49 protein-coding genes, 1 tRNA gene and 2 pseudogenes (1 of these 52 running past the window's edge) are annotated in these 57,671 nt (G+C 63.2%); 24 read left to right on the top strand and 28 right to left on the bottom strand.

From position 1 onward, the window contains the following. The 3 genes from topA to BLW08_RS19880 form a co-directional block, all read right to left on the bottom strand. Window positions 1–2,106, bottom strand: the 5' portion of a protein-coding gene (gene topA / locus BLW08_RS19890; RefSeq protein ID WP_090816717.1) for a type I DNA topoisomerase. The gene continues 618 nt to the left of window position 1, outside the view; 2,106 of the gene's 2,724 nt are visible here — the first part of the coding sequence; the start codon lies at window positions 2,104–2,106; the stop codon falls past the left edge of the window. Between the two features lie 125 nt (window positions 2,107–2,231). Further along, a complete protein-coding gene (locus BLW08_RS19885; protein WP_091327506.1) occupies window positions 2,232–2,942 on the bottom strand; it encodes an ArsR/SmtB family transcription factor in 711 nt (236 codons plus the stop codon). After that, window positions 2,939–4,588 (bottom strand): DUF7059 domain-containing protein, encoded by a 1,650-nt coding sequence (locus tag BLW08_RS19880; protein WP_091327504.1) that lies wholly within the window; start codon window positions 4,586–4,588, stop codon window positions 2,939–2,941. The genes BLW08_RS19885 and BLW08_RS19880 overlap by 4 nt, the downstream gene beginning before the upstream one ends. A gap of 93 nt (window positions 4,589–4,681) precedes the next feature. Here BLW08_RS19880 and BLW08_RS19875 point away from each other — a divergent pair, with 93 nt between their 5' ends. Next, on the top strand, window positions 4,682–5,125 hold the full coding sequence (locus BLW08_RS19875) for a hypothetical protein (RefSeq protein ID WP_090816708.1): 444 nt from the start codon (window positions 4,682–4,684) through the stop codon (window positions 5,123–5,125). A gap of 64 nt (window positions 5,126–5,189) precedes the next feature. Next, complete coding sequence (locus BLW08_RS19870) at window positions 5,190–5,720, top strand: hypothetical protein (protein ID WP_091327502.1); 531 nt, start codon at window positions 5,190–5,192, stop codon at window positions 5,718–5,720. A 6-nt stretch (window positions 5,721–5,726) separates the two neighbouring features. On the opposite strand, the gene BLW08_RS19865 is transcribed toward BLW08_RS19870, so the two are convergent. After that, window positions 5,727–6,623: an oxygen-dependent tRNA uridine(34) hydroxylase TrhO gene (locus BLW08_RS19865; RefSeq protein ID WP_090816702.1), complete on the bottom strand. Its 897-nt coding sequence runs from the start codon at window positions 6,621–6,623 to the stop codon at window positions 5,727–5,729. A 147-nt stretch (window positions 6,624–6,770) separates the two neighbouring features. On the opposite strand from BLW08_RS19865, the gene BLW08_RS19860 reads away from it, so the two are divergent. Both BLW08_RS19860 and BLW08_RS19855 read left to right on the top strand, forming a co-directional pair. Continuing rightward, window positions 6,771–7,466 carry a GNAT family N-acetyltransferase gene (locus tag BLW08_RS19860; RefSeq protein WP_090816699.1) on the top strand — a complete coding sequence of 232 codons (696 nt, stop codon included), beginning with the start codon at window positions 6,771–6,773 and terminating at the stop codon, window positions 7,464–7,466. An 83-nt stretch (window positions 7,467–7,549) separates the two neighbouring features. Continuing rightward, window positions 7,550–9,892 (top strand): DEAD/DEAH box helicase, encoded by a 2,343-nt coding sequence (locus tag BLW08_RS19855; protein ID WP_091327500.1) that lies wholly within the window; start codon window positions 7,550–7,552, stop codon window positions 9,890–9,892. A 54-nt stretch (window positions 9,893–9,946) separates the two neighbouring features. On the opposite strand, the gene BLW08_RS19850 is transcribed toward BLW08_RS19855, so the two are convergent. The 7 genes and pseudogenes from BLW08_RS19850 to ssd all read right to left on the bottom strand — a co-directional run bounded on the left by BLW08_RS19850 (window position 9,947) and on the right by ssd (window position 15,118). Beyond that, the gene (locus BLW08_RS19850; protein WP_090816693.1) at window positions 9,947–10,306 is read right to left on the bottom strand and encodes an Rv3654c family TadE-like protein; all 360 of its coding nucleotides are present in this window, start codon (window positions 10,304–10,306) and stop codon (window positions 9,947–9,949) included. Beyond that, window positions 10,303–10,689, bottom strand: coding sequence for a TadE family type IV pilus minor pilin (locus BLW08_RS19845; protein ID WP_091327497.1), 387 nt, complete (start codon window positions 10,687–10,689; stop codon window positions 10,303–10,305). Before BLW08_RS19845 ends, BLW08_RS19850 begins: the two co-directional genes overlap by 4 nt. Then, a pseudogene (locus BLW08_RS24205) lies at window positions 10,686–10,841 on the bottom strand (DUF4244 domain-containing protein); the annotation flags it as partial. The gene BLW08_RS19845 and the pseudogene BLW08_RS24205, both read right to left, overlap by 4 nt. A gap of 515 nt (window positions 10,842–11,356) precedes the next feature. Next, window positions 11,357–11,992: a type II secretion system F family protein gene (locus tag BLW08_RS19835; RefSeq protein ID WP_091327493.1), complete on the bottom strand. Its 636-nt coding sequence runs from the start codon at window positions 11,990–11,992 to the stop codon at window positions 11,357–11,359. Beyond that, complete coding sequence (locus BLW08_RS19830) at window positions 11,992–12,786, bottom strand: hypothetical protein (protein WP_175538775.1); 795 nt, start codon at window positions 12,784–12,786, stop codon at window positions 11,992–11,994. The genes BLW08_RS19835 and BLW08_RS19830 overlap by 1 nt, the downstream gene beginning before the upstream one ends. Then, window positions 12,786–14,060 carry a TadA family conjugal transfer-associated ATPase gene (locus BLW08_RS19825; protein ID WP_091327491.1) on the bottom strand — a complete coding sequence of 425 codons (1,275 nt, stop codon included), beginning with the start codon at window positions 14,058–14,060 and terminating at the stop codon, window positions 12,786–12,788. The genes BLW08_RS19830 and BLW08_RS19825 overlap by 1 nt, the downstream gene beginning before the upstream one ends. Beyond that, on the bottom strand, window positions 14,057–15,118 hold the full coding sequence (gene ssd, locus BLW08_RS19820) for a septum site-determining protein Ssd (RefSeq protein WP_091327489.1): 1,062 nt from the start codon (window positions 15,116–15,118) through the stop codon (window positions 14,057–14,059). The genes BLW08_RS19825 and ssd overlap by 4 nt, the downstream gene beginning before the upstream one ends. A 204-nt stretch (window positions 15,119–15,322) precedes the next feature. On the opposite strand from ssd, the gene BLW08_RS19815 reads away from it, so the two are divergent. Together BLW08_RS19815 and BLW08_RS19810 are read left to right on the top strand one after the other, a co-directional pair. Then, the gene (locus tag BLW08_RS19815; protein ID WP_090816675.1) at window positions 15,323–17,014 is read left to right on the top strand and encodes a bifunctional 3'-5' exonuclease/DNA polymerase; all 1,692 of its coding nucleotides are present in this window, start codon (window positions 15,323–15,325) and stop codon (window positions 17,012–17,014) included. A 174-nt stretch (window positions 17,015–17,188) separates the two neighbouring features. Further along, complete coding sequence (locus tag BLW08_RS19810) at window positions 17,189–17,389, top strand: YegP family protein (RefSeq protein ID WP_091327487.1); 201 nt, start codon at window positions 17,189–17,191, stop codon at window positions 17,387–17,389. A gap of 3 nt (window positions 17,390–17,392) precedes the next feature. Here BLW08_RS19810 and BLW08_RS19805 read toward each other — a convergent pair whose 3' ends face one another. From BLW08_RS19805 to BLW08_RS19795, 3 genes are read right to left on the bottom strand one after another with little or no spacing between them, the layout of a single operon-like run. After that, entirely contained in the window at window positions 17,393–18,106 is a 714-nt protein-coding gene (locus BLW08_RS19805) for an NUDIX hydrolase (protein ID WP_091327484.1), read from the bottom strand. Beyond that, window positions 18,103–18,897 (bottom strand): endonuclease III, encoded by a 795-nt coding sequence (gene nth, locus BLW08_RS19800; RefSeq protein ID WP_090816666.1) that lies wholly within the window; start codon window positions 18,895–18,897, stop codon window positions 18,103–18,105. Before nth ends, BLW08_RS19805 begins: the two co-directional genes overlap by 4 nt. Before the next feature lie 11 nt (window positions 18,898–18,908). Further along, complete coding sequence (locus BLW08_RS19795) at window positions 18,909–20,288, bottom strand: hypothetical protein (protein WP_091327483.1); 1,380 nt, start codon at window positions 20,286–20,288, stop codon at window positions 18,909–18,911. Between the two features lie 474 nt (window positions 20,289–20,762). On the opposite strand from BLW08_RS19795, the gene acs reads away from it, so the two are divergent. From acs to BLW08_RS19775, 4 genes are all read left to right on the top strand, one after another. Next, entirely contained in the window at window positions 20,763–22,808 is a 2,046-nt protein-coding gene (gene acs / locus BLW08_RS19790) for an acetate--CoA ligase (protein WP_091327641.1), read from the top strand. A gap of 189 nt (window positions 22,809–22,997) precedes the next feature. Next, window positions 22,998–23,786: a DeoR/GlpR family DNA-binding transcription regulator gene (locus BLW08_RS19785; RefSeq protein WP_090816660.1), complete on the top strand. Its 789-nt coding sequence runs from the start codon at window positions 22,998–23,000 to the stop codon at window positions 23,784–23,786. A gap of 87 nt (window positions 23,787–23,873) precedes the next feature. Then, on the top strand, window positions 23,874–24,620 hold the full coding sequence (locus tag BLW08_RS19780) for an ABC transporter ATP-binding protein (RefSeq protein WP_090816657.1): 747 nt from the start codon (window positions 23,874–23,876) through the stop codon (window positions 24,618–24,620). After that, the gene (locus BLW08_RS19775; protein ID WP_254779984.1) at window positions 24,613–25,983 is read left to right on the top strand and encodes an FtsX-like permease family protein; all 1,371 of its coding nucleotides are present in this window, start codon (window positions 24,613–24,615) and stop codon (window positions 25,981–25,983) included. Before BLW08_RS19780 ends, BLW08_RS19775 begins: the two co-directional genes overlap by 8 nt. Window positions 25,984–26,130: 147 nt before the next feature. Here the strand turns inward: BLW08_RS19775 and BLW08_RS19770 are convergent, their stop codons facing one another. After that, a complete protein-coding gene (locus BLW08_RS19770) occupies window positions 26,131–27,150 on the bottom strand; it encodes a LacI family DNA-binding transcriptional regulator (RefSeq protein ID WP_091327480.1) in 1,020 nt (339 codons plus the stop codon). 14 nt (window positions 27,151–27,164) lie between these two features. After that, a complete protein-coding gene (locus tag BLW08_RS19765) occupies window positions 27,165–28,364 on the bottom strand; it encodes a Gfo/Idh/MocA family protein (protein WP_091327478.1) in 1,200 nt (399 codons plus the stop codon). Between the two features lie 302 nt (window positions 28,365–28,666). Between BLW08_RS19765 and BLW08_RS19760 the strand changes: the two genes are divergently transcribed. The 4 genes from BLW08_RS19760 (at window position 28,667) to BLW08_RS19745 (ending at window position 34,119) form a co-directional block, all read left to right on the top strand. Further along, window positions 28,667–29,542, top strand: coding sequence for a carbohydrate ABC transporter permease (locus BLW08_RS19760; RefSeq protein ID WP_090818984.1), 876 nt, complete (start codon window positions 28,667–28,669; stop codon window positions 29,540–29,542). A 25-nt stretch (window positions 29,543–29,567) separates the two neighbouring features. Beyond that, window positions 29,568–30,479, top strand: a complete 912-nt coding sequence (locus BLW08_RS19755; protein ID WP_090816648.1) for a carbohydrate ABC transporter permease — start codon at window positions 29,568–29,570, stop codon at window positions 30,477–30,479. Window positions 30,480–30,505: 26 nt separating this feature from the next. Further along, entirely contained in the window at window positions 30,506–31,846 is a 1,341-nt protein-coding gene (locus BLW08_RS19750; protein WP_090816645.1) for an ABC transporter substrate-binding protein, read from the top strand. 101 nt (window positions 31,847–31,947) lie between these two features. Then, window positions 31,948–34,119: an alpha-galactosidase gene (locus tag BLW08_RS19745; RefSeq protein WP_091327476.1), complete on the top strand. Its 2,172-nt coding sequence runs from the start codon at window positions 31,948–31,950 to the stop codon at window positions 34,117–34,119. A gap of 140 nt (window positions 34,120–34,259) precedes the next feature. Here BLW08_RS19745 and aroQ read toward each other — a convergent pair whose 3' ends face one another. Together aroQ and BLW08_RS19735 are read right to left on the bottom strand one after the other, a co-directional pair. After that, the gene (aroQ, locus tag BLW08_RS19740; protein ID WP_090816639.1) at window positions 34,260–34,724 is read right to left on the bottom strand and encodes a type II 3-dehydroquinate dehydratase; all 465 of its coding nucleotides are present in this window, start codon (window positions 34,722–34,724) and stop codon (window positions 34,260–34,262) included. Window positions 34,725–34,917: 193 nt separating this feature from the next. Beyond that, on the bottom strand, window positions 34,918–36,102 hold the full coding sequence (locus tag BLW08_RS19735; RefSeq protein WP_090816636.1) for a MarP family serine protease: 1,185 nt from the start codon (window positions 36,100–36,102) through the stop codon (window positions 34,918–34,920). 235 nt (window positions 36,103–36,337) lie between these two features. Here BLW08_RS19735 and BLW08_RS19730 point away from each other — a divergent pair, with 235 nt between their 5' ends. Then, window positions 36,338–37,015, top strand: coding sequence for a Crp/Fnr family transcriptional regulator (locus tag BLW08_RS19730; RefSeq protein ID WP_011775987.1), 678 nt, complete (start codon window positions 36,338–36,340; stop codon window positions 37,013–37,015). A gap of 114 nt (window positions 37,016–37,129) precedes the next feature. On the opposite strand, the gene BLW08_RS19725 is transcribed toward BLW08_RS19730, so the two are convergent. From BLW08_RS19725 to BLW08_RS19715, 3 genes are read right to left on the bottom strand one after another with little or no spacing between them, the layout of a single operon-like run. Beyond that, complete coding sequence (locus BLW08_RS19725) at window positions 37,130–38,041, bottom strand: NUDIX hydrolase (RefSeq protein WP_090816633.1); 912 nt, start codon at window positions 38,039–38,041, stop codon at window positions 37,130–37,132. Window positions 38,042–38,058: 17 nt separating this feature from the next. Further along, window positions 38,059–38,595: a RidA family protein gene (locus BLW08_RS19720; RefSeq protein ID WP_090816630.1), complete on the bottom strand. Its 537-nt coding sequence runs from the start codon at window positions 38,593–38,595 to the stop codon at window positions 38,059–38,061. A gap of 2 nt (window positions 38,596–38,597) precedes the next feature. Then, entirely contained in the window at window positions 38,598–38,753 is a 156-nt protein-coding gene (locus BLW08_RS19715; RefSeq protein WP_011775990.1) for a Sp36 family protein, read from the bottom strand. On the opposite strand from BLW08_RS19715, the gene BLW08_RS19710 reads away from it, so the two are divergent. From BLW08_RS19710 to BLW08_RS19690, 5 genes are all read left to right on the top strand, one after another. After that, window positions 38,752–41,088 (top strand): transglycosylase domain-containing protein, encoded by a 2,337-nt coding sequence (locus BLW08_RS19710; protein ID WP_091327473.1) that lies wholly within the window; start codon window positions 38,752–38,754, stop codon window positions 41,086–41,088. The two genes, BLW08_RS19715 and BLW08_RS19710, sit on opposite strands and share 2 nt — an antisense overlap. A gap of 2 nt (window positions 41,089–41,090) precedes the next feature. Then, window positions 41,091–42,038 (top strand): metallophosphoesterase, encoded by a 948-nt coding sequence (locus tag BLW08_RS19705; RefSeq protein WP_091327471.1) that lies wholly within the window; start codon window positions 41,091–41,093, stop codon window positions 42,036–42,038. Window positions 42,039–42,190: 152 nt separating this feature from the next. Continuing rightward, the gene (locus BLW08_RS19700; protein ID WP_091327469.1) at window positions 42,191–43,990 is read left to right on the top strand and encodes an ABC transporter ATP-binding protein; all 1,800 of its coding nucleotides are present in this window, start codon (window positions 42,191–42,193) and stop codon (window positions 43,988–43,990) included. Next, complete coding sequence (locus BLW08_RS19695; protein ID WP_091327468.1) at window positions 43,987–45,819, top strand: ABC transporter ATP-binding protein; 1,833 nt, start codon at window positions 43,987–43,989, stop codon at window positions 45,817–45,819. Before BLW08_RS19700 ends, BLW08_RS19695 begins: the two co-directional genes overlap by 4 nt. Before the next feature lie 99 nt (window positions 45,820–45,918). Next, window positions 45,919–45,995, top strand: a tRNA-Pro gene (locus tag BLW08_RS19690). 164 nt (window positions 45,996–46,159) lie between these two features. On the opposite strand, the gene BLW08_RS19685 is transcribed toward BLW08_RS19690, so the two are convergent. Next, on the bottom strand, window positions 46,160–46,387 hold the full coding sequence (locus tag BLW08_RS19685) for a hypothetical protein (RefSeq protein ID WP_091327466.1): 228 nt from the start codon (window positions 46,385–46,387) through the stop codon (window positions 46,160–46,162). A gap of 126 nt (window positions 46,388–46,513) precedes the next feature. Here BLW08_RS19685 and BLW08_RS19680 point away from each other — a divergent pair, with 126 nt between their 5' ends. Beyond that, entirely contained in the window at window positions 46,514–47,779 is a 1,266-nt protein-coding gene (locus tag BLW08_RS19680; protein ID WP_090816612.1) for a helix-turn-helix domain-containing protein, read from the top strand. 57 nt (window positions 47,780–47,836) lie between these two features. Here BLW08_RS19680 and BLW08_RS19675 read toward each other — a convergent pair whose 3' ends face one another. Both BLW08_RS19675 and purD read right to left on the bottom strand, forming a co-directional pair. Continuing rightward, window positions 47,837–48,775, bottom strand: a complete 939-nt coding sequence (locus BLW08_RS19675) for a phosphoribosylaminoimidazolesuccinocarboxamide synthase (protein WP_091327463.1) — start codon at window positions 48,773–48,775, stop codon at window positions 47,837–47,839. 2 nt (window positions 48,776–48,777) lie between these two features. Next, window positions 48,778–50,088, bottom strand: coding sequence for a phosphoribosylamine--glycine ligase (gene purD, locus BLW08_RS19670; protein ID WP_090816604.1), 1,311 nt, complete (start codon window positions 50,086–50,088; stop codon window positions 48,778–48,780). Between the two features lie 113 nt (window positions 50,089–50,201). Between purD and BLW08_RS19665 the strand changes: the two genes are divergently transcribed. Together BLW08_RS19665 and BLW08_RS19660 are read left to right on the top strand one after the other, a co-directional pair. Continuing rightward, a complete protein-coding gene (locus tag BLW08_RS19665; RefSeq protein ID WP_090816602.1) occupies window positions 50,202–51,218 on the top strand; it encodes an asparaginase in 1,017 nt (338 codons plus the stop codon). Window positions 51,219–51,238: 20 nt separating this feature from the next. Further along, entirely contained in the window at window positions 51,239–51,643 is a 405-nt protein-coding gene (locus BLW08_RS19660) for a sterol carrier family protein (RefSeq protein WP_090816599.1), read from the top strand. Window positions 51,644–51,710: 67 nt separating this feature from the next. Here the strand turns inward: BLW08_RS19660 and BLW08_RS19655 are convergent, their stop codons facing one another. The 4 genes from BLW08_RS19655 to BLW08_RS19640 form a co-directional block, all read right to left on the bottom strand. Then, window positions 51,711–53,198 carry a cation:dicarboxylate symporter family transporter gene (locus BLW08_RS19655; RefSeq protein WP_090816596.1) on the bottom strand — a complete coding sequence of 496 codons (1,488 nt, stop codon included), beginning with the start codon at window positions 53,196–53,198 and terminating at the stop codon, window positions 51,711–51,713. A 266-nt stretch (window positions 53,199–53,464) separates the two neighbouring features. Continuing rightward, on the bottom strand, window positions 53,465–54,232 hold the full coding sequence (locus tag BLW08_RS19650) for an SDR family oxidoreductase (protein WP_090816593.1): 768 nt from the start codon (window positions 54,230–54,232) through the stop codon (window positions 53,465–53,467). A gap of 42 nt (window positions 54,233–54,274) precedes the next feature. Further along, the gene (locus BLW08_RS19645) at window positions 54,275–55,036 is read right to left on the bottom strand and encodes an aspartate/glutamate racemase family protein (protein ID WP_091327460.1); all 762 of its coding nucleotides are present in this window, start codon (window positions 55,034–55,036) and stop codon (window positions 54,275–54,277) included. Between the two features lie 112 nt (window positions 55,037–55,148). Continuing rightward, entirely contained in the window at window positions 55,149–56,714 is a 1,566-nt protein-coding gene (locus BLW08_RS19640) for an NCS1 family nucleobase:cation symporter-1 (RefSeq protein ID WP_090816587.1), read from the bottom strand. Window positions 56,715–57,005: 291 nt separating this feature from the next. On the opposite strand from BLW08_RS19640, the pseudogene BLW08_RS19635 reads away from it, so the two are divergent. After that, a pseudogene (locus BLW08_RS19635) lies at window positions 57,006–57,671 on the top strand (pyruvate dehydrogenase (acetyl-transferring), homodimeric type); the annotation flags it as partial.

The following is a 57,671-nucleotide window of genomic DNA, read 5'->3' as shown; positions in this document are numbered from 1 at the left end:
GTACGCACCGTAGCGGCCATTCTTGGCAACCACAGTGTGTCCGGTGTGGGGATCGGTCCCCAGGACGCGTTCCTCGGGGGCCGCCGTCTCCATGAGCTCGATGGCCTTGGCGGCGGTGAGCTCGTCCGGAGCAAGTTCTTCCGGGACATTGGCACGTGCGGACTCCACCACTTCACCGGTCTTTTCATCCACCGTGGGAATGGAGCTCTCCAGGTACGGACCAAACTTGCCCACACGCAGGGTGATACCTTCGGCGATCGGCACGGAGTTGATCTCGCGGGCGTCAATCTCACCAAGGTTGTTGACGATGCTCAGGAGACCCGGATCAGCATCCTCACCGTAGTAGAAGTGCTTGAGCCAGGCGGCGCCGACGGCTTGGCCGTTGGCGATCTTGTCCAGATCCCCTTCCATGTCAGCGGTGAACTCGTAGTCCACGTAGTCGGTGAAGTGCTGCTCCAGCAAGCGGATGACCGAGAATGCGATCCAGCTGGGAACCAGGGCAGAACCTTGCTTCCGCACGTAGCCGCGGTCCTGGATGGTTGAAATCGTGGAAGCATACGTGGACGGGCGGCCGATGCCACGCTTTTCGAGCTCCGCCGTCAGCGAGGCTTCGGTGTAGCGCGGTGGCGGAGACGTCTCGTGGCCGATGGCAACGATGTCCGAGGCCGTCAAGGAGTCGCCCTTGGCCACGTTCGGCAGCCGGCGTGCTTCATCCGATTCGTCGTCGCCGCGGCTCTCGTCCTTGCCCTCTTCGTAAGCGGCAAGGAAGCCGGGGAATGTGATGACAGTACCGGAGGCCGAGAATTCTGCGTCGCGTCCGTCAGAGGCCACGGCACCGAGGCGGATGGTAGCCGTGGAGCCCTTGGCGTCAGCCATCTGGGAGGCGACGGTCCGCTTCCAGATGAGCTCGTAGAGGCGGAACTCGTCGCCGCTGAGCTGCTTGGCAACCTGCGCCGGTGTGCGGAAAGAGTCACCCGCCGGGCGGATGGCCTCGTGGGCTTCCTGCGCATTAGCGGCCTTGTTGGCGTAGACGCGGGGGCTCTGCGGCACGTACTCGGGACCGTACAGTTCCGCCGCCTGACGGCGTGATGCCGTGAGGGCTTCATCGCTCAATGCCGAGGAGTCCGTACGCATATAAGTGATGTAGCCGTTTTCATACAGGCGCTGGGCTACCTGCATGGTGCTCTTGGAGGAGAACCGCAGCTTGCGGCCGGCCTCCTGCTGCAGCGTTGACGTGGTGAACGGCGCGGCGGGGCGGCGGGTGTACGGCTTGGTGTCTACCGAACGGACACTGAAGTCAGCGTTCTCCAGGCCGGCAGCCAGGGATGTGGCCAGTTCCTCGTTGAGGTGCACCACCGTAGAGGAGGTGAGCTGGCCATTGTCATTGAAGTCCCGGCCGCTGGCCACCTTGGATCCGTCCACGGCAGCGAGCTTGGCTTTGAACGAGCCCGAGTCCGAACCGAACTGGCCGGTCAGGTCCCAGTAGGACGCCGCACGGAAGGCCATGCGCTCACGTTCGCGATCCACCACCATTCGGGTCACCACGGACTGCACGCGGCCCGCAGACAAACCACGGGCAACCTTGCGCCACAGGACCGGGGAGATCTCATAGCCGTAGAGCCGGTCAAGAATACGACGCGTCTCCTGGGCGTCCACCAAGGCGGTATCCACATCGCGCAGGTTGTCCATGGCCCGGTGGATGGCTTCCTTGGTGATTTCACCGAAGGTCATGCGGTAGACCGGAACCTTGGGCTTCAGGACCTCCAGGAGGTGCCACGCGATGGCTTCACCTTCGCGGTCCCCATCGGTTGCGAGGTAGAGCGCGTCAGCGTCTTTCAGCTGGGCCTTGAGCTCGGCAACCTTTTTCTTCTTGTCCGGGGAGACAACGTAGTACGGCTTGAAGTCGTTTTCGATGTCGACGGCGAACTTGCCCAGCGAGGTCTTCTTCAGTTCTGCAGGGAGATCGGACGGCTGCGGGAGGTCCCGGATATGGCCGATTGAAGCCTCGACGATGAAGCCTTCACCAAGGTACTTGGCGATGGTCTTACTCTTGGCGGGAGACTCCACGATCACGAGTTTCTTGCCGGTTTTTGCCTTGCTGGGCACGATGCTCCTACAGAAAAAATGTGTAATTGGGCTGGTGCCCATATTGGCCTAGTTCACCATAGTTTGCAGAATCCTGCGTTGTGGCAGGGAAACCAGGGCGGTCATTCGGAGACCCGGCCGGGGTGTTACTGACCGGGTGCTACGCGGTCGTCCGGGATCATAGACCACAAGGTTGCCACACGTTCAGCACCTTCCGGAATCCGGGTGGGGTCCTCCAGTTCGTACTCCCGCAGAACCTCGCGGATCCTGTCCAAAAGCTCCTTGCGCTGCGGGTTGGTGAGGTACAGCAGGTTGCTTGAGAGGACAACGGCCGCGGCCTCCTCGGCGTTCTCCCCACGTTGACGGCGCTCACCACGCGCCTTGGCGAAGGCAGACGCCCTTCGCCGGAAAGCGTCGAGCTCCAGGTCAACCACGGCAATCTCGGGGCTGGCGACGCTGCCTCCCGAGATGGTGAAGTCCGTTCCGGCAGCCTTCCACCGCCGTTCACGCGCATCCCCGGCGTTTTCGGCCGGGGCCACGATTCCCCATTTCTGCAGGGCGCGGAGGTGATAGCTCATGGCGCTGGGGGTCAGGCCGGTCCTCGCAGCAAGTTCGGTGGCGGTGTGGCTCACCTGGGTGGCGTAAAGCTCAGAGATGACTTCGATGCGCGCAGCGTGCGCCAAGGCACGGATGGCCTTGGGATCGGTGATCTCAACCGTCTTCTCAGCCCGTTTCCGGCGTGGAACGTCGCCTGACGTTTGGGATGTCTCGTTGTTCGCAATCACTTCATCAGTGTAGTCAGGGTCACTTCCAGGAGGACTGGCTTTGGCTCCCGGCCGCAGCGCGTCGCCGCTCATGCGCTGGTGCCTTCAGTATCCGGAAGCAAGAACCCGTCCAGGACCAGGTTGGTGACGTCCCGCAGGATGCCCGCACGGAAAGCGCCTTCATCGAAGTCCTCCCCGCCGCCAAGCAGCGATACCAAGGCTGAGGAGATCTGCCGGACCGACAGCTGCCCATCACATGCTGAGACGAACCCGGCAAGCTCAGTGCTCAGCAGATTGGTCCGGCGAAGGCCGGCACCTTGACGCAAGAGGATCACTCCGGGATGGGCAGCACCGGGCCGCTGGTGCCGTTCCTCAGTGACATCCTCGGCGACAATCAGATGCGCCTGCTCGATCGCAGAGGCCGCCACCCAGTCTGCCCGCCCAACGGAAGCACCCAGGTGCGGGCCGATCGGCTGCTCCATGGGATAGGTGATTTCCTCGAAACGGTTGAGGGTCGCCTGGTGCCCAGGCGCTGGACGACGCAGCCAGATCATTCCGAGACCAATGCCCTCCACGTTCCTCGACGCAAAGTCATCGAGGTAGGCAGCATACGATTCCTTGTACTGCTCACGTTCCCGGTTCTGGGAGGCGTCCTGGAGCCAGGTTTCCGCGTATTGCTCAGGGCCAACCTGCTCCCGCTGAATGAACCAGACATCCAATCCTGAACCTTGCAGCCACGCCATCGGGCGGTCTTTCCAGTCTGTGCCCGCAGCAATCTCCCAGTTGCCCAGCATCTGGGCCGAGCCACCGGGCTCAAGGATGCCGGCCAGGGACTGCACCAGGGAGGCCACGATTTCGTCACCGGGCAAACCGCCGTCGCGGTAGGTGAACTGGTCCGACGACGATTCGCCGCCTCTGCGCGGTGTGATAACGAAAGGCGGGTTGGATACCACCAGGCCGAACCGTTCACCCGCAACAGGGTCCAGGAGCGATCCCAGCCGCAGGCTCACCCGGCTCTCCAGGTTGTGAGGGTCCAGTTCGAGTTGGGCCGCATTCAGCAGCAGGTTAAAACGGGTGAAGGCGAGCGCCCGCTCTGAAATATCCGTAGCCGTGACGTGCTCGCAGTGGTGCAGCAGATGGAATGTCTGGATGCCGCATCCGGTCCCCAGGTCCAGTGCCCGCTTGGAGTGCTGCCTGAACGTTGTTTGGACGAGCGTTGTGGATGCCTGTCCGATGCCCAGGACATGGTCGTGCCGCAGGACTCCGGCCTGCTGGTGGGCCGCGAGGTCACTGGCGACCCAGAGCTCTGCACCGCCGCTGCCATCTGCATTCGCGTCCCAGCCGTAGGGACGCAGGTCCACCTTTGCCCGGACCACGCCGGCGTCTACTGTGACCAGACCCAGTTCCAGGAGTCCCTGTGCTGTGATGCCGGGGAGGGCAGCATCAACATCAGCCTCGGCCTGCGGAACGGCCAGCAGCCAGAGACGGACCACGGAGGCCAGTGCCCGCACGGAAGGATCCCGGGAATCAGTGAACCGCTCACTGGCCAGAAGCGCGGGGATCAGTTGGTCCCTGCCCAGGGCTGCGGAAACGGATTCGCCCAGAAGTTCTGCCACGCCGTCCACAGTGTAGGCAATGGCTCGAAGATCCGCGGCGAGCGCCGAGAGCAGCCCGGGACGGTCGCTGCGGGGAGCATCGTGGGTATCGCCGGCGTTAAACAAGGAAGCAGTGTCAGTCACCTTGCAAGTGTAGGGGCGGCGCGCCTGGGTTGAGCGTCGCCCCGATGCGCTATGTGGACATTGATGGGCCTTTGAACCCGGTAGCGTGGAATCATGCTCAACTTCTCTTCCACAAGGCGCCGTGCGGGCCTTGTTGCCATCGCTGCCGGCGCCCTGCTGGGAGTCAGCGCTTGCCAGGCCCCGGCCAACATCGCCGATGCAGACGTCCCTGCCTGGAAGGAGAAGGTCCTCCCGGCCGCGAGCGGCGTGGTCCTGGAGGATTCCGGCAAGATCCTCAACAGGGATCCCTTGGTCAAGGACTCACCCAGTGTCCCGGCGGGGAGTTACACCCTTACCATGGCGTGCGACGGGGGCGGCAAGGCCTACTTTGCCGTTTCTTCGGGTGGCACCAAGATCACGGACGCGGCTGCGGCATGCAACGGCAGCCTCGATGTGGTGAAGATCAAGGTACCCGGCGCCGGAGCCCTCAGCATCTCCACGAGCAGCGTCGACGCTCCGCTGATCTACGCCTACCACCTCGTTCCCGCAGCAAATTAGGCTCCACCAGCACCATCGGTTCGTAGGCCTTTAGCCGACGGCTGCACGGGCGTAAAGTCAGTGCATGGGCAGCAAGGCAGCTGGCTCGGTGACATCACGGCGGCTGGCGAGAGCCGCCGTCGTACTTCTCATGGTGCTGGGCAGCAGCCTGACGGCATGCGAATACACGTACGACGACGACGGCAGGCCAGGTGCCAGCCCAACCTCCACCGCGGGCAATGTGGTGCTTCCGCCCGATCCCGCGCTGGAGGAGACCGTCACCGGTGAAGCCCTTGAGGAGTGGGCAAAGTCCGCGCTCCCCGAATCCCAGGGGCAGTCGTTCTACTCAAGCAGCGGCTACCTGAACCCTGGGGAGTCAAAGTCGGAGCAAACAGTGCAGCTCCCCGGAGGAACGTACGCAGTGACTCTGGCATGCCGTGGAACACGGCGCGTGACATTCACTGTCAGGGTGGGTGACGTGGACCTCGTTGACCTGACATTGGGCTGCGCCAATGCGCGGGTGAGCGTGGTCCAGCTCGAGAGGGACGCCATATTGTCCATCACCGTGGGGTCACGGTCGGATGCCAACTTTGCCTACCGCGTCAGCAGGCTCTGACGGTTCCTAGGCAGCTTGGCAGCCCCCGGGGCAGCGCAGGGTTTCAGGGCTGGAGGCACACTCGGCGCAATAGAGCGTCAGCGTCCGGCAGCTGAGGTTGGAGCAATTCTCGAACTTGTTGGTGGGTGCAGCGCAACGGACGCATTCGCCGATGGTCTTGGCGTCCTCGCTGAACTCCACGTGCATGCGCTTGTCGAACACATAGAGGGAGCCCTCCCACAGCCCTTTGTCCTTGAAGGTCTCCCCATAGCGGACGATTCCGCCGTCCAGTTGGTAGACCTCTTTGAAGCCCCGGTTGACCATGAGGCTGGACAGCACTTCGCAGCGAATGCCACCGGTGCAGTACGTCACCACGGGCTTGTCCTTGAGGTCGTCGTACTTACCGGAATCGAGTTCCTTGATGAAGTCGTGCGTGGTGTCGACGTCCGGGACGATTGCGTCCTTGAACTTACCGATCTGGGCTTCGAACGCGTTCCGGCCGTCGAAGAACACCACGTCTTCGCCGCTGGTCTTTTTGGCATCCACCAGTGCGTGGAGTTCCTCTGGCTGGAGGTGTTTCCCGCCGCCCACCACGCCGTTCGCGTCCACTTTAAGCTCACCGGGGGCTCCGAAGGACACGATTTCGTCCCGGACCTTAACGCTCAGGCGGGGGAAATCTGCGGCGCCGCCCTCTGACCACTTGAAGTCGATGTCGTGGAAACCCTTGTATTCACGCGTGGTCTTCACGTACTGCTTCATGTTGTTGAGCTCGCCGCCTACTGTGGCGTTGATGCCGTCTTTCGAAATGAGGATCCGGCCGGTGAGGCCCAGTTTTTCGCAGAGGGCACGCTGCCACAGACGCACGGCGTCGGGGTCCGCGATCGGAGTAAAGCCGTAGAAGAGCACAATTCTGTTTAAAGCCACTATTCAAGGGTACTGGGTGCAGTAAAATCGCCTCGCCCGCGGCCGCTCCCTGCTCCTGCGCGGAGCAAAAGTCACAATTCAATATGCAACGATCCTGCGGCTGACATGGCTCTGTTGCTTCAACGGGCGCTGGCATAGTCTCTCTACATGAGTCCAGACGCCTTGGTTGAAGACATTGCGCACCTCTTGGAAGTCTGGGTGGCCGGCTGGTCCGGCTGCCGCGGCTATGAGTCACGCCAAGAGGGACGTTTCCCTGCCGCATTTCGCGCCGACAAAACCGGTGACTGGGAGTATTTCGCCCACGATCCTTCGGATGAAGAGTTCACCGCCCTGGCGGGCAAGACCTCAGAAGCCCCAACCCGGCTACTGACGGTCCTTACCAACGACGTCCAACGGTACAAGTACCTGGCTGAACAACACGGTCTGACCGTGACGTCCGCTTCGCAGACCATGATGATCGTGGACATGGAAACCCAGGATGCCGAGGATCCTTGGCTACCGGACGACGACCTTGAACTTGCTACCTCCGAGTCCAACGGCGTCCACCACGCGGTGGTCCACTCCGGCGAGCAAGTGGCCGCCAGCGGCAGGGTCTTCGTGGTCAACGGCACCGCTGTCTTCGACAAAATCGTCACCGAACCCGATTTCCAGCGCCGCGGGCTGGGCAGTTTCATCATGAAGGCGCTGGCAGCCCAGGCCTATGCGCACGACGTTGAAAACGGCCTCCTTCTGGCCTCCTTGGACGGCCAAAAGCTTTACTCGCATCTTGGCTGGGATGTGGTCTGCCACGTGCTCATGATGTCCGCCAGCGGCACCGAAGGATCAGACCTCTCAGGAGCGTAGCAACGTCCCTTCAGAGGCCGAGCCCGACGGCGGCACCTTGGGGTGCTGCCGTTCGCATGCCCGCACAGTGACAGAATGATTCGGTGGCTGCACCGAATTCGCTGATCTCCCTGCTGGGCCGGACACCGGACCCTGAGCAGCTGCGCCATGTCCACACCATCCCGGCCCGCAAAGCCGTCAACGAGCCATGGCCGCACTGGGTGCACCCGGACATCGTGGACGCCTACGGCACTCTGGGCATCCAGGAACCCTACCGGCACCAGATCCAGGCTGCTGACCTCGCCCACTCCGGACAGCACGTGGTCATCGCCACGGGGACTGCATCCGGGAAGTCGCTGGCCTACCAACTGCCCGCTTTGGATGCGATCCACCGGTCCGAGCTGCGCGTCCTGTCTGATCCCGGCAAGATTCATGACGACGGCGCGGTGACCCTTTACCTCTCCCCCACCAAGGCGCTGGCCGCCGACCAACTCGCGGCCATCCGCGCCCTGAAGTTGCCTACAGTGCGGGCAGAAACATACGACGGCGATACTGACGTTGCGTCGCGCCGGTGGATCCGCGACCATGCCAACTTCATCCTGGCCAACCCGGACATGCTGCACTTCGGAATTCTGCCCAACCACACATGGTGGGCGAGATTTTTCCGGAGGCTGCGCTACGTCATCGTGGACGAGGCGCACAGCTACCGCGGCGTCTTCGGATCGCATGTGGCCAACCTGATGAGGCGCCTCCGCCGCATCTGTGCCTACTACGGTGCAGGAAACTCCTTCCCGGAGCCCATCTTCATCGCCGCATCTGCCACGGCCTCCGATCCCGGGGTTTCCTTTGGCCGGCTCATCGGTGCTCCCGTCAGGGAAGTCTCCGAGGATTGCTCGCCACACGGCTCCACCACGGTGGCGTTTTGGGAACCCGCGCTGACGGATGTAAGGGGCGAGAACGGCGCCAAACAGCGCAGGACCGCCGTGGCCGAAACGGCGGACATCCTTGCCAACCTCGTCTCCTCGCGCGTGCGGACCATCGCGTTCATCAAGTCGCGTCGCGGGGCCGAGTCCATCGCGTCCATCACCAAGAGACTGTTGGACGAGGTGGACCCCAGCCTGCCGGGGCGGGTTGCCGCCTACAGATCCGGCTATTTGCCCGAAGAACGGCGCGCATTGGAACAAGCGCTGAGATCCGGGCAACTCCTGGGTGTCTCCAGCACATCTGCGTTGGAACTTGGCATCGACATTTCGGGGCTCGATGCTGTCCTGGTGGCTGGGTGGCCGGGTACCCGTGCTTCCCTTTTCCAGCAGATTGGCCGTGCGGGGCGCGCCGGGCAGGACGCCATTGCGGCGTTCGTGGCCAGTGACGACCCCTTGGACACCTATCTGGTAAACCATCCCGAAGCCATCTTCGACGTTTCGGTGGAAGCCACCGTCTTTGATCCCGGCAACCCCTATGTGCTTGGTCCGCACTTGTGCGCCGCGGCTGCGGAGCTGCCCATCGGGCCCGGTGAACTCGACCTCTTCGGACCAACATCCGAGGACCTCCTGGATCGCTTGGTAGACCAGGGCTACCTCCGGAAGCGCCCTGCAGGATGGTTTTGGACCCATCCGGAAAGCGCCGCCGGCATGGTGAACCTCCGTGCGGACGGCGGCGGACCGGTCAGCATTGTGGACGCAGAGACCGGATCCCTCCTGGGAACCATGGACTCGCCACAAACGCACTACCAAGCCCACACAGGTGCCATTTACGTCCATCAGGGCGAAAGCTACCTGGTAGAGGACCTCAATGAGGCCGACCACTGTGTGATGGTGCGCCGGGTGAATCCGGATTTCTACACCACTGCGCGGGACGTGACGCAGATCGAAGTCCTCGAAACATCCCGCTCGGTCCAATGGGGCGACGTAACTGTCCATTTCGGCGACGTCAAGGTCACAACTCAAGTTGTCTCCTTCCAGCGCAAGGCGTTGATTTCCAACGAGATCCTCGGCGAGGAGCCCCTGGAGCTCGGGGCCCGGGATCTGTTCACCAAGGCAGTCTGGTTTGTGGTGGACAACCGCTCACTGCATGGGGCCGGCTTGGTGGAAGCGGAGTTCCCCGGAGCGCTGCACGCCGCAGAACATGCAGCCATTGGGCTCCTTCCTTTGGTGGCATCAAGTGATCGTTGGGACATTGGCGGCGTCTCCACCGCCCTGCATGCCGACACCGGGGTGCCCACGATTTTCGTATACGACGGGCATCCCGGCGGCGCGGGATTTGCTGAGCGGGGATTCGAAAAAGCGAAGATCTGGCTGACTGCCACCCGTGATGCCATCAAGGCATGTGAGTGTGACAACGGCTGCCCATCCTGTGTTCAGTCCCCCAAATGCGGCAACAAGAACAACCCCCTGGACAAGGCAGCCGCCATCACTCTCCTGGGCGTCCTGCTGAAGGACGCCACCTAGTCCCGTTGGGCTGAGATCGCAGGACGCAGCCTGGCCGGGAAGGGCGTTGACAGCCTACGGCGGAGGCCCCGCCCTTGCCCTGCCTGTGGCCGGTCCCCAGTCGAAACGATGCTCCAACCCGGTTGCCACCTCCACCACGCCCCCGCCCAGCACAGTGCACGATGTCAGTTTGGCGCTATGCCGCACAGCGACGCCGGAAGCAACTTCACATGGCTCGCCCGGGGTGAGTCCCCGGGCAGCGTCCGCGGCGGCAAGAGCTGCGAGGTCAGCCGCCGAGGACGCCCGGGACGCCATCACCACCGCCTGTGCCAGAAGGAGCACGGCCACCAGGAGAAGCGCCACCACTGCACCGAGCGCCAATCCCAGTACCGTGCCCGAGCCGCGCTCACCATGGGACACCGATGCACGTGTCACGGGAGACCTGACTCTGCCCGGGCGGACGCCGATGCCGTCAGCGTCCACGGGATCAGGGATCCCAGTGCGCCGCCGACCGGAGCGGACGCTGTGACCGTGAGCCACTGGCCATCGTTGATCACCGACGAACGGACACCATCCCCGGCAAGCCGCCTGACGATTCCTTCCACGGAACCGGCGGCCTCACCTCTTGCCGACGCCCTCGCCCCCGCCCTGGCTGCTTCCTCCAGCCGCAATTGGGTGATGCCCGCAGCGCCACCTGCCAGCAGGAAGGCCAGGAGCAGCATCACGGCCGGCAAGGCGACGGCAAATTCGGCAGTAACAGCACCCCGATCCTGCTTCCTGCGGGATGCTCCCCCGCCGGCAGGCAGCACGCACGTCATGGCAAGGACAGTGCCGTGCGGATCAGGTTGAGCAGGAAGCCACGAACCTCCTCGCTCCGAAGGATGACCACCAGAAGGCCTGCGAGTCCTACGGCAGCAAGGGTAGCGATGGCGTACTCGGCCGTAGCCATGCCCACTTCCGAACCCATCAGCCCGGCCTTTGTCCGTGTCATCGTCCAGAAGCCATCGTCCTCGAGCGAACCGCCTTCGAGCGGACCGTCTTCGAGCAGATAGTCTTCGAGCGCATCGTCGTTGAGCAGACTGTCTCCGAGCGGACCCTCCTCGAGTCGTCCGTCCTCGAACTCTGCCAGCTCGTCGAAGCCGAGGACGAACCGTTCAAATTCGTCCTCAACGTCGAATCGCTCAAGGTCATTATGTTCGAGCTCGTACTCGGATGGCTCGTCACGCTGGGTGGTCTCCGGTTCTCCGGAGGGAGCCACCTGTATTCCCGCGCGGGCCGGCCGGTCCTGGGGCAGCTCGCTCAGTAGGCCAGGGAGAGGAGTGGACAGTGTTTTCACGGTGGGCTTCCTTTCATGTATGCCAGCTCGATCCGCCGGCTGATTCGACTCTTCCGTGCCTCACGGCGTCCCGTAAGAAGGAGATTCCTGCAAGTGGATAACCCAGCAGGTGTGCCCGATGTGGAGGGTAAGTGGGGAGCCGCAGCCGCTCAACCCGAGGGCAGCATCGCGATCAGAACGGGGACGATGCCCAGACAGATGAAGGCAGGCAACGAGCACAATCCCAAGGGCACGACGAGCTTCACGCCCAAGGCAGCAGCCCGTTTCTCTGCCGCCCGAAACTGTTCCCGCCGTTCCCGGGCAGCCTGTGCGTAAAGGATGGAAGCCGACGGTGCACCGGTCAGCGCTGCGAATGCCAAAGCCTCCTTCACACGGATTACCTCCGGCGTGTGCTTTACCGGGCTCCGCCACGCCGTGTCCCAGTCGGCGCCCATGGCTAGCGCAGCCACAACAGGCCTCAATGATCGGCTGATGGGCGGCGAGGCACACCCGGCAATGAGCTCCAGAGCCCTCCCTATGCCCGCACCGGCATCGAGCATCGAAGCAACCAGCTCCAGCATCATCGCCGTATCGCGAAGGCCATCTGCCACTCCGGCGCCATCTTCCCCGGCGGGATTGTCCGATGCACCCGGTCTTCCGCCAGGGGCGGAGTCTGCCAGCGGCGAGGTCCCCCCGCCCGCAAACAACTGTGCCCTCATAGTTCTCACCCGCACGGGCGCGGCAAAACAAACGAACGCTGCCATTGCCATCAGCGCCATCATCAACAGGACCGGCGCTCCGGGCATCAGTAACCTCCGGCTGCGGACGTAACCAGCCGCGAAGACCACACCCTGCCCGCCACTGTCAGAAGGAGTCCGGCCGCGAACGTCGCAATGCCCACAATGTTCTCCAGCAGGATCCCCAACGGGTCAACGCCCAAGGCCATCCCGAGTACCAATCCGAACACCGGGAGCCACGACAACAGCCGGACAGTCGCCTTGGGCCCGGCCAGCGCAGTCTGCCGTGCGGCCTCGGCATCCTCCTCGGCTTCCAGCTGGGCTGCAAAGCGCGCCAGCAACCCGGCGAGCGGGCAGCCGCTGCATTCCGCTACCTCCAGGCATGCTGCCATTTCCATCCACACCCGGCGTTCAGAACTCCCGCGCCGGGGATACACGCGTGCCGCCGCGCCGCGGATCGCTTGAGCCGGAGAATTGCCCACCGTGGATGCTGCACGCGCAGCATCCAACACCATGAGGGACTCGCGCGAGAGCACGGCTGTGCCCTGCTCCGGCGTTGGATCCCGGCCGGTATCAACCGTTGACCGGGCACCGTGCACCAGCCACAGTTCCTCCCACAACCTGGAAGCTCCCCGGCCACCACGCAGAAGGGCTGCGAGCTGCTGCACCAACACCACCAGGGACAGAGGTTCAGCCCGGGATCGCGGCTGTAATCGGAACCGGAAACCAGTACGGGCAACGCTGCGGCCGCGTTCCTCGGCAGGAACCCCCAAGCTCCTGCGTACCCTTCGGCCATCCGCACGGAGTCCCCTGAGCTGGAGCCACGCAGCAATGGCCGTGACAAGGATCAGGATTCCAATCATCAGCCGTGTCCGATGCGCGCTGGACCTTGGTCCGGGGACGGGACAGCAGCAGGTACCGCCCCCGGCGAAGCCCATCCGTTCCCGACATCCGGCGCCATGGACAGACGTTCCGACAGTTCCGACCATCCCGGTCCCGGCACCATTCCCGAGCGGCCCAGGCTCAGGGCAGGCACCACCTGTTGGCCGTCAGTGGTGTCCTTCAGCAGGCCAATGGAAGCAACCTTGCGTCCGGCCTGCGTTCGGTCGACGTGAATCACCACATCCAAAGCACTGGAGACCTGCAAACGCACAGCTTCGGCGTTCAAACCTGCGAGCGCGCCGAGGGCAACCAATCGTGCCGGAACGGCCTGGGCCGTGTTGGCATGGATAGTGCCGCCACCTCCCGTGTGCCCTGTGTTGAGTGCAGTCAACAGCTCCCGGACTTCAGCGCCCCGGCATTCTCCGACAATCAGCCTGTCGGGCCGCATGCGCAAGGCCTGGCGGACCAGTTCGCCCAGATCGAGAGCGCCACCGCCTTCCAGATTCCCGTGACGCGATTCGAGTGTCACCACGTGGGGATGGACCGGGTTGAGCTCTGCGGCGTCCTCGATCAATACCAATCGCTCCTTCGGATGGCTCAGACCCAACATGGTGGACAAGAGGGTGGTCTTCCCGGAGCCGGTGGCACCACTGATGAGGAAACTGAGCTTGTGGGCCATGATGGTGCGAAGAACCACCTCAACCTGCTCGGAAAACATGCCGCGTTCCCTCAACTCCGCCAAAGTGAACACCTTTTCGCGACGGATTCGGATCGATAGGAGCGTTCCGGCTGTCGAAATCGGGGCCAGCACGGCATGCACCCTGTAGCCGCCTTTGAGCCGAACATCGACGCAGGGCGAGCCGTCGTCCAGGCGGCGGCCCCCGGCTGAAACCAGCCGGGCGGCAAGCTGCCTGATCTGCTGCTCAGAATCGAAATGCACTGAGGATCGTTCCAAACCGCGCCCACGGTCGAACCACACGGAATCCGGTCCGTTGACAAAGATGTCCGTGACGGCGGGATCGTGGGCGAGTTGCTGCAGCTGTCCCAGCCCGTTCAGTTCGGCGTTGATGGATTCAGCGGCTTCCAAGGCTCCGGCTGTGCCCAGCAACCTCCCGCTTGCCTGCACGGCCGCAGCCACAGTGGAAGGTGTCACGGAGCCGTTGCCGGCGAGCACTGATTCCCGCACAGTCTCCAGAAGAAGTGAGTCCAACTTCCGTCCCTGTCTTCGGCGTGGTCCCTCGGCGAAACGGCTCATTGGGCAGCACCGTTCATTTCCAACACAGCATTGGCAAAGCGGCTGACGGACTTTATGCGGCCAAGTTCAAGCAAACGCCCCAACTCCGTCCCGGCCGCCACACCCTTGATCTCGGGAATCAGTCCTGCCAGCGGAAGGTCCAACGACTCCGCAATCAGGGCAGCGTCAACGGAGGTAGTACTGCTTCCGCGAACCATAAGGCGAACATCCACGGGCGGAAGCTCGTTCAGGACGCGACCCGCCGCCACGGCCGATGCGAGGTGTGCCGTGGCGAGCAGCAGCATCCTGTCGCAATCCCAGGCAAGTGTCCTGATTGCTTCGCCGCTGCGCCCGATGTCCACGAGGATCAATTCGAAGCCCCGGCGGGCGGCGTCCATGACAGCGGCCACAGCACCCGCGTCGGGACTTTGGACCGGTTCCCGTGTTCCCGGCCATGACAAGTAGGCAAATCCGCCGGCCATAGGCAGGGAGTCCCTGAACTGGCTTGGATCGATGCTTCCGCGGGTTTCGGAAAAGTCCGGCCATCTGAGGCCGGGGATGTCATCAGCGGTGACGGCCAGTTCAAGGCCGCCGCCCCAGCGATCGCCGTCGATGAGCATGGTGCTGATGCCCTGCTCGGCGGCAGCCTGGGCAAGCCAGATGGCAGTGGTGGTGACTCCTGCTCCGCCACAGCCGCCGACGACGCCCACCACCATTCCTCCAGGGTCCGGCGAGCCGGACATGCTGAGGTGCTCAGCCAACCAGGCCGCGGCCTCCGGAAGGACCGCAACCCTTTCAGCACCCAAGGCAGTGGCCAGCCGCCACAACCCGTCCCCGTCGGATGCACGGCCCAGCAGGACCGTGGGCGCTCTTCTCCGAGGCGGCAATTCGCGGATGTCGCTGCCCACCAATACAACGGCTGCGCTGTCCCACCCGTGGATGGCCGCTGACACATCCACAGCCGTTCTGAGGTTTCCACCTGCTGCCGCGACGATGCGTTGTGCTTCCTCTTGAAGGTAGGGATCTGCCGAAACCAGGAGTATCCCGGCGGCATCCTGTGGCAGCCACGGGCCGTCCATGCCTGTCTCCCTTGCCTGGCCGCTGGGTTGCCTGTGCCGACGATTTCGCATGCTCATGTCACCCACAGTTGCTGAGCACTCGAGGCAAAATAAGGGCCTGCTGTCCGTATGTGCACAACGGGGCGCTTATAGGCCCTGTGGAGGACAGGTCACTTGCCACCCGAACGCACATTGTCCCTCCGAACACAGGGCAGAATGGAGTCCATGTATTTGCTGCTTGCCGCCCACCCGAAAGGCGCAGCCATACAAAGGATCTCCCCTACCGGAAAGGCCACCGCTGACGCGCGCCTGGTCACCCGCGGTGAGCTGCCCGACGTCGTGCGTGAATTCGAAGCCCAGCGGCCCCGCTGGGTGTGGCATCGAGCCCAGGACTGGTATCCGGAACTGCTGACCCACGGCATCGAGCTGGAGCGTTGCCACGACCTCGCTCTGTGCGGTGCCATCCTGGCGCACTCGGAGTTCACCGCGCACACTGACTATGCCAAGCACGCAGTGAAGCTCACCCAGGACGACGACGCGGCACCGCCCCGGGTCCTCCAGCCCCCGCCGCCACCAGCGGACCAAGGCGCCCTCTTCGAGGACCTGACCCCGTCAAACACCAACGCCGGGCTGGCAGAGCTGAAAGAGGAATTTGCAGCCCAACAGCACGCGGTGGTCCAGGTTCCACTGGACGGGCAGCGTAGACAACGCCTTCAACTACTCCTGGCCGCGGAATCAGCGTGCGCAATCATCGCCGTCGAGATGCAACACGCCGGCGTCCCGTGGCGCGAAGAGCTGCATCAGGCGATCCTTGCAGACGTCCTGGGACCCCGGCCCCCGCTGGGGCGCCGTCCCCCTGCCTTGGAGGCTCTCTGCACCGAACTCCGCGACATCCTGAACTCCCCCAGCCTGAACCCGGACTCCCCACAGGACCTCATGCGGGCCCTGCACCGGAACGGCATCGAGGTGAAAAGTACCCGTCAATGGGAGCTCCAGGAATCCAAGCACCCGGCCATCCAACCCCTGTTGGCCTACAAGAAGCTTTCCCGCCTGCACACCGCCAACGGCTGGGCGTGGCTGGACGCGTGGGTCCGGGAGGGGCGGTTCCACCCGGAGTATGTGGTGGGCGGCGTGGTCTCCGGCCGTTGGGCTTCCCGTGGCGGCGGCGCACTCCAGATTCCCCGCAACATCCGCGCGGCTGTCCACGCCGATCCGGGACACAAACTCATTGTCGCCGATGCCTCACAATTGGAGCCCAGGGTCCTGGTGGCCTTGGCCCAGGACACCAAGATGGCAGAGGCCGCTCGTGACAAGGACCTCTACGCAGGCATCGCAGCCCAAGGATTCGGCGGAGACAGGGCAAAGGCGAAGATCGCCTTGCTGGGGGCCATTTACGGCGCCACAACGGGTGAATCGGGCAGGTTGATGCCCCAGCTCACAAGGACTTATCCACGCGCGGTGGGTTTCGTGGAGCAGGCAGCCCGTGAGGGTGAAGCCGGCCGAACGGTGACAACCCGACTCGGGAGAAGCAGCCCGCCGCCGTCTGCCGGTTGGCTGCGCAGCCAACAGTCCACCACCGCCGAGGAACAGCGCCGGGCCGACAACCTGGCGCGGTCCCGTGGACGCTTCACCCGCAACTTCGTGGTTCAGGGCTCGGCAGCGGAATGGGCGGCGTGCTGGCTGGCCGAATTACGACGCCGACTGCGCACCTTGCGTGCCGAAGGGTCGCCGGCCGGGGAGCTCGTCTTCTTCCTGCACGACGAAGTGATGGTCCATGCCCCCGACGACGCCGTGGGCGCCTGTATCCAGGCCATTGAAGACTCTGCGGCTTCAGCGAAAGAACTCATGTTCGGGCGGATACCGGTGGAGTTTCCGGTGAGCGTGGCCGTCGTCGACTCTTATGACAAGGCGAAATAGCAGCAAAACTGCGGACTATCCAGTCATATCTCGCCATATGAGCCGGAATGACCCGTCCGTGACAAGTACCCCCTGGTAACTTTGGTTCGCCCTCGGTTCTGGATACTTTCACTGTGTGGATTGTTTGCCGGTCCGCACTTGTGTGCAAGGAAGCATCAAAAATAGGGGGCAGCGATGGCTGGCAGGTTCGAAATTCTGAAAGACAACGAAGAAACATACAGGTTCCGGCTCACCGCGGCGGACGGAACCGTCGTGGCGGAATCACCCGCATTCGCACACCTCGAAGGTGTTATTGCCGGTATCAACGCCGTGCGGGAGAACGCTGCGACAGGACTGATCGTGGACCGTTCGACGGCGGTACGCAAGGCCGCGTGAACCTCACCTGGCCTGCCGGCGCCCCTTTTCTGAGGTCGACTGAAGGTCGACGTCCTGCAGCTTGTCCCGGTTCCAGGGAACCGTCCATCCGAGTTCGTCAAAGAGACCGCTGAGGACCATCCCGGTAAAGCCCCACACCAGCACGCCATTCACGGTGAAGCCAGGGCTGGAGTAGGTGCGCCCAAAGCGCGAAATGGTGGCGGTGACGCGGTTGACCGGATCGAGGAGGTCGCGCACGGGAACCCGGAAAACCTGGGCAGATTCGGCATAATCCACCACCCGGACCGGCGACGGCGAATCCCACCAGGCCAACACGGGCGTCACCCGGAAATTGCTGCGGATGAGGCCAAGCTCCGGTATGGATCCAAGAACCCGGACGCCGGCTGCGTCCAGCCCGGTCTCTTCCACTGCCTCACGCAACGCAGCTGCCACAACGGATTCGTCTTCCGGGTCCACGCTACCGCCCGGGAAAGCCACCTGCCCCGGATGGTCATCAAGGGTGTGCGCCCGTTCAAGCAACAGGACATCAAGATCGGCAGGAGCGATGGGTCGGCCCGACTCGGCAGGAATATTGTCCAGCACACCAAAGAGCATCAGGACAGCGGCCGCCCTGTTGGTTTCCGGGCTGACGGGGAGTTGGGCCCACAGGGCCGAGTGCTGCTGTTCGCCGGCCTCGAAACGGGTAACCAGTGCGGACAACTCCTCAAGCGCGGTCACCCGGGCCTCCTTTGCGATTCCATCCGGATCTCCGCGGCCCGATGCGTCTCGGCCAATAACTTCTCCAGCAATGCCTCATTGCCGGGGGCGAGCTCGTACTTCAGCAGCTTGGCTGCCTTGACGGGATCCGTCTCGCCGTCGCCGTAACTGGGGCAAAGGCTCGCAACCGGGCACGCACCACAGGCCGGCTTCCGGGAGTGGCAAACCCTGCGTCCATGAAACACCACGCGGTGGGAAAGCATGGTCCAGTCCCTCGGTTCGAACAGTTCCGCAACATCGAACTCGATCTTCACGGGATCATCCGAAGCCGTCCACCCGAAGCGCCGGGCCAGCCGTCCGAAGTGGGTGTCCACGGTAATGCCGGGAACACCGAACGCGTTTCCCAGGACTACATTGGCGGTCTTGCGACCGACGCCCGGGAGCGTCACCAGGTCCTCGAGCCGTCCTGGGACCTCGCCGTCGTACTCATCCACCAGCCGGGTGCTGAGGGCCAACACGTTCCTGGCCTTGGCCCGGAAAAAGCCCGTGGGCTGGAGAATGGCCTCAAGCTCCACGGGGTCTGCCTCAGCCAACGACCGCGCATCCGGATAGCGGGCGAAGAGGATCTTGGTGACCTGGTTGACCAGTACATCCGTGGTCTGCGCAGAGAGCACCGTGGCCACCACAAGCTCAAACGGGTTCCGGAAATCCAACTCGGCGTGCGCATACGGATACTTCTCCGCAAGAACCCTGTTGATCTTGCGGGCCCGGCGTTTGAGTGCGAGCAACGAACCAGCTTCAGCGATGGCCACGATGTCCCTGCTTAGCCGCGTTCGATGTTGCTGAGCTCCCGGAGGACCCCAACCTTGCCGTCAGTATCCTGGACCAGGAATTCGTGTCCACGGTCCTCCAAAGCGAGCACCCAACCGCCGGGTTCGATGGTGAAGGACGGAGCGCCGGTTTGTTCGTCGTAGGCAGTCCGGGGCTGGGCGACGGCGAACCAGAACGCCTCATACGCCGGTGCATCGGATTCGTCCGGCCGGCTGGCGGGGTCCACGGTGGCTCCGATGGAATCGCTCACCTTGCGGGTGTCACCAGAAACAATGGGCGTGGCCATGGTGGCAGCCCACGGCTGCTGGGCGGCCGGTTGCTGCGCTGCAGGCTGCTGCGCGGCCGGTTCCTTGGGAGCCTGGGTTGAGTGCTGCGTAGTGGCAGGCCCGGCAGCCGCGGCCGGGGATTTTTCAGCATCCGCGCTCTTCACCGGTTCCTCCTTCCGGGGTGCAACCGGAGCAGCTGTAGCCGCAGTTGCGGGGACACCGGATTGAGCCTGCTTGGTGTCAGGTGAACCCACGACGGCGGGTGCCTGGGGTGCCTGCGGCGGCGTGGTTCCGTAAGAGGCTGGCGGGGCAAAGGGGCTTGAACCGGTAGAAGCACCGGACGGCACTCCGGTAACCGAAGAGGAAGAAGCAGCAGGGCCTGCCGGTGCCTGATAACCGGCAGCGGATCCTTGGAAGCCAGGGGTGGAATCAGCGGCACCAGCTTTAGGTGCTTTCGGAGCCTTGGGCGCCTTGGGAGCGGCTGGCTTGCGGCTGGGGACTGCGGCTTCGCGGGCCACAACGTGGGCCGGCGTTTCAGCACGCCCCTTGAAGTCGGCGGAGAGCCATGGAAGATGCGGTGCCAGCACCGTCGCGGCCAAGAGGCCCACAGAGCCGAGCAACCCCAACAGCACGCCGCCATTGAACGAGTTGGCGATGGTGAGGAAGAACAAGGGGAAGGCGAAAGACGCCGTCACGGACGCGAATTGGTCAACGGACAGAGAACCTATCCTGACGATGGTGCCGGGCTGCAACCGGCGGGCAACGAAGAGCGCCACCACAACCACCGGCAGGATGATGCCCAGAAGGAGGAAGAACAGGCTTCCGAGATTCCAGAGGTTGTAGCGTTCCCCGAACATCGGCAGCAGGGACGCGATGAACATCAGGAGCGTGGAACCAAAGACCGTGAGGTCCCGGATGGTGAAAGGCCCCGCAACGGCGTCGTACTTGGCGGCATCGTGTGCACTGGTGGCGTTCTTCCCGGAAGTACCGGAAGTGTTCGGCGCATTACCCGCCGTGGTGCCACCGTCGTGAGGGGTGGCCGTGCCAGCCGTGGTGTCCGGTCCCGTCGGTTGTGAGTCGTGCGGGCCTGGGCTCAGCTGGTTCATCTATTTCTCCTTCGTACGGCGGCGCCTTGGACAGTCCGGACCGGTGATCACCGCAGGATTCCGCGGAGTACCGGACACACCTGACGATGCGTCCCAAGACTTATTCAGCCTATGCCACCCCACTGACAGGGTTCTAGCTGAAAACGGCCATACGGCTTCGCCCACAGCAAACTCCAAGGTCCCTTACAGAAAGGGGCCAAGGGGATGCGGACCATCGGCGGCAAGTGAAGGGCCGTCGTCGTCGTCATGTAAGCGGTTCCCCACCACCCAAACCGCCATTCGGCGCTAAATCCGCGCCGCTCACTGCCGCATTTGTGACCACGCACACGTAGGACCTCTCAAAGCGATAGTGTTGATGGCGGACAGCACTCTGCGGACCTCCAGCTGGTCCCGCTCGACGCTCGAAGAAGGCGTGAGGGGTGGACCTGATGGCAGGATCCGCGCAGCAAAGATCGATGAATGATGAGGTTCACCATGTCCCAGGACACCACCGGATCCACGGCCACCGCTGCAGCTTCAACGGCTCACAACGGTCAGGCACCACACGTCGAGGCGCTTGAAAACCTCCTCCACGAGAACCGTAAGTTCGCGCCCTCGGCAGAGTTTGCCGCCGGCGCCGTGACCAGTGCGGACGCCTATCAAGAGGCAGAAGCGGACCGTCCCGCATTCTGGGCCAAGCAGGCCCGTGAACTGCTCACCTGGGACAAGGACTTCACCGAAGCCCTTGATTGGTCCAACCCGCCGTTCGCCAAGTGGTTCGTGGGCGGCGAGGTCAACGCTGCGTACAACGCCCTGGACCGCCACGTGGAGAACGGCCTGGGCGATCGCGTCGCCATCTACTTCGAGGGCGAGCCCGGCGACACGCGCACCTACACGTACGCGCAGCTGACCGAAGAGGTCAAGAAGGCCGCGAACGCCTTCGAGTCACTCGGTGTAGCCAAGGGCGACCGCGTGGCCGTGTACCTGCCCATGATCCCTGAGGCCGTCATCACGCTCCTTGCCTGCGCCCGGATCGGGGCCGTGCACTCGGTGGTGTTCGGCGGCTTCTCCGCCGACGCCCTGCGCTCCCGGATTGAGGACGCAGAAGCCAAGCTCGTGGTCACCGCCGACGGCACCTACCGCCGTGGCAAGCCCAGCGCCCTGAAGCCGGCGGTGGACGAAGCCCTGAGCAACGAGGGTCACACCGTCCAGAACGTGGTGGTGGTCAAGCGCAACGGCGAGGACGTCAACTGGGTGGAAGGCCGCGACCTTTGGTGGAGCGACACTGTAGACAAGGCAGATACCGAGCACACCGCCGTCGGGCATGACTCCGAGCACCCGCTGTTCATCCTCTACACCTCCGGCACCACCGGGAAGCCCAAGGGAATTCTGCACACCACCGGCGGCTACCTCACCCAGGGCGCTTACACGCACAAGGCCGTGTTCGACCTCCACCCCGAAACGGACGTGTACTGGTGCACCGCCGACGTCGGATGGGTCACCGGCCACTCCTACGTCGCGTACGCGCCGCTCATCAACGGCGCCACCCAGGTCATGTACGAAGGCACCCCGGACTCCCCGCACCAGGGCCGCTGGTGGGAAATTGTGGAGAAGTACAAGGTCTCCATCCTCTACACCGCCCCCACCGCGATCCGGACGTTCATGAAGTGGGGCCGGGACATCCCGGACAAGTACGATCTTTCCTCCATCCGTGTGCTCGGCTCGGTGGGCGAATCCATCAACCCCGAAGCGTGGATGTGGTACCGCGACGTCATCGGCGCCAATGCCGGCAAGAACGGCGAAAAGAAGGAACACCCCGCACCGATCGTGGACACCTGGTGGCAGACCGAAACCGGTGCCCAGATGATCGCCCCACTGCCGGGTGTCACCTCCACCAAGCCCGGCTCCGCCCAGGTCCCGCTGCCCGGCATCGCCGTGGACGTCGTGGACGAGGCCGGCGAGTCCGTCGCCAACGGCGAAGGCGGCTACCTGGTGGTCCGCGAACCCTGGCCCTCCATGCTCCGCGGCATCTGGGGCGACCCGGAACGCTTCAAGGACACCTACTGGTCCCGTTTTGAGGCCATGTACTTTGCCGGCGACGGCGCCAAGAAAGACGAGGACGGCGACGTCTGGCTCCTGGGCCGCGTGGACGACGTCATGAACGTCTCCGGACACCGCCTTTCCACCACGGAAATCGAATCCGCCCTCGTCAGCCACCCGTCCGTCGCTGAAGCCGCGGTGGTGGGCGCCGCTGACGACACCACCGGCCAGGCGATCGTCGCCTTCGTGATCCTCCGCGGCGACGCCGTGAACAACGGCGACGAAACCGTCCTGGAACTGCGCAACCACGTGGGCAAGGAAATCGGACCGATCGCCAAGCCCAAGCAGCTGCTGATCGTGCCGGAACTTCCCAAAACCCGGTCCGGCAAGATCGTCCGACGCCTCCTCAAGGACATCGCCGAGGGCCGCGACACTGGCGACGCCACCACCCTGGCCGACCCCGGCATCATGCAGCAGATCGCGGATTCCCTCCGCAAGTAAGCAATTCCCGACGGCGCCGCTCACCTCCCGAGGCGAGCGGCGTCGTCGTGCGTTTAATCGGTTGCATGACGTCCACGTGACGCACGGGTGACGCCGCCGCGCTTGGCCTGCCGCGCTCCGTAAGCCTCCAGCCCTAGACTGGAGCCAGACTCAGCCCCATGTTTGACGAGGTTCCCCAGAAAGGCCCTGATGCTTCAGGCAGCACGCCACTCCGCCATCATCGACGCAGTCCAGCGCGAACGCGTGGTGCGGGTCTCGGACCTCGCGCAACTGCTGGGAGTCTCGCCCATGACCGTGCGCCGCGACATCGAAGCGCTCGAGGAAGCCGGCCGTGTTGAGCGCATTCACGGCGGAGCCAAGATTCCCGGCGATGCGAGCACCCACGAGCCCGGTTTCGAACTCAAGTCGACACAGCTGCCCGCGGAGAAGCACGCCATCGCGGTGGAAGCCGCGTCCTTGGTCCAGGAAGGCATGGCGATCGGACTCGGTGCCGGCACCACCACCTGGGCTTTGGCGAAGGAACTCGTCAACGGGCCGCGCATCACCGTGGTCACCAACTCGGTGCGCATCGCAGACCTGTTCCATCACGGCGCCTCTTCCGGCCCGGCACGCTTCGGGTCCACTGTGATCCTGATCGGCGGCGAGCGGACACCGTCGGACGCCCTCGTAGGCCCCATAGCCACGTCCTCGCTGAAACAGCTCCACCTGGACGTCCTGTTCCTGGGTGTCCATGGCATGGATGCCCACGCCGGGTTCACCACCCCGAACCTGCTGGAAGCCGAAACCAACCGCGCTTTCATGACGTCCGCCCGGAGCACAGTGATCCTGGCTGACCACAGCAAGTGGGGAGTGGTGGGAATCGCCTCGATCGCGCAGCTGGAAGAGGCCGACGAACTCATCACGGATTCGCTCCTGGGTGAGGATGCCCGCCGCGTGCTGGCCGAGAATGTTGCCAAGCTGAGGATCGCGGAGGCGTAAACTCTCATACCTTGGGTGGAGCCCGGTCCGCAGAGTTCAACCAGCGGACTGACGCCGCGGCAGGGGCGGTTTGGGGATGCTGGATATATGAACGCCATCCTCCACGCCCAGCAGCTCACCAAGCACTATCCAGGCAGCATTGCCCTGGATCACGTCGACTTCCTGGCCAGCGCCGGCGAATCCATTGCGATCGTCGGCCCATCAGGTTCCGGTAAGACCACCCTCTTGCACTGCCTCGCCGGAATTTTGAGGCCCGACGCCGGTACCGTCACCTTGAACACTCCCTCGTCGCCTCTGCGGCTGGACACCTTGGGAGATGCTGCGCTGTCCCGGCTGCGGCGTGAGGAATTCGGCTTCGTCTTCCAGCAGGGCATGCTGCTGCCCGAACTTACGGCAGTGGAGAACGTTGCTTTGGCGCTCATGCTGAACGGCACAGACCGGGCCACTTCGGAGTCCAGGGCAGCGGAGTGGCTTGGGGCCCTCGGCTTGGCCGGGATGGAACAACGGCGGCTGGGAGAACTGTCCGGGGGGCAGGTCCAGCGCGTCGCCATCGCCCGCGCCCAAGTCACCGGGGCCCGCGTGGTTTTCGCCGACGAGCCCACGGGTGCCTTGGATTCGGCCACCTCCAACGAAGTCTTGGACGTGCTGCTTCGCTCTGTGGCCGCAAATGGCAGGACGCTTCTGGTGGTCACCCATGATCCCAACGTCGCAGCCCGCTGCCAACGCGTCGTGGAACTGCGTGACGGCCGGATCGTAGCGGACAACGGCAGCGCAGTTGGCTCTCCTGTTCGGCCCGCTCCCGCCACCAACTTCAAGGGTGCCTTCAATGTCTAGTCTCTCCATGGCCCTTCGCCTCACCCCCTACCTGGCACGAAGCAACGGGAGCAGCTTTCGCGAAACCGGTCTTCGGGACGCCGGGTTGCCCATCCTGGCTTTCGGGACGGTCACCGCGCTGCTGCTCACGGTGGCTGGTGGGTCGCAGGTGTTTTGGTCCTGGTCTGACGACATCGCAGGCACTTACCAAGCCTTGGCCGTCGTCGCGATGGTCCTGCTGATCATCCCGCTGCTGACGCTTGGTGCCTCGGCCGCCCGGCTCGCGGCCCGCCGTCGTGATGACCGTTTGGCGTCCTTGCGCCTGCTGGGTGCCAACAGCGCGACAGTCGTCTGGATGACCGTCATTGAATCCACCGTTCTGGCGGCCGTCGGTGCGGTGGCAGGCGCGGGACTTTACGCCTGCGCAGCGCCGTTCCTGGGGCTCATCCAGTTCCGGGGCCAGGCGATAGGGAGCCACGCGTGGTTGTCCGTGCCCTCCATCCTCGGCTGCGTGCTGGCCGTCTGTGTCCTTGCTGCGGCGAGTGCCGCGCTGGGGCTTCGCAAGGTTGTGGTCACCCCGCTGGGCGTCAGAACCAGGCAAGCGGCCGACGGCGCTCACTGGGTTCGCGGACTCATCGCGGCTGTGGTGGTGGTCATCGGAGTGGTGGCGATGGGGATGCTCAGCAGCTTTGGGGCGTTCATTGTGATCATCGCCGTGATGGGCGGTTGCTTCGGGCTTGCTCTGCTGGCGTTGAACCTCATGGGTCCTTGGATCCTGCGGTTGCGGGCGTCCTCGCAGCTCAAGCGGGCCAGGAAACCCGAGCAACTGCTGGCAGCACGGACAGTACTGGAGAGTCCCAAGGAATCGTGGCGGCAAGTTGGGGGCGTCGCGATGACCAGCTTCGTGGGAGTCTTCGTTGGGGTGGGCATGGCAGTGGCCGACACCATGGGTGGCAGCGCCGGGGATGAGACCGCGCTGCTGGTCCGGGACATCAACACCGGTGTGATGATCACGCTGCTTGGCTCGTTCCTGATGGTGGCGTGTTCGGCAGGGGTGAACCAAGCCGCGGCCGTGCTGGACCGCGCTTCAATGCTGGTGGCGTTGGACCGGGTTGGAATGCCCCGCAAACTGATGGTGGCGGCGAGGGTCAAGGCCGTAATGTCGCCGCTCTTCCTGGTGGCTGGAATCTCGGCGGCGGCAGCTGCTGTGCTGGTCCTCCCGCTGACTGGTGCCGTGCTGTTGACCCGGCCCATAGTGTTCCTGACTATCGGCGCAGTGTTCGCGGCAGGCTTCCTGTTGGTCCGGCTGGCCGTCGCTGCGGGCACCGCACAGATTGGCCAGGTGCTCGCCAGGCCGGAGCGCTACGCCAGCATGGACTCGTAACCCTCCCGCCCAACGCTCTCTCACCAAACGACCCCTCCCGCCCAACGCTCTCTCACCGGCCGGGAGAAGGGTGAGAGAGCGTCACCCCAAACCGGCACATCGGTGAGAGAGCGTCACCCCAAACCGGCACATCGGTGAGAGAGCGTGCTAGGGGCAGCCGCAGGACTGACGGATGATCAGCTCGGTAGGCAGGATCTGGTGTTGCAGGTCCTCCCCGCGGCCCTTCCCGACAAGTGCCCGCACGGCAGCCTGAGCCATTGCCTGGACCGGTTGCGCCACCGTGGTCAGGGCGGGCCAGCTGTATTCGGCGTCCAGCGAACCATCAAAGGACACCAACGCCATGTCTTCCGGGACGCGAACGCCGGCCTCGTGGAGGGCCCGGAGGATGCCGATGGCCTGCATGTCGTTGCTGGCGAAGATCGCGGTGGGTGGGTTGGCCATGGAGAGGAAGCGTTTGCCTACCTCGTACCCGCCGGGACGGGTGAAGGGGCTGTGCAGCATGGGACCGTCGGGCAAGCCGGCGTCGCGCAGCGAACCCATCCATCCCACTTCACGGCCGTCAAGTTGATTGCCGGTATTGGTGCCGATCGCCAGCCCGATGTTCGTGTGACCATGGCCGATCAGGTGCTCCACGGCTGCCCGCGCTCCGGACTCCAGATCCACGCCCACACTGGCGAAACCCGGGGGCGATCCTGCGTTGTTCAGGAGAACAGACGGGATTTCCGAGGCTTCCAGCTCGGTGACATCGGGGTCGAAGACGCAACTGGCCAGGAACACTCCGTCCACCTGCCGCGCAGCCAGGGTGCGGATGTTCTTGCGCTCACGGGTCAGGCTTCCATCCGAGTTGGTGAGCACCATCCCGTAGCCCAATTCCGAGGCCGCCTCTTCCACTGCGTGCGCCAGATGGGTGAAGAACGGATTGGTGTTGTCCGGCACCACAACACCAATGGTCTCGCTGGAGCCCAGTTTCAGTGCCCGCGCCGCAGCATTGGGGCGGTATCCCAGGATACGGATGGCATCGCGCACTTTGGCTTCCGTTGCCGGGGCCACGTTCTTGGGCCCACCGTTCACCACATAACTCACGACGGCGGTACTCACCCCGGCGTACCGGGCCACGTCTTTGCGTGTAACCGGGCCGCGCGAGGTTTGTACCGCCGAAGTTGTCATGAGGTAAATGCTAGCTACTCCACGGGAGCATCACCGAAGTCGCGGATGGAAAGACGCTCACCGCCGCGAAGCGCAGACTCGTGGGCGATGATTCCGGGCAGAGTAAACCGCGCCGCCACCCAGGCGTTGACCGGCGGGAGCGTGCGGTTGTTCACAGCGGTGACAAAATCGTCCACCAGGAACTGGTGGCTGCCTTCGTGTCCGTTGGGCGCCCCGAGGAATTCCTGCGGCAAGCGGGACTGATCATGCACCGGCGCCAGGCCTGAGATGAAGGCATCGCGCAGTTCCGGCGCTACGTCAGCCAAGGAGGGGTCATCCGCTGACATACTCGGTTTGGTTTCCATCTGCTCCGAGACGTCTTCAACGGTGGCCTTGTCCTGCCACACGGTGGTGGTGGCAAGTTGCTCAAAGCTGGCCTCGGTGCCGAAGAAGCGGAAGCGTGATTCCCGGATATGCGAGGGGTACCCGACGCGGCGCATCTCATTGGTGCGCATCGCACCGCCGTCGTTCATTTCGAACAGTGCCGTGGCGTTGGAGAAGTCGTTGGCGAACATGCTGACGTCCTTGTCAAAGACGCCGTCGCCCCGGTGATCCTTGACGCCGATGCAGCTCACGCTGACAGCGTGCCCAGGCACTGCGCCCAGCACGCCACCGATTGCGTGCGTCGGATAAAGCATGGGAGGGTAGCTCGCGGTTTCCTTCCAGCGCTCTCCCCCGCTGTACTGGTATGCCTCGTAGAAGCCGAGGTCCATGTCGTGGACATAGTCGCCTTCGGTGTAGAAGATCCGCCCGAATTTTCCTGCCTGGTGCTGCTGGCGGGCGAAGACCGTGGCGGGGTTGTAATAGCTGGTCTCCCCCATCGCGTAGACCAGTTTCGTCTCGCGGACGGCCTCTATGATGCGGGCTATTTCCTCTTCGGATATGGCCATGGGCACCGCTGAGTAGACGTGCTTTCCAGCACGCAAGGCCCGCTCTACCAGGGGGCCGTGAGTCCAGCGCTGCGTGAAGATGGCGACAGCATCGACGTCGGACTCCAACAGGTCCTCAAAGCTGCCCATCACACCATCAAGGCCCCAGCGTTCCTGTGCCGTTGCGGCGCGTTCGGGGAGCTCGTCAACGGCGTAAACCGCGCTGACACCGGGGTGGAGCTTGAACAAGTGGGCAAAGTGGCCGCCGAACTGCCCGACACCCACGACGCCGATCGAAAACGTCATTGTCTACCTTCCTGAGGCCGCACGCCGGCGGCTGGTTGTGATGGCCCTCACGGGATCCACCTGAGTCTTCCACCGTGATCTACACGAGTCAACTGTTAGAACAGAAATGAACATTTCGACTCAAAATATCCCGGAAGCTATTGCGTTATCCAAATCTACTCGTGTAGATTCCTATCCAGATTGTTACTCACATCACAGTCAGGAAAGGGTCGATGATGACCACGCTAACCAAGCACCCGGGGAGCGCACCGGAACGCCCACGGAAGAATCACGGACACAAAAACCAACCCGCCAAACGCAGCATGACCAGCCGCCTCGGCGACCTGAAAATCGCCCTCTTCTTCATCTTCCCGGCCCTCATCGGCTTCGTGGCGTTTTTCCTGGTCCCCACCATTCGTGGCATTTACCTCAGCTTCACCGAATACAGCATCCTTGGTGAACCCACCTGGATCGGGATCAAGAACTACACCGCGATCTTCGCCGACGAACTCTTCTGGAACGCCATGGGCGTCACCCTCCAGTACGTAGCGCTCAACATCGGTTTTCAGACAGTCATCGCCCTTGGGCTGGCCTTGCTGATGCACAGGGTGGCCAAGTCCACCTTCATCCGCGGAGCTCTGCTGCTTCCGTTCCTGGTGGCCAACGTCATCGTCGCCCTGCTCTGGTTCTGGATGCTGGACTACCAGCTGGGCATCGTCAACGAAGTGATGAGCTGGGTGGGACTCCCCCGCGTCGCCTTCTTCGGCAGCGAGCAGTGGGCCATCCCCACCATCGCCTTCGTGAACGTCTGGCGGCACATGGGCTACACGGCCCTGCTGATCTTCGCCGGCCTTCAATCCATTCCCAACCACCTCTACGAGGTAGCAAACCTCGACGGCGCGTCCCCGGCACGGACGTTCTGGAGCGTCACCATGCCGCTGCTCCGCCCCGTGTTGGTTCTCGTACTGGTGGTCACCGTGATCGGCTCCTTCCAGGTCTTTGACACCGTGGCCGTGACCACCAACGGCGGCCCCGTCAACGCCTCCCGCGTGATCCAGATGTACATCTACCAGAAAGCCTTCGGCGAATCCGATTTCGGCTACGCCTCCGCCCTGTCCGTGATCCTGTTCGTCATTCTCGCCCTGGTGGCCTTCGTGCAAATGAAGTTCCTCAAGGGCAATGAATCGGACCTGGACTAGGCCGGATAAGGACTAAGGAACTGCCATGACTACGTCAACCCTGCCTCGAAACAACCGCAAGAAGCCGCTCAACTGGCGACGCATCGGCGCCTGGGCGCTGGTCGCCGTCGCCCTCGCCGTGACCATTGCCCCGTTCCTGTGGATGCTGCGGACGGCGCTGTCCAGTAACAGTGCGCTGGCCTCCAACGCGGGAAACCTCCTCCCGGCTGACTTCAGCTGGGGCGCTTTCAAACGCGTCCTGGGCCTGCAGACCACCGAAGAAGCGATCGCTGACGGCGGATCCGGCGCAGCGATCAACTTTTGGCTCTACCTCCGGAACTCGGTGATCTTCGCCAGCATCACCACAGCCGGCCAAGTGTTCTTCAGTGCGATGGCCGCCTACGCCTTTTCACGGTTGCGCTGGCCGGGCCGGAACAAAGTGTTCGCAATCTTCCTGACCACCATGATGGTCCCGCCGATCTTCACGGCGTTGCCCAACTTCCTCATGATCAAGAACCTCGGGCTACTGAACACCATGGCCGGAATGTCATTGCCCTTCCTGTTCATGACGCCCTTCGCCATCTTCTTCCTGCGCCAGTTCTTCCTGAGCATGTCCCGCGAGGTTGAGGAAGCGGCAATGCTCGACGGCGCCAAGCACCTGCGCATCTTCTTCCAGATTGTGCTTCCCAACGCCGCAGCCCCCATCGCCACGCTGGTGCTGCTGACCTTCATCGGTCAGTGGAACGAGTACTTCTGGCCGCTGCTGGTGGGCCAGGACGAGAACGTCCGCGTACTCACCGTTGGCCTCAGCGTCTTCAAGTCCCAGTCCCCGCAGGGCGCCCTGGATTGGTCCGGGCTCATGGCCGGAACACTGGTGGCCGCGCTCCCGATCTTCCTGCTGTTCATCGCCTTCGGCAAGAAGGTAGTCAACTCCATCGGATTCTCCGGAATCAAGTAACCCGCACCCCCTGTGAAAGGTTCGTTATGAAGAAAACCCTCGGCGTCGCCGCTGCTGCCGCCGCCATCGCCCTCACCCTGTCCGCCTGTGGCGGCTCCTCTCCCGCATCGTCGGAAGCAAAGGGAGAAATCAACTACTGGCTGTGGGACGCCAACCAGCTCCCCGCCTACCAGCAATGCGCCAACGACTTCACCAAGGCCAACCCGGATATCAAGGTCAAGATCACCCAGCGCGGCTGGGACGACTACTGGACCACCCTGACCAATGGCTTCGTGGCCGGCACCGCCCCGGACGTGTTCACCAACCACCTGTCCAAGTACCCGGAGTATGCCGCCAAGAAGCAGCTGCTGTCCCTGGACGAGGCCGTGGAGAAGGACGGCATCAAACTGGACGCGTACACCAAGGGGCTCCCTGAGCTGTGGGTGGGTCAGGACGGCAAGCGCTACGGCCTTCCGAAGGACTGGGACACCGTGGGACTGTTCTACAACAAGGCCATGACGGACGCCGCCGGGATCTCCGCGGACCAGATGGCCACTTTGGATTGGAATCCCAAAGACGGCGGCAGCTACGAGAAGACCATCGCGCACCTGACCGTGGACAAGAACGGCAAGCGGGGCGACGAAGCCGGGTTCGACAAGAACAACGTAGCCACCTACGGACTGGGTCTGACGGGCAGCGGCTCGGGCCAGGGCCAGACAGAGTGGAGCTTCCTCACGGCAACCACCGGCTGGACCGCCACTGACAAGAACCCGTGGGGCAGCAAGTTCAACTACGACGACCCCCGCTTCCAGGAGACCATCGCTTGGTGGGCCGGACTGGTGGACAAGGGCTACATGCCCAAGCTCGAAACCACGGTGGGTGCGAGCATGCCGGACAGCTTCGGCGCCGGGAAGGCAGCCATCAACACCAACGGGGACTGGCTGATCGGGCAATACCAGACCTACAAGGGCATCGAAACGGCCTTCGCTCCCACCCCCAAGGGCCCTGATGGCAAGCGCGCTTCCATGTTCAACGGCCTGGCCGATTCCATCTGGGCGGGCACCAAGAACCCCGGAGCCAGCGTCAAGTGGGTTGAATACCTGGGCTCCACAGCATGCCAGGACGTGGTTGCCAGCAAGGCTGTAGTGTTCCCGGCCATCGCCAGCTCCTCCGAGATCGCTGCCAAGGCCTTTGCGGACAAGGGCACTGATGTATCCGCCTTCACCACCCATGTGAAGGACGGAACCACGTTCCTCTTCCCGATCGCTGACAAGGCGGCCAAAGTTGACGGCATCATGAAGCCTGCCATGGATGCTGTCATCTCCGGCAAGAAGCCTGCCTCCTCGTTGACCGAAGCCAACGACCAAGTGAACAACCTCTTCAAGTAGATCCTCCCGTTGCGGGGCCTGCTCTGCGCGCCATTTCCTTCGCGAAGCACGCAGAGCAGGCCCCACAACTACCTCCACCCAGCTGAAAGCGACTCACATCAATGCACCCGCTCCATCTCCGTTCCGCAGGTACCAGCCTGGTGATCAGCACACACCGCGGCGAGGCTGAGATATCCCACTGGGGAGCCGACCTGGGCGACACCCTCCCGGACCTCGCCATCCTCAACGAACCCATCGGACCGTCTTCCATCGACGCCAACGTCCCCGCCGGACTTCTCCCGCAGGCATCGTCGTCATGGCAGGGCCGCTCCGGGCTTCGCGGCCACCGCTTCACCGACGGCGTACCCGGCTTCGATTTCTCAGTACGCCTGCGCGTGGTGAGTGCGACGACGGACGGCACCACCGCCGTCGTGCTTCAGTCGGATCCCGACGCCGGCATCACGGTGACCAGCAACCTCACCTTGCACCCGGGCGGGCTCCTGGAACTGCGGCACACGGCCACCAACGACGGTACGTCCCCTTTCCAACTGGACGAGTTGGCAACGATGCTCCCGGTGGCGCCGGACGCCGTCGAACTTTTGGACCTCACCGGCCGCTGGTGCCGCGAACGCCACCCGCAACGGCGCGCCATCCAGCAGGGAACCTGGGTCCGCACCGGCCGCCATGGCCGCACCGGACACGACTCCTCTCTCCTGCTGGCCGCAGGCACCGCAGGCTTTGGCAACCGTCACGGCAAGGTCTGGGCCACCCACCTGGCGTGGAGCGGGAACCACGAGCAATTCGCGGACAATGTTGCGGACGGGCGAACCATGATCGGCGGCTCCGAACTCCTGGGACCCGCCGAGGTGGTGCTTCAACCCGGTGGCAGCTACACCACTCCTGCGCTGTTCGCGGCATACTCCGACCGCGGCCTGGATGGCATCACCGAGGCGTTTTACAGCTGGTTCCGTGCGCGCCCGCACCACATCAGCACGCCTCGCCCAGTGGTCCTCAACACCTGGGAAGCGGTCTATTTTGACCACAATCTGGAAACCCTGACCGAACTGGCCGAGTCCGCCGCGGAGCTGGGCGTTGAACGTTTCGTGCTGGACGACGGCTGGTTCCGCGGGCGCCGTGACGATCACGCCGGGTTGGGCGACTGGTTCGTGGACCAGACCGTCTGGCCCACCGGCCTGACACCGCTCATCAACGCCGTGACATCACGCGGCATGGAGTTCGGGCTGTGGGTGGAGCCGGAAATGATTAACCTTGACTCCGACATTGCCCGGGCGCATCCCGAATGGATCGTGGGACCTTCTGCTGTTTCGCACAAGGACGGTGGCCGCCTGCCCTTGGAATGGCGGCAGCAGCACGTGATCGACCTCGTCAATCCGGAGGCCTGGAACTACGTTTACGAGCGCATCGACGCCGTCCTGCGTGAAAACAACATCAGCTACCTCAAATGGGACCAGAACCGCGACCTTCTGGAGCATGGTCACGCCGGTCGCGCTTCGGTCCATGAGCAAACCCTGGCCGCCTACAGGCTTTTCGATGCGCTCCGCACGGCACACCCGGGCGTTGAGATCGAGAGCTGCTCCTCAGGGGGCGGACGGGTGGACCTCGGCATCCTCGAGCGGACCGACCGTGTATGGGCGTCGGACTGCAATGATGCTCTGGAGCGTCAGACCATTCAGCGCTGGACCGGCATGGTTGTTCCGCCGGAACTGGTGGGTGGGCACATCGGTCCCACCACGTCACACACAACCGCCCGCACGCACGATCTTTCGTTCCGGGCCATCACGGCCTTATTCGGTCATTTCGGCATGGAGTGGGACGTCCGCTCCGTGAAGGGGGCCCAGCGGGAGGAACTCAAGCGCTTCATCGCCTTGTACAAGGAACACCGCGGTCTGATCCACAGTGGACGAATGGTCCGCGCCGATGTGGCGGACGAGTCACTGATGGTGCACGGCGTTGTGGCGGACACTCACGACGGCGGCACGCCCGCAGGTGCCACGGCTGCACTTTTCGCTGTGGTCAAGACGCGCACAGGGTTTGCCGAGCACGTAGGACGGGTGGCAATTCCCGGACTGGATCCGTCCCGTTCCTATCGGGTGGAGGCGATCTTCCCGTCGCCGGGAGACGCCGACTACGGGCACACGTTCATCGAAGCCAAGCCCGCGCCGTGGTTGGGTAACGGCGCCACAGCAACGGGTCGGTTCCTGGGCGAAGTGGGGCTCCCAATGCCTGTCATGCATCCGGAACACGCCATCGTGCTGCGGTTCACTGCCCTCTGACCCTCTCTCACCTTCCGGCGCGTTTCGGGAGACCCTCTCTCACCTTCCGGCGCGTTTCGGGAGACCCTCTCTCACCTTCCGGCGCGTTTCGGGAGACCCTCTCTCACCTTCCGAGGGTCTCCCTGGAACGCTCTGCCACTTTAAAGCGCGTCAGCCAGGTAGTCGATGGCCAATTTGTAGCCGAGCACTCCCGCTCCAACGATGATCGCCGTGCAGACGCCCGACAGGTACGAGTGATGGCGAAACTCTTCACGCTGGTGAACGTTGGTGATGTGAACCTCGACGGCGGGCAGCTGCACGGCGGCCAAGGCGTCGCGAAGAGCCACCGACGTATGTGTGTAGGCTCCGGCGTTGATCACAATCCCGACGGCGGTACCTCGGGCTGCATGGATGGCGTCGAGGAGATCTCCTTCGTGGTTGGACTGAACGCAGTCCACAGTAAATCCATGGGCAACTGCCGCGGTCATGGCCAGTTGCTCAACATCGGCCAACGTGGACGTGCCGTACTTTTCGGGCTCACGTGTACCCAGCAGGTTCAAGTTGGGGCCGTTGATCACAAGAATGGTGCCGCGACCAGCTTCGGTGGCGGGGGTGGCTTCAGTCATGGCTCCCAATCTATAGCTGCAGCCGGGCGTCCGGGAATCACGCCCAAAAGGTGAGAGAGCATCGGCGCAAAACACTCACTATGTGAGAGAGGGTCCCCCGAAACACCCCCAAAGGTGAGAGAGGGTCTCCCCAAATACCCCCAAAGGTGAGAGAGGGTCTCCCCAAACACCCCCAAAGGTGAGAGAGGGTTCGTTACTTGCGGGTGCACTGACCGGCCGAGACCGGACTGCTGAGGCCGGGAGCCTGCGCGGCGACGGGCTCCAGGTCCGCCATGGTCAGGGCAAAGCCAAGGGCGGCATCGGTGGTGGTCTTCGCGAAGATCAAGCCGGCCACTTCTCCCTGCATGGTCAGCAGCGGGCCACCGGAGTTGCCCGGCTGGACGTCACCAGCCAGCTTGTAAACCAATTCCGGCGACGGGTTATTGCCATAAATGTCCGGAACCAGGATGGTTGAAATTCCCTGCACGCTGGCCGGTTTCGACTGGAACGGACCGCCGTGCGGGTACCCGGCGAACGCGGCCGGACTCCCGGCCGGGAGGTCGGCGCTGAGGGGAAGCGGGCTGGACTGCAGGCCATCCACGGCCAAAACTGCGATGTCCCGCTGGGAGTCGAAGTAGACAACCCGACCCGGCAACGCACCGCCGTCGGGAACTTCCACAACAGGCTGCGACACGCCCGCCACGACGTGGGCATTGGTGACGACGCGCCCGGGTGAGACCACGAATCCGGAGCCCGTCTGGTTCTGGCCACATTCGAATGCGGTTCCGGCAATTTTGAGGACCGATTCGGCAGCTTGGTTCAACGCCGGAGTATCGGTCGACTCGTTGGGTACGGGCACAGGCGTCACGGGTCCGATGCCCTCGATGAGCTGGGGAATTCCTCCACCAATCACAGTGGACCGCAGCTGCGCCATTGTGCTCTTGACGGGCGTGGGCGTGATGTTGTCGATATAGCGGATCACACGGGACTCGGCCAACTGCTGCGAAACAAACGGCACACCCAGCGAACTGATGCTGAACGCCAGCATGGACATCACCAGCGCAGCCACCACCACGCTCACCACGCCGCCGATCAGCCTGTCCACCGCGTGCAGCGGCTTGATCCGCACAGCGTGGCGGATTTTGCGTCCGATCATGGTTCCCAGCCCATGGCCCAGGGCGATAAGCACGACGGCGGCGCCCACCGTGGCGGTCAGCCTCCAGCCGCTGTCGGTCACCCAACCGCTGACCAAGGGAACGGCGACGAAAGCCGCGATGGCTCCGACCACAAATCCGGCAATTCCACCCAATGTGACCATAAAGCCGTTGCGCAGGCCATAGATCAGGTAGGACAGCAGCATCAAGATCAATGCCAAATCCAATATCGTCAAGCCAAACACCAATGCTCCTCATAGCCGGGTAGCGCCAATTCTAGATGTTGACCCTGACAGCAAACCGTTAGTCCGGTCACGATCCGGAGCTGCTTAATACCCGTTTGAGGACCGCCAACAGGCCTTGGATCGCCTTAAACCCGCGTCGTTTCAGCGTTTCACGTGCCAAGTACGTCACAGAAGCCCAAAAATTCTGAAACAATGGCTGGAGCGCCACGACCGAAACTTATATTCAGGAGATTTCATGGACATCGAGGTATTGCGCCGCGCGCCCCTCTTCGCCACCCTTGACGACGACGCATTCCGCTTGCTGACGGACGAACTCACCGAGGTGGACCTCTCACGTGGGGCATCGGTGTTCCGCGAAGGCGACCAGGGTGACCAGCTCTACTTCATCGTTTCCGGCAAGGTGAAGCTCGGCCGCACCTCCCCCGATGGCCGCGAGTCCCTGCTGGCCATCCTCGGCCCGGGTGAGCTCTTCGGCGAGATGGCCCTGTTCGACCCCAGCCCGCGCACCGCCACGGCCACCGCCGTCTCGGAGACCCGCCTGGCCGGCCTCAAGAACGAAAGCCTCAACGCGCTGCTCCGCACGCGCCCCGAGGTTTCGGCGCAGCTGCTGCAGGCCCTGGCCCGCCGCCTCCGCCGCACCAACGATTCACTGTCTGACCTCGTCTTCTCGGACGTTCCGGGCCGTGTTGCCAAGGCTCTTCTGGACCTGGCAGACCGCTTCGGTCGTCCGGCTACCGACGGCGTCCTGGTTGCCCACGAACTGACGCAGGAAGAACTGGCCCAACTGGTGGGCGCTTCCCGCGAAACCGTGAACAAGGCACTGGCCGAGTTCGTTCAGCGCGGATGGCTCCGCCTGGAAGCCCGTGCCGTGGTCATCCTGGACATGCAGCGCCTCCGCCAGCGTTCGCGCTAAACAGCCAACAGAAAAGCCGCCCCGGCAAACCGGGGCGGCTTTTTTGCGTTCCATGCCTTCATCGGTGAGAGAGCGATCCCCCACAACCGACGATCGGTGAGAGAGCGATCCCGCTCAGCGCTCCCGCTGCGGCTCGCCCGCTACGGTCCTGGCAGCTTCGACCTCGAGCATGAGGATTCCGCCCTCGTCAATGAGTTTCGCCTGGTACACGTGCGCTTTCCGCTTGTAGCTCAGGTAGGCGATGCAACCGTTGGAAGCAGCCATTTTTTCGAGCATGATTTCGGAGCCGGGAACCAGGAGTTGCCCCAGGGTGAGTCCGACGGTGTTTTGTTGGGCTACCTCGTCGCCGAGCGCCGGGGTGTCCCGGAGGGCGATGGCTTCCGCTGCGGTCACCCAGCGGCCCCACACGCCTTTGCTTCCGAGGATGCTGGGCTGCTGGTTCACCGGGACTGTCGCGGCGAAGTATCGCGTGTTGAAACGGGTGTGCGCAAAGTCCGGGCTGAGCCAGTTAACCAGGGGCTTCAGAAGGTCAGTGCGGAGGGAGAGGCCACGCTTGGAGAGCATCTCCGTGAAGGACTTCTCCTGTGCGGCCACGGCTTCACGGGCGCGCATCCAATCCACCGTGGAGTTCGACTCAACAGTGGATGTCGCATCGGGGCCGGCGAGCAGGACTCCGGTTTCTTCGAAGAGTTCGCGGATGGCACCCACCACGTGGCGGCGGGCAAGTCCGACGTCGTCTGTTCCCATGTGCTCGGCCCACTGCTGGGGCGACGGGCCCAACCAACCTACGGGGTCGTCGTCGGACGCTTCCAGGGAACCGCCCGGGAACGCGACAACGCCCAACGGCGAGGAACCTGGCCTGTAGCCAAGCCAGGTTTCCAAACCGGTGGGCGAGTCGCGCAAAAGAACTACGGATGATGCATAGCGGGCGGCCCTGGGGGTCCGCTCGCCGAGCTCAAGCCAGTTCCGTGCTGCCCCTTCGAGTTCGGGGGGCAGTACAAACAGGCGGCGGGCAAGCTGCGGCAATTGGGTGAACCGGTTCCTTAGCTGAATTCAGCAATGAGCTCGACTTCAACAGGAGAGTCGAGCGGCAGGACAGAAACGCCGACGGCGGAGCGTGCGTGCTTGCCGGCGTCGCCAAAGACCTGGCCGAGGAGTTCGGATGCACCGTTGATGACGCCGGGCTGGCCGGTGAAGGTGGGTTCAGAGGAGACGAAACCGACAACTTTCACGATGCGGGTGACGCGGTCCAGATCGCCAATGACGCTCTTGACTGCGGCGAGGGCGTTGATGGCGCAGATCGCGGCGTAGCGCTTGGCGTCCTCGGGATCAACGGTGGGCTCGTCGGAGGTGCCCAATTCGCCGAGGGAGACCTTGCCCGTAGCTTCGAGTTTGCCGTTAATAAAAGGCAACTGTCCGGACGTGTAAACGTAGTTGCCGGACACGATGGCCGGCACGTAGTCAGCCACCGGCGCGGCGACCTCAGGGAGGGTCAGCCCGAGCTCAGCCAAGCGCTGCTCCACAGCTGATGTGGGGGCGCCGGATTCCGCGGGAGACGTGGTTTCTGCGGGGGTGGTCATGGTTACTGCTTCTCCCTCTTCAGGTATGCAACAAGGCCTTTGCCATCGGGGCCACCGACGACCTGGACAAGCTCCCAGCCGTCTTCGCCCCACTGGTCCAGGATCTGCTTCGTGGCGTGAATAATGAGCGGAATCGTGGCGTACTCCCATTTGGTCATGACAGAAAGCCTAGCCCTTGCCGGTAAAGTGGAAAACATGGTGACTCGCAAGAACCCACTATTCGACACTGCCACCACCCTCGGAAAGATTCTAGGCTTCCTTGGTGTGAGCGCGATTTGTGGCGTCCTCGTGGCGGGCCTTTTGGTCCCCGCGGCCGCCGTTTCGGGCAGTGCCGCCAGTGGTTCAATCCAGTTCTTTGACACTCTGCCGGCGGAACTCCAGGTGGATCCGCCCAGTCAGAACACAACGATCCTGGCGAAGGACGGTTCGCCGATCGCCTCGATCTATGCGGAGAACCGGACCAAGGTTCCGCTGGATTCGATGAGCCCCTTCATCAAGGACGCTGTCATCGCGATCGAAGACAGCCGTTTCTACGAGCACGGCGGCATTGACACCACCGGCATCATGCGAGCCATCGTGAGCACCGCCCGCGGAAACAAGCAGGGCGCTTCCACCATTACGCAGCAGTACGTCAACAACGTCATCAACGAGTCACTGGTGGCTGCTGACAGGGAAGAAGATGTCAAGCTCAACGGTGGCGGCAAGGGCGTGGGCGACAAGCTCCGCGAAATGAAGCTTGCCATCGCCTTGGAAAAGAAGTTCTCCAAGGAGCAGATCCTTGAGGGCTACCTCAACATCGTGTTCTTCAACCGTGACGCTTACGGAATCGAAGCCGCATCCAAGTTCTTCTTCAGCACCACGGCGAAGGACCTGACGCTTCCGCAGGCTGCCCTCCTGGCCGGGCTGGTGAACAGCCCTTCGGCTTTCGATCCCATTGCGAACCCGGACAACGCGCAGAAGCGCCGCGACCTTGTCCTCGCAGCCATGGTAAACCAGGGCAAGATTACCCAGGCTGAGTACGACGAAGCCGTAGCTACCCCGGTCACCACGAAGGTCACGCCGGCCCGTCAGGGTTGTGCCTACGCCACCATGGCTCCGTACTTCTGCGACTACGTCCTGCACCTTCTTTTCAACAACCCGGCGTATGGCGACACCACGGAAGAGCGCATCAAGCGCGTCCAGCGTGGCGGCCTCACCATCCAGACCACTCTCGATCCGACCGCCCAGACCGTTGCCCAGCAGCAGGTTGATGCCACGGCGGGTGCCAATCCGGACAAGTGGGGCGCGTCCATCACGTCTGTCCAGCCGGGTACAGGCCAGATCGTCAGCATGGCCCAGAACACCGTGTGGCTCCCTCAAGAGGGCAAGTTCGATCAGACCCAGAACTTCAATGTCGATGTGCTCGACGCCAATGGCAATGACCTCAACGGCATTGGTGGCTTCCAGCCGGGCTCAACGATGAAACCGTTCACGTTCGCCCAGTGGCTGAACGAGGGCAAGTCAATGAACACCACCATCAACGCTTCCCGGCGGACGTATCAACAGAATTTCCCGTGGCGCAATACCTGCCCCACTCCGGTAAATGGTTTCTACGACAAGAGCGTGCCAGGAAGTTTCGACCTCCAGAACTCTGATGAGGGTTACTACCGAAACATGACCGTCTTGTACGGCCTCATGAACTCCATCAACACCGCGACGTTTGCTTCGGCATCCCAGGTGGACCTCTGTGGCATCCAGGGGATCGTTGATGCCACCGGTATCCACGGCGGACTCCCGGTCCGCGACGAAACGGGCAAGGTCACTGATCCGAACCCCAAGGTCACCATGACCACGTTGTCCAACCTGATCGGCGCCACCCAGACTGCCCCGCTGACCATGGCTGCTGCTTTCGCCACCTTCGCCGCTGACGGCAAGTACTGCGAGCCGATTGCCATCACATCGGTCAAGGACCAGTCGGGCGCTGAGCTGCCCGCCCAGTCCTCCAACTGCAAGGATGCGGTAAAGCCCGAAGTTGCCCGGGGTGTCGCGTATGCCATGCAGGAAGTACTGAACGCAGGCTCGGGTTCATTGATCCGCCCGGCGCTGTCCACCCGGAATAACTTCCCGGTCGCCGCGAAGACCGGTACCAACGACTCCAACGGTTCCACGTGGGTTGTTGGCTACACCACGGGTTTGGCGACAGCGTCCTGGTTCGGTGACCCGCTCGGTGATCAGCTCCGGCCCGGCCGCAACCTGACTGTCAACGGCAAGTTCTACCAGTCCATTGACGGTTACATGATTGCCGGTCCGCAGTTCACCAACTACATGCTGTCAGTTGCGCCGGCCTACGGGACAAACCCGTTCCAGCAGCCGCCGTCCAACCTGCTGGGTACGGCAGCCCCGCAACGGAACACCACGCCGGCTCCCACCACGCAGAACCCGGCGCCGTCCACCGGCAACAGCGGCAATGGAAACAATGGCAATAACGGCAACGGCAACAACGATAAGGACTAAGCATGTCCTTCCGTGATTCACTGGCAAACCGCGTCCGCACCGTCGGGCGCGGTTTCGCCGTCACTACAGCCGTTGGCGCAACGGCAGGTGCCGCGGCAGCTGCCTACGGCTGGTGGGAGAAGGACCAGTTCGAGGTCCGCCACGAGACGCTCCCCATCCTTCCCGAAGGTTCTGATCCGTTTCGTGTCCTGCACCTGAGCGATATCCACTTCGTCCCGGGCCAGGACAAGAAGGCCGAGTGGCTCCAGTCACTTGCCGATCTGAAACCTGACCTTGTGGTCAACACAGGCGACAACCTCAGCCACGCGAAGGCCATCGATCCATTAGTTCAGGCGCTACGTCCCCTGATGGAGTACCCAGGCGTCTTCGTGCCGGGATCCAACGACTACTACGCGCCGCGGATCAAGAACCCTGCCGGATATTTCCGGGGGCCTTCGCAGCTAAAGACCGAACCCATCAAGCTCGACTGGCCCAAGCTCCGGTCAGCGTTCGGCATGGGCGGCTGGATTGACCTCACCAACCGGGCCCAGTCTGTGGTGCTGAAGGGGCTCCGTTTCGATTTCTCCGGCATCGATGATCCCCACCTCAAACGGGAACGCTACGCGGGCTGGCCCCGCGGCACCGTGAATCAGGACGCACGGCCGCATCTCAAAGTTGCTGTGATCCACGCTCCGTACCAGCGCGTGCTGGACCACTTCACCGAAGCTGGGGCAGACCTGATCCTGGCCGGCCACACCCACGGTGGCCAAATCTGCATCCCCGGTTACGGAGCCCTGGTCTCCAACTGCGACCTCCCCACGTGGCGCGCCAGGGGCCTCCACGACTGGGAAAGCGACAGCTTTACGACGCCGGTGAACGTCTCGGGCGGCATCGGCACCTCGCGCTTCGCTCCGGTCCGCATCGCTTGCCGCCCGGAAGCAGTACTGCTCACGCTCACGGCACGCGGCTAAACACGGAGCAATCATTACGATCCTCAATAACTGGGTCAAACATTTCACCTACGTTGCGTAGTCCTGTGAAACGAATCACGCCATGGCATAGGGTAGTTGCTACGGGAAACTACCTCCGCACCACCTGAAGATCCAGCTGTTGAGAAGCGGGCATGTCCAAGCAAACGTCATTTTTCACCTCCATAGGCCGCCTGTACCCTCACGTGCGGCCCATCCTCCCCCGCCTGTTCATGGGCCTGATCTGTGCCCTGCTCGCCAGCATTGTTGCGCTGACCATCCCACAGGTATTGCGGGTCCTGGTTAACAACTCTCTGCAACCGGGCGGCTCCACGGATGCAGTCTGGATTGCCGCCGTCGTGATTCTTGCCCTGGGCATCGCTGAGGCGGGGCTGGTGGCCTTGCGTCGCCAGTTTGTGATCAACCCCGCCACAACGGTTGAGACCCGGATGCGCGTCACTCTTTATGGGCACCTGCAACAGCTCACCGTCGCGTTCCACGACCGCTGGGGCTCGGGCCAACTGCTCTCGCGGGCCATGACGGACCTGAGCTTCCTTCGCCGCTGGATGGCGTTTGGCGCGATCATGCTGGTGGTCACCACCCTGACAGTCATCATCGGGGTTGGGGTGATGTTCTCCATGAGCTGGCAATTGGCGCTCATTTTCCTGGGCGCGGCCGTGCCGATCATGATCAGTTCCTTCCGTTTCCGTCGCCGCTTCAGCCTGGTGGCGCGCCTCAGCCAGGACCAGGCTGGTGACCTCGCCACCACCGTTGAAGAGTCAGTCCATGGCATCCGCGTCCTGAAGGCTTTCGGCCGCAGCCGCGAGGCTCTGGAAAACTTCAACGGCCAGGCGGAGGAACTCCGTCAGACCGAGATCGCGAAGGCCAAACAGCAGGCCAGCTTCACGTTGGTGGTTACTTTGCTGCCGGAATTGGCGCTGGGCGTAGGCCTGGTGGTGGGCATCATGCTGGCCTCCAGCGGCCAGCTGAGCATCGGCTCGCTGGTGGCTTTCTTCGCCACCGCAGCGGTAGTGGCCACGCCGGTGGAATTCTCCGGCATGCTCCTGGCCATGGCCCTGACGGCCAAAACTGCGCTGGACCGCCATTTTGAGGTCATGGATACCCAGAACACCATCACGTCGCCGGATCACGCCACGGTGCCGGAAACGGCCAAAGGCGCCTTGCGCTTTGAGCACGCTGGTTTCGGGTTCGACGACGGCGGGACCCTCCTGCACGACATCACCCTTGATATCCGTCCCGGCGAGACCATGGCCCTGGTGGGCATCACCGGCAGCGGCAAGAGTGCTCTGCTCCAGCTGGTCCCCCGCCTGTACGACGTCACAGAAGGTGCCGTGACGATTGACGGCGTGGACGTGCGCGATTACGACATCGAAGAGCTCCGGAGGATCGTGGCCGTCGCGTTCGAGGACACCACGTTGTTCTCCAGCTCGGTGCGGGACAACGTCCTCCTGGGAGCTCCGGATCCCAGCGACGCTGCCCTGGACGAAGCATTGGACGTGGCGCAGGCACACTTCGCCTACTCGTTGCCGGATGGCGTGGACACCCTCATCGGCGAGGAGGGGCTGAGCCTGTCTGGTGGCCAGCGGCAACGTATCGCTTTGGCCCGTGCCATCGCGGCCAAGCCGGGAGTCCTGGTGCTTGACGATCCCCTCTCTGCCTTGGACGTGAATACGGAAGAACGCGTTGAGGCCCGCTTGCGCGAGGTCCTCCGCGAAACCACCACCCTGATCGTCGCGCACCGCCCGTCCACGGTGGCTTTGGCGGATCGCGTCGCTTTGCTTGAAAACGGAACCATCACCGCCGTCGGGACCCACACGGAACTGTTGGCCGAAAACGATCACTACCGGTACGTCATCGCCAGCCTGGACGCTGGTCCAAAGGATCTGGATACCGAATTGGACGAGCTCGAAGAAGCCGAGGAGGCCCGCCGGTGAGTGCCACAACATTTGGAACGGCCAACGAGGACAACACGCTCCTCACCAAAGCAGACAGCAAAACCGTACGACGCCGGTCACTCACCTTGCTTGCCTCGCTCATCCGCCCGGTGCGGTTGCGTTTCTGGTTGACGATTGTGATGGTGGTGGTCTCGCAGCTCACCAGGGTTGCCGGACCTGCCCTGATCGCCTTTGGGATCGACAACGCCCTGCCAGCGCTGCAGGCGGGTAACAACGGCCCCCTGGTCCTGGCGGGCGCCCTGTATCTGGCGGCTGCTATCGCTACAGCAGGAATGACCGCGCTGTACGTGACGTCCACGGCACGGCTGAGCCAGGCCATGCTCCTGGACCTGAGGCTCCGGGTCTTCCGGCACACGCAGCGGTTGAGCCTGGAGTTCCACGAGAAATACACGTCGGGCCGGATCATCGCCCGCCAGACCTCTGACCTTGAGGCCCTGCGTGAACTCCTGGACTCGGGCGTGAGCTCCCTGGCCTCCGGCATGCTCTTCATGCTGTTCACCGCCATCACGGTGTTTGCCTTGGATTGGCGGAGCGGCCTGATCATGCTGGCGGCAGGCGTCCCTATGTTCTTCCTGGCCCGCTGGTACCAGAAGCACTCGCAGATCGCTTTCCGCGAATCCCGGGTGGTGTCCGCGCGCCTGATCGTGCACTTCGTGGAGACCATGACCGGAATCCGCGCAGTGAAAGCATTCCGCAAGGAGCGCGAGAATGCCGGCCGCTACGGGGAGTTGGCCGAGGACTACCGCAAGAACACCGTCCGCTCCATCAACCTGAACGGAATTTTCCAGCCCGGCCTGGTGCTGATCGGGAACGTGTGCGTTGCTGTGGTCCTGCTCTTCGGAGGCTTCCGTGTGCTCAGCGGTGACCTCGCCGTCGGTGTCCTGCTGGCCCTGATCCTGTCCACCAAGCGCTTCTTCCAGCCGGTGGACCAGATGGCCATGTTCTACAACTCGTTCCAGAGCGCGCAGGCTGCATTGGAAAAGGTGTCCGGCCTCCTTGAGGAAGTTCCCACGGTCCGTCCGCCCAAGACCCCGGTGCCTTTGAAAAGCTCGCGCGGTGAGATCGATTTCAAGTCCGTGGAGTTCGGGTACGGCGACGGCCAGGTAGTGGTTCCCACGATGGACCTGCACATCCCAGCCGGGCAGACCGTTGCCTTGGTGGGCCAAACGGGCGCCGGCAAATCCACCTTGGCCAAGCTCGTGGCACGCTTCTACGACGTCACGTCCGGGGCCATCACCCTGGACGGCATCGATCTCAGGGACTTGTCCACCGCAGACCTGCGCCGAGCGGTGGTGATGGTGACCCAGGAAGCATTCCTGTTCAGCGGATCAGTAGCGGACAACATCGCGCTGGGCCGGCCTGAAGCATCCCGCCAAGAGATCGAAGCCGCTGCAGTAGCCGTGGGGGCCCACGAATTCATCACCAGCCTGCCCGAAGGCTACGACACCGACGTCAACAAGCGCGGCGGACGCGTGTCCTCGGGTCAACGCCAGCTCATTGGCTTTGCCCGCGCCTTCCTGGCCGCGCCGGCTGTACTGATCCTGGACGAAGCTACATCCTCCCTGGACATCCCGTCCGAGCGCATGGTCCAACAGGGATTGGCGCACCTTCTGGAAGGTGTGGCGGGCGCGAACTCTGCACGCACGGCGATCATCATTGCCCACCGCCTGTCCACCGTGGAGACAGCGGACAGGGTTTTGGTGGTCCACGACGGACGCATCGTGGAAGACGGGACACCGGCTGAACTGATCAGTGGAGGCGGCCGTTTTGCGCAGCTGCACGGCGCGTGGCGGGACTCGCTGGTGTAGCTCTTCTGTACAGCGTGGCTGTGACAAGAGACACCCTCTCCTCGATTTCGCATCACGCTGCGATTCAGCTATCCTTGAACAGTTGCTTTCGCAGCGGATCGGGATGTAGCGCAGCTTGGTAGCGCGCTTCGTTCGGGACGAAGAGGTCGCAGGTTCAAATCCTGTCATCCCGACCAATAACGGAAATGGCGTCGAGAAATCGGCGCCATTTTCTGTATCCGGGAACTGTCCGTAGTTATTCGCCAGGGCCGGGATTGGTCCAGGCCACGCATCCCCCAGGGCAAAAGAAAACCCCGGGGCATCGCTCGTCACGCCCCGGGGTTCTCTGCAAAACTACTGCTTACATGGGATCAGGCCAGTTGCCAATGGACGACGTTGTGTACGTCGGCGGCGTGGTGGTGGTTCCCTTGGTTGGTGCAGCGATGCGCATAGGATCAGGCCAGTTGCCAATGGCACTGATGGTGCTGCTGGAGTCCACTGCCGGAGCAGCAGAAACGACTGCGGGAGCCGCAACCGCCAGAGTCAGTGCGCCCGCCACGGCCACTGAAGCGATGATTTTTTTGAACATGGTATTTCCCCAATGCGAGTCGGATTCGTTATGGAAATTGCGTGGTCCCTGTTGACATACATTGTAAAATGTTTTCCACAGAGACTGTCAAGGTTTTGGTCAAAAGACACCTGTAGGAGGGGACCCGTGGGAAACGGATTCGGCGAGAAGCTACGTGCCGAACGGCTCGAACGTGGGTTAACGCAGGCAGAGCTGGGCAAGAACCTCTACTCTCCCAGCTATATCTCGCTGCTTGAGACCGGCCGGCGTGAGCCCACGGCGGAGGTCATCGAAGAGCTGGCCCGCCGGTTGGAACTGGCGCCCAAGGCCTTGGAAGCGTGGAGCCAGCCCGTTTCCGTGAGCGACGCCGAATACGTCCTTGCGGGACTGTATGCCCGGCAAGCCTGGGACCTGCGCGACTACCAACTCGCAGCCAGCCATGCTGCTACCGCCGCGCAGATCGCCCTGGAAGCCAAGAACAACAGCGCCTGGTGGAACATGACGTACATGCAGGCCGAGTGCGTGATGAAGCAAGGCCACCTCAAGGAATGCCAACAGATCGTTGAGCACCTGCTGGAACACCCCATGGCCACCGAATCCGCAGGGCTCGGGGTGCGCGCATGGCAGATGCTTGCCGCTGTGTGTCACGGACAAGGTCAGCTGGCCACCGCCGTCGAGCATGCAAAGCAGGCAGTGAAGCTGTGCGAGCAGCTACCCAAGGGATCCACCCTGATCATCGGCGCGCACCGCGCGTTGATCGGTGCGCTTGCGGAGAGCGGCAAACTGGACGAGGCCTGGACGTACTGCCTGGCCATGATTGAGCACATGGACGAGCATTCCATGTCGCAACTGGCCGGCGAGGTTGCGTGGGTGGTGGGCAATGTTGCCTTCATGCGCCACGACTATGTGGAGGGCATCAAGCACCACGAGCGCGCCGCCAAGCTCCTCTCCCCCGCCAACGACATCGAACTGTGGGCCCGCTTCAACAAGGCGTCAGCTGCGGTCCGCCTGTCCTCGGGCATTGTGGAACCGGAAACCCTCTCCGCCATAGAGCGCGCAGAACTTGCCTTGTCGATTGTGGGCGGAAACAAGACAGACCAGCTGGAAGTCGCCTTTATCCGCGCCCGCTGGCTGTACCTGACCGGTGACATTCCCGCAGCGGTGGAGAAGCTCCGCGAAATCTACGAGGACCGCAAGGTCTTGGCCCGGCACACCGCAGGCGAGGTTTCCCTCCTTCTGGGCAAGTCCCTCAAAGCGGCCGGTGAGGCATCCGAGGCACTGCATTACCTGGAGGAGGCACAGCACGACTTCAGTGCGGCTGGAGCGTCAGACCGCGTGCAGCAGGCCATGGACGCAGTGCTGGAGATCCGCTTGGCCGAGCGCCGGGCCGCGAAGGAACACTCGGAGGCGTAAGCCCCAGACACGAAACTGCCCCGGACCAGTGCGGTCCGGGGCAGTTTGCGTTACGGGTCAGGCGAAAGTGCGCCCAGTGAGTTTCTCGTACGCTTCGACGTAGCGCGCACGGGTGCGCTCTACCACCTCGGCGGGAAGTGCCGGCGGCGGAGTGTCCGAGGACTTGTCCCAGCCTGACTCGGCGGAAGTCAGCCAGTCGCGGACATATTGCTTGTCATACGACGGCTGGGACTTGCCCGGCGCGTACGTGGAAGCATCCCAGAACCGCGAAGAGTCCGGTGTCAGCACTTCGTCGCCCAGGGTGATGATGCCCGTGCCAGCGTCGATGCCGAACTCCACCTTGGTGTCTGCCAGGATGATGCCGCGTTCACGGGCAATTTCCTCGGCGCGGGTGTAGATCTTCAGCGTGAGCTCGCTGAGGCGGGCTGCGATGTCATCGCCCACCATCGCCACAACGTCGTCATAGGTGATGTTGACGTCGTGCTCGCCCACTTCGGCTTTGGCAGAAGGCGTGAAGAGAGCCTTTTCCAGGCGCGAACCGTCAACCAGGCCCTCGGGAAGCGGGATCTCGCAGACCGTACGGGATTCCTTGTACTCGGCCAGGCCTGAACCAGTGAGGTAACCGCGCGCGATGCACTCCACCGGGAACATATCCAGCTTCTTGCAGATCATGGCACGGCCCTGGACGGCGGCAGGAACGCCACCTTCCACCGTGGACGCCAGCACGTGGTGCTCAACATCCAACTGGTCAAACCACCACAGGCTCAGCTGCGTCAGCACACGGCCCTTGTCCGGAATCTCGCTGCTCAGGACGTGATCGTAGGCGCTGATGCGGTCGCTGGCCACAACCAGGACGCATTCCTGGCCGATCTTTTCCGTGATGGCTTCGTCGGCCGGCACATAGAGGTCGCGGACCTTGCCGGAGTAGACGTGGGTCCAGCCGGGCAGGTCCAACGTTTCCGTTTGAAAGCCGCCGTTGGGGATGCCTTCAGTCATGCTTAGGCCTGCACTTTCGGGATGGTGCCGGTTGCCGTGTACGGCACGCGGATTTCGCCGCGCGCGGCCTTGCCCCCGATGTCCGTGCGGAACTGTGAGCCTTCAAGCTGAACCAGTTCCACGCCGTCGTACGCTTTTTCGCGGGCCTCCACCAGATCGGAACCGAGCGCAACCACGGCCAGGACGCGGCCACCGGCCGAGACAACCTTGCCTTCGTCGTCCAGCTTGGTGCCGGCGTGGACTACGTGCACGCCGTCCAGCTCGTCAACCTTCTTCAAGCCACGGATGCGATCGCCCGTGCGGGGCGCGTCCGGGTAGTTTTCAGCAGCAACGACGACGGCGACTGCCGTGTCCTTGGACCAGCGCAGCTCTTCTGCGGTGTCCAGTTCCCCCTTGGCAGCTGCCAGCAGCAGCGCACCCAACGGCGTCTTGAGGCGGGCGAGGACAGCCTGCGTCTCGGGGTCTCCGAAGCGGACGTTGAACTCGATGACGCGCGTGCCGCGGGACGTCAGCGCGAGGCCGCAGTAGAGGACACCGACGAACGGCGTGCCGCGGCGGGCCATCTCGTCCACGGTGGGCTGGGCCACGCGGTCAATGACTTCCTGGACCAGGCCTTCGGGAGCCCACTCGAGCGGGGTGTATGCGCCCATGCCGCCGGTGTTGGGGCCTTCGTCGTTGTCGAAGATGCGCTTGAAGTCCTGCGCCGGGGACAGCGGAACAGTGGTACGGCCGTCACAGAGAACGAACAGGGAGACCTCGGGGCCGTCAAGGAATTCCTCAATGACCACGGATCCACCGGCGTCGAAGCATGCTTGGGCGTGTGCCAGTGCTTCGTCGCGGTCCTTGGTGACCACGACGCCCTTGCCGGCGGCCAGGCCGTCGTCCTTGACGACGTGAGGGGCACCGAAGGTGTCCAGCGCATCGGCAGCTTCCTCGGCGTTGGTGGCCACGCGGGCCATGGCCGTGGGGACGTTTGCCTCGGCCATGATCTGCTTCGCAAAAGCCTTGGAAGCTTCCAGCTGGGCAGCTTCCTTGCTGGGACCGAACACAGGAATACCGGCTGCACGGACGGCATCGGACACACCGGCAGCCAGCGGCGCCTCGGGTCCAACCACCACCAGGTCCACGCCCAGCTTGGTGGCGAGGGCGGACACGGCTTCCGGGTTGTTCCCGTCGATCGCGTGGGTGGGAACGAGTTTGCTGATGCCCGCGTTGCCCGGGGCCGCGTGGACCTCGGAGACGTTGGGGTCTTCAAGCAGAGAGCGGACAATGGCGTGTTCGCGGCCGCCTGGGCCAATGACGAGTACCTTCACAGTCTTCAAGGGTACTTTGTGCAGCGCGCTCGGCCTAAGCTGTGTCACTTCCCGGACCTGCTCGCGCGCAGGATGACCGGGGAATATCCCCTCCGCGCCCTAGACTTGGCTGTATGCCCATGAGTTCGCATGAAACGTTCAACGTTGAGTCCGCGGTGGAACTGGCAGTGATCGAACGAAGTGGCTTTATTGAGTCCCGGCACATCGGCGCGGCCGTGGTTCTTGCCGGTGACGGCTCGGTGGTCACCCGTCTTGGTGACATTGACGCCCCCATCCTGGCCCGCTCCACCCTCAAGCCTTTCCAGGCACTGGCGTCCATGCAGTCCGGCGTGCCGCTTCGGGGCGCCCAGGTTGCTGTCGCCTGCGGAAGCCACACCGGCTCCCTGGACCATATGGATGTGGTGGAGGGGATGCTCAAGGCTGCCGGCGTCCGGGAAGAGAACCTACAGTGCCCCACAGCGTGGCCACAGGACGAAACAGCCCGCAACTGGCTGGTCCGTTCAGAGCGTGGACAATCCAAGCTGGCCTTCAACTGCTCCGGTAAGCACGCCGCGTTCCTGTGGGCCTGCACGGAAAATGGCTGGGACCTGCGCAGCTACCTCGAACCGAACCACCCGCTCCAGCAGAGAGTGCGCTCCGTCATCGAGGAGTACAGCGGCGAAGCCATTTCACACCTTGGCATCGATGGCTGCGGAGCCCCTGTGGCAGCCATCTCCCTGACCGGTTTGGCCCGGGCATACTCACGCCTGGCCAAGTCCCCGGGAGACTCCTCCTCCAACGCACGCGCCGCCACCATCGCCACGTCCATGCTGGACTACCCTTGGGCGGTCCAGGGCAAGGGCGAATCCAACACCATCGTCATGGAAGAACTGGATGTCATTGCCAAGATCGGCGCGGAAGGCGTCCTGGTTCTGGCAACGCCCACCGGCGCTACCGTGGCGGTGAAGATGCTGGACGGGAACCTCCGCGCCACTTCCTTGGTGGGGCTGACCCTCCTTGCCGTGAGCGGAGCCGTGGACATCCCGGCTGTTTCCAGCGTCCTGGAACGTGTGGTTGAGCCCGTACTCGGCGGCGGACGACCGGTGGGAAAGATCCGGCTGGGTCACGCCGTTTCCGCCCTGCTGGACTAGTACTTCTGAGGAGAACACCCATGGCCGTCGCACGTCGCCGCGTCAACATTGAGGAAGGCCGCGCCGCGCTGGCAGCGTGGCAGGCCGCCGTCGAGCCTTCCGGCAGTGCCGGTGAGCCGGGCAGCGGCGCCGGGACACCGCCGTCGCGTTCGTTGATTGCGACGGCGGTGCGTTACTCCCTGGAGGAAGTCACCGCACGCGCACCCGGCAATTCGGTAGAGGTCCGGGTGCCCCCGTTCGGCGTCACGCAATGCGTCGAAGGCCCCCGCCACACGCGCGGCACTCCCCCGAACGTGATCGAGTGCGACGCCGCCACGTGGCTTTCGTTGGTGACGGGCAGGATGTCGTGGGCGGACGCTGTTTCGAACCACCAGCTGGCAGCGTCCGGTCTGCGTGCTGACCTCTCCGAACTACTGCCGCTCTAATCGAGTTTTTTAACAGCTGTGCCCCTAAGACCAGGTCTTAGGGGCATCAGCTGTACAAAACTACCGGTTAGTCCGGGCACACCGGGGCTGAAGGTTGCCCCTTCTTGCTCATCTCGAACTGCGGGATGTCGTCAGCTGCGGGACCGCCCCGGAACTTCGGTGATGGATCCTGGCCTTCGCTGATGCGCTGAAGTTCCTGCTCCTCAAACACATCTTCCTTGCCGAGCATGACGGCGGAGTCGTGGTTGGTGATTTCGCCGTTGAATGCGCGGACCATGACGCTGCGGTCGAACTGGCCTTCCCACTTGGCGACGACGAACGTCGCCACGCAGTTGCCCAGCAGGTTCACCACGACGCGCATGGAGTCCATCAGGCGGTCGGCTCCGAGGAGGAGCGCGACGCCGGCAACCGGGAAGATACCGAGGGCCGCTGCCGTGGCGGAGAGTGCCAGGAAGGACGAACCGGGGACGCCTGCCATGCCCTTGGAAGTCAGGAGCAGTACGCCGAGGGCTGCCAGCTGCTGGCCGAGATCCAGGTTATGACCGAAGGCCTGGGCCAGGAACAGCAGCGAAATCGACAGGTAGATCGCGGCGCCGTCCAGGTTGAAGGAGTAGCCGGTGGGAACCACCAGACCGGTGGTGGCACGGGAACAACCGGCATTGGTCAGCTTGGTCATGATGCGCGGCATGACAGCCTCGGTGGAAGCCGTGCCGAGTGCCAGCAGGAACTCTTCCCGGGTGTACTTGAGGAACTGCCACAGCGGAACCCGGGCGAAGCTCCAGGCCACCAGGAACAGCAGGCCGATGAAGATGATGGCCGCGCCGTAGCATGCGGCTATCAGGAGGGCATAGGTACTGAGTGTCCCCAGCCCGTACTGGCCGATGATGAACGCCATGGCACCGAAGGCACCAATGGGGGCCACCTTCATGATCCAGGACATGATCTTGAAGATCAGCTCCAGGACGGTTTCCATGAGGCTGATCACCGGCAGGCACCGCTCGCGGCCGATGACCACGATGGCTGCACCGAAGAACACCGAAAAGAACAGGACCTGAAGCAGGCTGTTGTTGGCAAAAGCACCGATCACGCTGACGGGAATGACGTCCAGGATGAACGCTGCAGCGTCCTTGGGCGGAGCATTTCCGGTCTTGGCGTTGAGGGCATCCTGGGACAGCGTGGAGGGATCGATGTTCAGGCCGGCACCCGGCTGAACAATGTTGCCCACGATGAGCCCGAAGACAAGGGCAAAGAGGGTGGCGCCGGTGAAGTACAGGAGTGCTTTGACCCCGACCCTTCCGACCGCCTTGACGTCGCCCACTGCCGAGATGCCTGTGACAATCACGAGGAAAATCAGCGGGGCGATGATCATTTTGATGAGTTGAATGAATCCATCACCCAGTGGCCGGAGTGCGGACCCAATGGTCGGCCAAAAATGACCGATGAGCACACCTGCGACGACGGCGATCAGGATTTGAAAAAAGAGCGACTGGTACAGCCGCTTTTTCTTCTGCGGGGCCGAACTCGCCTTCAGCGCCGCGGGGTCTGGGATCTTCATTGATCTGAACCAATCAGTTGGGAACAGCCCCACATTTTGAGGGGGTTTTTCAAATGTAAGCCTGGTCACACCATTCCGCAAGGGGAAATTCAGTTTCCATATTGTGGAAGTCACATTTGGTTGGAAGCCTTCAGGCCCCGGGCCTCCACCACCTCTTTTGACGCAGAAATGCCCGGGACACACCCCTCCAACGGCGTGTCACGGGCATTCGAATAGCAAAGTGGGTGGTGGCTGTACGGGGCTCCCTTTGAGGGTGTGCGGACTCGCTAGCCGCGGCCCACGAAGGGCATGCCGGCAGCGGTCACCACCAGGGACCCCACACTGGCCGACGCCGGCATATTGGCCATCATCAGCACGGCACGGGCGGCGTCCTCCACAGGGAACATCGGCTCCACCTTCCGGCTGCCGTCAGCCTGCAGTGCGCCTGAGCCCACGCCAATGGTGTCCATGATCTCCGTGCGGGTATTGCCGATGTCGATCTGCCCGCACGTAATCCCGAATTCCCGGCCATCCAGCTCGATGCTCTTGGTCAGGCCGGTCATCGCGTGCTTGGTGACCGTATACGCCACCGACCTGGGTCTGGGTGAATGCGCCGAAATGGAACCGTTGTTGATGATGCGGCCGCCCTGCGGGACTTGGGCTTTCATGGCCCGCACCGCCTCGGCCGCGCACAGCATGGAACCGGTGACGTTCACCCGCAGGGTGGCCTCCCATTCGTCCACGCTGATCTCGCCAACATCCCCGGCCGGGCCGAAAATGCCCGCGTTGTTGAACAACACATCAACCCGGCCCCAGCGTTGGCGGACCTCCGCGAAAAGGCGGGCGACGTCGTCGGGCGCTGTGACGTCGCAGGGGACCGCAAGCGCGTCCGGATGATCGCCCGCAGTCTCCAGCAGTTGCGCCTCACGGCGGCCGGCCAGGGCAACGCGGTAACCTTCGGCGAGCATCAGCTTGGCGACGGCTCGCCCAATACCCGAACCGGCCCCGGTCACGACGGCGACCCTCGGGTTTGTGGGCGGGCTGGAGTCAGTCATGTGGTTGCCTTTCGGGGAAGTGCTTGTGGCAGCGTCAAGCCGTCAGCGTGCGGCTTCGGCATTCTGGTTTGCGGCCGGCTGGGATGCAGTTATCGGCCAGCCTATGACAGTCTTTGGACGCGGCGTGGCGTAGGTCCTCACTTTGGACGTGGACAAGCCTAGGCGCACCAGGGATTCAGCGATGGTGACCGCCGATGCCACTCCGTCCACCACGGGGACGCCCGTGCGCTGGCGGATCTGCTCGTCCAACCCGGCCATGCCGCCGCAACCGAGGACGATGACCTCGGCTTTGTCGTTCTGAACAGCTTGCTCAGCCTGGCTCACGATTGCTTCAACAGCTCGCTCCGGGTACTCCTCGAGCTCCAGCACGGCCATGCCGCTTGCCCTCACAGAAGCGCAGCGTGCTTCCAGACCGGCAAGCTTGAGGCGGTCCTCGATGAGCGGAACGGCGCGATCCAGTGTGGTGACCACTGAATACTTGTGGCCCAGGAACATTGCGGTACTGGCTGCTGCCTCGGTGATGTCCACCACCGGGACGTCCAGGAGTTCCTGAAGGCCTTCGCGGCCGTGTTCGCCATAGCCGGCCTGGATGACGGCGTCGAACGGTTCGGGATAGTTCACCACGGCATCCATCACGGCGATCGCAGCCAGGTAACTTTCAAAGTTCCCCTCGCAGGAGTCGGCGCCGAACCGTGGAGTGATGCCGACGATCTCGGTGCCCGGGGCAGCGGCCGCACGGGCCTGGGCCGCGATGGAGTCCGTCATGGACTGGGTGGTGTTGACGTTTGCGACAAGGATGCGCATGGGTTTCCTCTCAACGGCAGCGCCCGTCCCCTGCCGGGTGACCTTGGTCCGTTTGCTGGGACTCGATAAGTCAGTGGCCGGGAGGACGGGCGAGGCCTCAATCTTCGGTGAGTCAGTGGGTGCTGGCGACGGCGATCGGCTCGCCGGAGACGTCCTCATGGAGCTGCTTCTTGTCAGCCACCGCGAAGAACGTGAGCGCAGCTACGCCTGCTCCAATAAACCAGGCGAAGGGTGCTGCGGGCGCCAGTGCCGGAATGAACGCGATGGCGATGGCGATCGCTGCTGCCGGAATCATGGCGATGATGGCCCTTGGGTTGACGCCCCGCTTGTAGAAGTAGGCGCCCTGGGGATCCTCGGTGTAAAGCTCGGGGACGTTGACCTTGCCGCGGCGGACCAACCAGTAATCAGCCATGATGACGCCGAACAGCGGGCCGAGCAAGGCACCGAGGCCACCCAGGAAGTACACAATGACGATCGGGTTGTTGTAGAGGTTCCATGGCAGGATCACCAGGCCAATGGTGCCGCTGACCCAGGCTGCCTTGCGGAAGTTCAGGTGCCGCGGGAAGAGGTTGGTCAGCGCATAGACCGGAGCGACGAAGTTGGCCATCAGGTTCACGGCCACTGTGAGAATCAGCAGGGCGAGGCATGCCAGTACCAACAGCAGGGTGTTCGGGATGCTCTGCACGATGTCCGAGGGACTCTCGATGACAGTGCCGTTAATCTTGTATTGCCCGCCGGCCATGACCACCACAATGGCGCCGAAGACCAGCATGTTGATGGGGATGCCCCAGAAGTTGCCTTTGACGATGGACTTCTTGGAGGTGGAGGAGCGCGTGAAGTCACAGAAGTTCAGCACGAAGGTTCCGTAGATGGAGACCCACAGCGCACCACCGGCGAAGATGGTGAGCCACATTTCACCACCCTCAAGGCCCTTGATGCCGGACCACTGAATGGCGCCGCCGGCTTCGATGAAGACCCACACAGCAATCGCTGCCATGGTCACCAGGATGACCGGGCCTGCGAAGGCCTCGTACTTGCGGATCATCTCCATACCGAAGCTGACGATCACCAACTGCACGATCCAGAGAGCCACGAAGGAGAACCAGCCCAAGGTTGAGAGGCCAAGAATGGAGTTGCTGTCCAGGTCCTTCAGGCCGGGTGCCATAGCAACCAGCATCACCCGGAGGACCACCGAGGCCAGGTAGGTCTGGATGCCGAACCACGCCACGGCAACGGCGCCGCGAACCAGGCTGGCGATCTGCGCGCCCCTGATGCCAAAGCTGATGCGGCTCATAACGGGGAACGGGACGCCGGTCTTCTGGCCCATGAAACCGGAGAAGTTCAGGAGGGCAAAGAGAAGGACTGCGCCAATTCCAAGTGCCACCAGAATCTGCCAGCCGCCCAAGCCGAGCGAGAACAGTCCAATGGCAAACGCATAATTACCCAGGCTGTGGACGTCATTGGCCCAGAGGGTAAAGATGCTGTAGCTGGTCCACTTGCGGCCTTTGGCCTTGGTGGGAGCGAGGTCGATGTTGTAAAGACTGGGGCTGATGGTACGGCCTGATGCTTCGGAAGCAATAGCGCAAAGATCCGTGTTGCCCACGGACGGGTGGTTGGGGCCACCTTCAGGTGCGTCTCCCGGAGTACCAGTGACGCCGACTGATGAAGTCGTCTGCATCGTGGATCTCCACTTCGTACTGATTCCACATTGCGGAATCAAGTTATTGAATAGTGAAAACACTTTATGACGCAGGTCACTCGCCGTCAAGGTGTCACGAATGTAGGCAGGGTCACATTCGGTTGCTTGAGCACTGCTTTCCCAGTTGACTGTTTTGGTTACGCAATCCGTGTTGACGCTGCCCATCAGCAGACGTAATCTCGAATTGCAGAATTTTATTCTCACAATACGAAATTCCTTGAGCGCCCCCACAGAGCAAGCGCCCAGACATTCAATGAAGAGAGGTTGGACGTGGCTGCAGGAGAAGAGACCTCACACATCCTCAGCGGGTTGACTGCCCAGCTGCCTGATCGTGATCCGGAAGAGACCGCGGAGTGGATTGAGTCCCTTGATGCGTTGATCGCGGAGCAGGGTACCGAGCGTGCCCAGTACATTATGCGGTCGTTGTTGCAGCGGGCTGGTGCCCGGTCGGTGGGTGTGCCGATGGTGACGACCACTGATTATGTGAACACGATCCCGGTGGACCAGGAAGCGCCGTTCCCGGGGAACGAGGAGTTCGAGCGCCGGTACCGGGCGTATATGCGGTGGAACGCCGCGGTGATGGTCCACCGGGCGCAGCGCTCCGATATTGGTGTGGGCGGGCATATTTCCACGTATGCCGGTGCCGCGACGTTGTATGAGGTGGGGTTCAACCACTTCTTCCGCGGCAAGGACCACCCCTCGGGCGGGGACCAGGTGTTTTTCCAGGGCCATGCTTCGCCGGGCATGTACGCGAGGGCGTTCATGGAAGGCCGGTTGAGTGAGGAGGATTTGGACGGGTTCCGTCAGGAAAAGTCCAAGGAAGGCCACGCCCTGTCCTCGTACCCGCACCCGCGGCTGATGCCGGACTTCTGGGAATTCCCGACCGTGTCGATGGGTATCGGCCCGATGAACGCGATCTACCAGGCCCAGTCCAAC

Source organism: Arthrobacter sp. cf158 (assembly GCF_900106835.1).
Classification (GTDB): Bacteria; Actinomycetota; Actinomycetes; order Actinomycetales; family Micrococcaceae; genus Arthrobacter.
This window is presented reverse-complemented; position numbering and strand designations above follow the sequence as displayed.

Bases quoted from the DNA above. Each gene is read 5' to 3' on its own strand.
- BLW08_RS19770 (WP_091327480.1), bottom strand. From the start codon at position 27,150: ATGACAACTTCGGCGGTACAAACCTCGCGCGGCCCGGTTACACGCAAA.
- BLW08_RS19870 (WP_091327502.1), top strand. From the start codon at position 5,190: ATGGGCAGCAAGGCAGCTGGCTCGGTGACATCACGGCGGCTGGCGAGA.
- BLW08_RS19650 (WP_090816593.1), bottom strand. From the start codon at position 54,232: ATGACTGACTCCAGCCCGCCCACAAACCCGAGGGTCGCCGTCGTGACC.
- BLW08_RS19730 (WP_011775987.1), top strand. From the start codon at position 36,338: ATGGACATCGAGGTATTGCGCCGCGCGCCCCTCTTCGCCACCCTTGAC.
- BLW08_RS19825 (WP_091327491.1), bottom strand. From the start codon at position 14,060: ATGAGCCGTTTCGCCGAGGGACCACGCCGAAGACAGGGACGGAAGTTG.
- BLW08_RS19655 (WP_090816596.1), bottom strand. From the start codon at position 53,198: ATGAAGATCCCAGACCCCGCGGCGCTGAAGGCGAGTTCGGCCCCGCAG.
- BLW08_RS19810 (WP_091327487.1), top strand. From the start codon at position 17,189: ATGGCTGGCAGGTTCGAAATTCTGAAAGACAACGAAGAAACATACAGG.
- BLW08_RS19785 (WP_090816660.1), top strand. From the start codon at position 22,998: ATGCTTCAGGCAGCACGCCACTCCGCCATCATCGACGCAGTCCAGCGC.
- BLW08_RS19665 (WP_090816602.1), top strand. From the start codon at position 50,202: ATGCCCATGAGTTCGCATGAAACGTTCAACGTTGAGTCCGCGGTGGAA.
- BLW08_RS19745 (WP_091327476.1), top strand. From the start codon at position 31,948: ATGCACCCGCTCCATCTCCGTTCCGCAGGTACCAGCCTGGTGATCAGC.
- acs (WP_091327641.1), top strand. From the start codon at position 20,763: ATGTCCCAGGACACCACCGGATCCACGGCCACCGCTGCAGCTTCAACG.
- BLW08_RS19675 (WP_091327463.1), bottom strand. From the start codon at position 48,775: ATGACTGAAGGCATCCCCAACGGCGGCTTTCAAACGGAAACGTTGGAC.
- BLW08_RS19765 (WP_091327478.1), bottom strand. From the start codon at position 28,364: ATGACGTTTTCGATCGGCGTCGTGGGTGTCGGGCAGTTCGGCGGCCAC.
- BLW08_RS19645 (WP_091327460.1), bottom strand. From the start codon at position 55,036: ATGCGCATCCTTGTCGCAAACGTCAACACCACCCAGTCCATGACGGAC.
- ssd (WP_091327489.1), bottom strand. From the start codon at position 15,118: ATGGACGGCCCGTGGCTGCCACAGGATGCCGCCGGGATACTCCTGGTT.
- BLW08_RS19815 (WP_090816675.1), top strand. From the start codon at position 15,323: ATGTATTTGCTGCTTGCCGCCCACCCGAAAGGCGCAGCCATACAAAGG.
- BLW08_RS19835 (WP_091327493.1), bottom strand. From the start codon at position 11,992: ATGCCCGGAGCGCCGGTCCTGTTGATGATGGCGCTGATGGCAATGGCA.
- BLW08_RS19795 (WP_091327483.1), bottom strand. From the start codon at position 20,288: ATGAACCAGCTGAGCCCAGGCCCGCACGACTCACAACCGACGGGACCG.
- BLW08_RS19885 (WP_091327506.1), bottom strand. From the start codon at position 2,942: ATGAGCGGCGACGCGCTGCGGCCGGGAGCCAAAGCCAGTCCTCCTGGA.
- aroQ (WP_090816639.1), bottom strand. From the start codon at position 34,724: ATGACTGAAGCCACCCCCGCCACCGAAGCTGGTCGCGGCACCATTCTT.
- BLW08_RS19685 (WP_091327466.1), bottom strand. From the start codon at position 46,387: ATGTTCAAAAAAATCATCGCTTCAGTGGCCGTGGCGGGCGCACTGACT.
- BLW08_RS19715 (WP_011775990.1), bottom strand. From the start codon at position 38,753: ATGACCAAATGGGAGTACGCCACGATTCCGCTCATTATTCACGCCACG.
- BLW08_RS19875 (WP_090816708.1), top strand. From the start codon at position 4,682: ATGCTCAACTTCTCTTCCACAAGGCGCCGTGCGGGCCTTGTTGCCATC.
- BLW08_RS19845 (WP_091327497.1), bottom strand. From the start codon at position 10,689: ATGACGTGCGTGCTGCCTGCCGGCGGGGGAGCATCCCGCAGGAAGCAG.
- BLW08_RS19760 (WP_090818984.1), top strand. From the start codon at position 28,667: ATGACCAGCCGCCTCGGCGACCTGAAAATCGCCCTCTTCTTCATCTTC.
- BLW08_RS19830 (WP_175538775.1), bottom strand. From the start codon at position 12,786: ATGATTGGAATCCTGATCCTTGTCACGGCCATTGCTGCGTGGCTCCAG.
- BLW08_RS19660 (WP_090816599.1), top strand. From the start codon at position 51,239: ATGGCCGTCGCACGTCGCCGCGTCAACATTGAGGAAGGCCGCGCCGCG.
- BLW08_RS19780 (WP_090816657.1), top strand. From the start codon at position 23,874: ATGAACGCCATCCTCCACGCCCAGCAGCTCACCAAGCACTATCCAGGC.
- BLW08_RS19640 (WP_090816587.1), bottom strand. From the start codon at position 56,714: ATGCAGACGACTTCATCAGTCGGCGTCACTGGTACTCCGGGAGACGCA.
- BLW08_RS19755 (WP_090816648.1), top strand. From the start codon at position 29,568: ATGACTACGTCAACCCTGCCTCGAAACAACCGCAAGAAGCCGCTCAAC.
- BLW08_RS19700 (WP_091327469.1), top strand. From the start codon at position 42,191: ATGTCCAAGCAAACGTCATTTTTCACCTCCATAGGCCGCCTGTACCCT.
- BLW08_RS19750 (WP_090816645.1), top strand. From the start codon at position 30,506: ATGAAGAAAACCCTCGGCGTCGCCGCTGCTGCCGCCGCCATCGCCCTC.
- BLW08_RS19860 (WP_090816699.1), top strand. From the start codon at position 6,771: ATGAGTCCAGACGCCTTGGTTGAAGACATTGCGCACCTCTTGGAAGTC.
- BLW08_RS19775 (WP_254779984.1), top strand. From the start codon at position 24,613: ATGTCTAGTCTCTCCATGGCCCTTCGCCTCACCCCCTACCTGGCACGA.
- BLW08_RS19705 (WP_091327471.1), top strand. From the start codon at position 41,091: ATGTCCTTCCGTGATTCACTGGCAAACCGCGTCCGCACCGTCGGGCGC.
- BLW08_RS19720 (WP_090816630.1), bottom strand. From the start codon at position 38,595: ATGACCACCCCCGCAGAAACCACGTCTCCCGCGGAATCCGGCGCCCCC.
- BLW08_RS19710 (WP_091327473.1), top strand. From the start codon at position 38,752: ATGACAGAAAGCCTAGCCCTTGCCGGTAAAGTGGAAAACATGGTGACT.